The 55826-nt window shown below is 70.8% G+C and carries 58 protein-coding genes (2 of these 58 cut by a window edge); 34 read left to right on the top strand and 24 right to left on the bottom strand.

Features of this window, described 5'->3' with window-relative positions; genetic code table 11:
* Window positions 1–651 carry the end of an arylsulfatase gene (locus tag AC3IYI_RS31920; RefSeq protein WP_489406936.1) on the top strand. It extends 849 nt beyond the left edge of the window, so only the last 651 of its 1500 coding nucleotides appear in the window; its start codon lies beyond the left edge, outside the window; the stop codon is at window positions 649–651.
* Between the two features lie 82 nt (window positions 652–733).
* A complete protein-coding gene (locus AC3IYI_RS31915; protein ID WP_489406935.1) occupies window positions 734–1645 on the top strand; it encodes a formylglycine-generating enzyme family protein in 912 nt (303 codons plus the stop codon).
* On the opposite strand, the gene AC3IYI_RS31910 is transcribed toward AC3IYI_RS31915, so the two are convergent.
* Window positions 1638–2369, bottom strand: a complete 732-nt coding sequence (locus tag AC3IYI_RS31910; RefSeq protein ID WP_489406934.1) for a hypothetical protein — start codon at window positions 2367–2369, stop codon at window positions 1638–1640. The genes AC3IYI_RS31915 and AC3IYI_RS31910 overlap by 8 nt on opposite strands.
* Window positions 2370–2745: 376 nt before the next feature.
* On the opposite strand from AC3IYI_RS31910, the gene AC3IYI_RS31905 reads away from it, so the two are divergent.
* From AC3IYI_RS31905 to AC3IYI_RS31895, 3 genes are all read left to right on the top strand, one after another.
* Window positions 2746–3966 carry a hypothetical protein gene (locus AC3IYI_RS31905; protein ID WP_489406933.1) on the top strand — a complete coding sequence of 407 codons (1221 nt, stop codon included), beginning with the start codon at window positions 2746–2748 and terminating at the stop codon, window positions 3964–3966.
* A 986-nt stretch (window positions 3967–4952) separates the two neighbouring features.
* Entirely contained in the window at window positions 4953–5885 is a 933-nt protein-coding gene (locus AC3IYI_RS31900; protein WP_489406932.1) for a YhjD/YihY/BrkB family envelope integrity protein, read from the top strand.
* A 386-nt stretch (window positions 5886–6271) separates the two neighbouring features.
* Window positions 6272–6457: a hypothetical protein gene (locus AC3IYI_RS31895; protein ID WP_489406931.1), complete on the top strand. Its 186-nt coding sequence runs from the start codon at window positions 6272–6274 to the stop codon at window positions 6455–6457.
* A gap of 118 nt (window positions 6458–6575) precedes the next feature.
* On the opposite strand, the gene AC3IYI_RS31890 is transcribed toward AC3IYI_RS31895, so the two are convergent.
* Complete coding sequence (locus AC3IYI_RS31890; RefSeq protein WP_489406930.1) at window positions 6576–7148, bottom strand: potassium channel family protein; 573 nt, start codon at window positions 7146–7148, stop codon at window positions 6576–6578.
* A gap of 418 nt (window positions 7149–7566) precedes the next feature.
* Here AC3IYI_RS31890 and AC3IYI_RS31885 point away from each other — a divergent pair, with 418 nt between their 5' ends.
* Window positions 7567–7995, top strand: a complete 429-nt coding sequence (locus AC3IYI_RS31885; protein ID WP_489406929.1) for a hypothetical protein — start codon at window positions 7567–7569, stop codon at window positions 7993–7995.
* Between the two features lie 87 nt (window positions 7996–8082).
* On the opposite strand, the gene AC3IYI_RS31880 is transcribed toward AC3IYI_RS31885, so the two are convergent.
* The 8 genes from AC3IYI_RS31880 to AC3IYI_RS31845 all read right to left on the bottom strand — a co-directional run bounded on the left by AC3IYI_RS31880 (window position 8083) and on the right by AC3IYI_RS31845 (window position 15587).
* Window positions 8083–9051 (bottom strand): hypothetical protein, encoded by a 969-nt coding sequence (locus AC3IYI_RS31880; protein ID WP_489406928.1) that lies wholly within the window; start codon window positions 9049–9051, stop codon window positions 8083–8085.
* Between the two features lie 71 nt (window positions 9052–9122).
* Window positions 9123–9554, bottom strand: coding sequence for a hypothetical protein (locus AC3IYI_RS31875; protein WP_489406927.1), 432 nt, complete (start codon window positions 9552–9554; stop codon window positions 9123–9125).
* 281 nt (window positions 9555–9835) lie between these two features.
* A complete protein-coding gene (locus tag AC3IYI_RS31870; protein ID WP_489406926.1) occupies window positions 9836–10084 on the bottom strand; it encodes a peptidoglycan-binding domain-containing protein in 249 nt (82 codons plus the stop codon).
* Between the two features lie 451 nt (window positions 10085–10535).
* Window positions 10536–11120 carry a GNAT family N-acetyltransferase gene (locus AC3IYI_RS31865; RefSeq protein WP_489406925.1) on the bottom strand — a complete coding sequence of 195 codons (585 nt, stop codon included), beginning with the start codon at window positions 11118–11120 and terminating at the stop codon, window positions 10536–10538.
* Window positions 11121–11693: 573 nt separating this feature from the next.
* A complete protein-coding gene (locus tag AC3IYI_RS31860; RefSeq protein ID WP_489406924.1) occupies window positions 11694–11921 on the bottom strand; it encodes a hypothetical protein in 228 nt (75 codons plus the stop codon).
* Window positions 11922–12584: 663 nt separating this feature from the next.
* Window positions 12585–13424: an ABC transporter ATP-binding protein gene (locus tag AC3IYI_RS31855; protein ID WP_489406923.1), complete on the bottom strand. Its 840-nt coding sequence runs from the start codon at window positions 13422–13424 to the stop codon at window positions 12585–12587.
* Between the two features lies 1 nt (window position 13425).
* Entirely contained in the window at window positions 13426–14526 is a 1101-nt protein-coding gene (locus AC3IYI_RS31850; protein ID WP_489406922.1) for a FecCD family ABC transporter permease, read from the bottom strand.
* Entirely contained in the window at window positions 14523–15587 is a 1065-nt protein-coding gene (locus AC3IYI_RS31845) for a FecCD family ABC transporter permease (protein WP_489406921.1), read from the bottom strand. The genes AC3IYI_RS31850 and AC3IYI_RS31845 overlap by 4 nt, the downstream gene beginning before the upstream one ends.
* A gap of 146 nt (window positions 15588–15733) precedes the next feature.
* On the opposite strand from AC3IYI_RS31845, the gene AC3IYI_RS31840 reads away from it, so the two are divergent.
* Entirely contained in the window at window positions 15734–16750 is a 1017-nt protein-coding gene (locus AC3IYI_RS31840; protein WP_489406920.1) for an ABC transporter substrate-binding protein, read from the top strand.
* A gap of 110 nt (window positions 16751–16860) precedes the next feature.
* Here AC3IYI_RS31840 and AC3IYI_RS31835 read toward each other — a convergent pair whose 3' ends face one another.
* Window positions 16861–17733 carry a (2Fe-2S)-binding protein gene (locus tag AC3IYI_RS31835; RefSeq protein ID WP_489406919.1) on the bottom strand — a complete coding sequence of 291 codons (873 nt, stop codon included), beginning with the start codon at window positions 17731–17733 and terminating at the stop codon, window positions 16861–16863.
* Window positions 17734–17982: 249 nt separating this feature from the next.
* On the opposite strand from AC3IYI_RS31835, the gene AC3IYI_RS31830 reads away from it, so the two are divergent.
* The 10 genes from AC3IYI_RS31830 (at window position 17983) to rpsN (ending at window position 28261) form a co-directional block, all read left to right on the top strand.
* Window positions 17983–19194, top strand: a complete 1212-nt coding sequence (locus tag AC3IYI_RS31830; RefSeq protein ID WP_489406918.1) for an ATP-grasp domain-containing protein — start codon at window positions 17983–17985, stop codon at window positions 19192–19194.
* Window positions 19191–20996, top strand: a complete 1806-nt coding sequence (locus tag AC3IYI_RS31825) for an IucA/IucC family protein (protein WP_489406917.1) — start codon at window positions 19191–19193, stop codon at window positions 20994–20996. The genes AC3IYI_RS31830 and AC3IYI_RS31825 overlap by 4 nt, the downstream gene beginning before the upstream one ends.
* The gene (locus AC3IYI_RS31820) at window positions 20993–22345 is read left to right on the top strand and encodes an MFS transporter (RefSeq protein ID WP_489406916.1); all 1353 of its coding nucleotides are present in this window, start codon (window positions 20993–20995) and stop codon (window positions 22343–22345) included. The genes AC3IYI_RS31825 and AC3IYI_RS31820 overlap by 4 nt, the downstream gene beginning before the upstream one ends.
* Entirely contained in the window at window positions 22345–24156 is a 1812-nt protein-coding gene (locus tag AC3IYI_RS31815) for an IucA/IucC family protein (protein WP_489406915.1), read from the top strand. Before AC3IYI_RS31820 ends, AC3IYI_RS31815 begins: the two co-directional genes overlap by 1 nt.
* Window positions 24153–25385: a type III PLP-dependent enzyme gene (locus AC3IYI_RS31810; protein ID WP_489406914.1), complete on the top strand. Its 1233-nt coding sequence runs from the start codon at window positions 24153–24155 to the stop codon at window positions 25383–25385. Before AC3IYI_RS31815 ends, AC3IYI_RS31810 begins: the two co-directional genes overlap by 4 nt.
* A 187-nt stretch (window positions 25386–25572) precedes the next feature.
* Window positions 25573–25953 (top strand): BlaI/MecI/CopY family transcriptional regulator, encoded by a 381-nt coding sequence (locus AC3IYI_RS31805; RefSeq protein ID WP_489406913.1) that lies wholly within the window; start codon window positions 25573–25575, stop codon window positions 25951–25953.
* Window positions 25954–26342: 389 nt separating this feature from the next.
* Window positions 26343–26741, top strand: coding sequence for a MarR family winged helix-turn-helix transcriptional regulator (locus AC3IYI_RS31800; RefSeq protein WP_489406912.1), 399 nt, complete (start codon window positions 26343–26345; stop codon window positions 26739–26741).
* A gap of 487 nt (window positions 26742–27228) precedes the next feature.
* Window positions 27229–27687, top strand: coding sequence for a hypothetical protein (locus AC3IYI_RS31795; RefSeq protein WP_489406911.1), 459 nt, complete (start codon window positions 27229–27231; stop codon window positions 27685–27687).
* 32 nt (window positions 27688–27719) lie between these two features.
* Window positions 27720–27956 carry a 50S ribosomal protein L28 gene (gene rpmB / locus AC3IYI_RS31790; protein ID WP_243338869.1) on the top strand — a complete coding sequence of 79 codons (237 nt, stop codon included), beginning with the start codon at window positions 27720–27722 and terminating at the stop codon, window positions 27954–27956.
* Entirely contained in the window at window positions 27956–28261 is a 306-nt protein-coding gene (gene rpsN, locus AC3IYI_RS31785; RefSeq protein WP_489406910.1) for a 30S ribosomal protein S14, read from the top strand. The genes rpmB and rpsN overlap by 1 nt, the downstream gene beginning before the upstream one ends.
* A gap of 91 nt (window positions 28262–28352) precedes the next feature.
* On the opposite strand, the gene AC3IYI_RS31780 is transcribed toward rpsN, so the two are convergent.
* Window positions 28353–28784 (bottom strand): Fur family transcriptional regulator, encoded by a 432-nt coding sequence (locus tag AC3IYI_RS31780; protein WP_489411746.1) that lies wholly within the window; start codon window positions 28782–28784, stop codon window positions 28353–28355.
* Between the two features lie 169 nt (window positions 28785–28953).
* Between AC3IYI_RS31780 and rpmF the strand changes: the two genes are divergently transcribed.
* The 6 genes from rpmF (at window position 28954) to rpsR (ending at window position 32283) form a co-directional block, all read left to right on the top strand.
* Window positions 28954–29124, top strand: a complete 171-nt coding sequence (rpmF, locus tag AC3IYI_RS31775; RefSeq protein WP_243338867.1) for a 50S ribosomal protein L32 — start codon at window positions 28954–28956, stop codon at window positions 29122–29124.
* 5 nt (window positions 29125–29129) lie between these two features.
* Entirely contained in the window at window positions 29130–30308 is a 1179-nt protein-coding gene (locus tag AC3IYI_RS31770) for a GTP-binding protein (RefSeq protein ID WP_489406909.1), read from the top strand.
* A gap of 114 nt (window positions 30309–30422) precedes the next feature.
* Complete coding sequence (gene rpmG / locus AC3IYI_RS31765) at window positions 30423–30587, top strand: 50S ribosomal protein L33 (RefSeq protein WP_007267663.1); 165 nt, start codon at window positions 30423–30425, stop codon at window positions 30585–30587.
* 30 nt (window positions 30588–30617) lie between these two features.
* A complete protein-coding gene (locus AC3IYI_RS31760; protein WP_031149134.1) occupies window positions 30618–30866 on the top strand; it encodes a type B 50S ribosomal protein L31 in 249 nt (82 codons plus the stop codon).
* Window positions 30867–30892: 26 nt separating this feature from the next.
* Window positions 30893–32005 (top strand): CobW family GTP-binding protein, encoded by a 1113-nt coding sequence (locus tag AC3IYI_RS31755; protein ID WP_489411745.1) that lies wholly within the window; start codon window positions 30893–30895, stop codon window positions 32003–32005.
* Between the two features lie 41 nt (window positions 32006–32046).
* Window positions 32047–32283 (top strand): 30S ribosomal protein S18, encoded by a 237-nt coding sequence (rpsR, locus tag AC3IYI_RS31750; protein ID WP_385367957.1) that lies wholly within the window; start codon window positions 32047–32049, stop codon window positions 32281–32283.
* 349 nt (window positions 32284–32632) lie between these two features.
* Here rpsR and AC3IYI_RS31745 read toward each other — a convergent pair whose 3' ends face one another.
* The 11 genes from AC3IYI_RS31745 to AC3IYI_RS31695 form a co-directional block, all read right to left on the bottom strand.
* On the bottom strand, window positions 32633–32866 hold the full coding sequence (locus tag AC3IYI_RS31745) for a hypothetical protein (RefSeq protein WP_489406908.1): 234 nt from the start codon (window positions 32864–32866) through the stop codon (window positions 32633–32635).
* A gap of 99 nt (window positions 32867–32965) precedes the next feature.
* Window positions 32966–34465: an ABC transporter ATP-binding protein gene (locus tag AC3IYI_RS31740; RefSeq protein ID WP_489406907.1), complete on the bottom strand. Its 1500-nt coding sequence runs from the start codon at window positions 34463–34465 to the stop codon at window positions 32966–32968.
* Window positions 34462–35271 (bottom strand): ABC transporter permease, encoded by an 810-nt coding sequence (locus tag AC3IYI_RS31735; RefSeq protein ID WP_489406906.1) that lies wholly within the window; start codon window positions 35269–35271, stop codon window positions 34462–34464. The genes AC3IYI_RS31740 and AC3IYI_RS31735 overlap by 4 nt, the downstream gene beginning before the upstream one ends.
* On the bottom strand, window positions 35268–36215 hold the full coding sequence (locus tag AC3IYI_RS31730) for an ABC transporter permease (protein WP_489406905.1): 948 nt from the start codon (window positions 36213–36215) through the stop codon (window positions 35268–35270). The genes AC3IYI_RS31735 and AC3IYI_RS31730 overlap by 4 nt, the downstream gene beginning before the upstream one ends.
* Window positions 36212–37783: an ABC transporter substrate-binding protein gene (locus AC3IYI_RS31725; RefSeq protein WP_489406904.1), complete on the bottom strand. Its 1572-nt coding sequence runs from the start codon at window positions 37781–37783 to the stop codon at window positions 36212–36214. Before AC3IYI_RS31725 ends, AC3IYI_RS31730 begins: the two co-directional genes overlap by 4 nt.
* Window positions 37780–38601: a class I SAM-dependent methyltransferase gene (locus tag AC3IYI_RS31720; protein WP_489406903.1), complete on the bottom strand. Its 822-nt coding sequence runs from the start codon at window positions 38599–38601 to the stop codon at window positions 37780–37782. Before AC3IYI_RS31720 ends, AC3IYI_RS31725 begins: the two co-directional genes overlap by 4 nt.
* On the bottom strand, window positions 38598–39872 hold the full coding sequence (locus AC3IYI_RS31715) for an MFS transporter (protein ID WP_489406902.1): 1275 nt from the start codon (window positions 39870–39872) through the stop codon (window positions 38598–38600). Before AC3IYI_RS31715 ends, AC3IYI_RS31720 begins: the two co-directional genes overlap by 4 nt.
* Complete coding sequence (locus AC3IYI_RS31710) at window positions 39869–40927, bottom strand: dipeptide epimerase (protein WP_489406901.1); 1059 nt, start codon at window positions 40925–40927, stop codon at window positions 39869–39871. The genes AC3IYI_RS31715 and AC3IYI_RS31710 overlap by 4 nt, the downstream gene beginning before the upstream one ends.
* Window positions 40924–42048: a PLP-dependent cysteine synthase family protein gene (locus AC3IYI_RS31705; RefSeq protein WP_489406900.1), complete on the bottom strand. Its 1125-nt coding sequence runs from the start codon at window positions 42046–42048 to the stop codon at window positions 40924–40926. Before AC3IYI_RS31705 ends, AC3IYI_RS31710 begins: the two co-directional genes overlap by 4 nt.
* Window positions 42045–42878: a Rossmann-like domain-containing protein gene (locus AC3IYI_RS31700; protein WP_489406899.1), complete on the bottom strand. Its 834-nt coding sequence runs from the start codon at window positions 42876–42878 to the stop codon at window positions 42045–42047. Before AC3IYI_RS31700 ends, AC3IYI_RS31705 begins: the two co-directional genes overlap by 4 nt.
* Window positions 42875–44161 (bottom strand): ATP-grasp domain-containing protein, encoded by a 1287-nt coding sequence (locus AC3IYI_RS31695; protein ID WP_489406898.1) that lies wholly within the window; start codon window positions 44159–44161, stop codon window positions 42875–42877. Before AC3IYI_RS31695 ends, AC3IYI_RS31700 begins: the two co-directional genes overlap by 4 nt.
* A gap of 182 nt (window positions 44162–44343) precedes the next feature.
* Between AC3IYI_RS31695 and AC3IYI_RS31690 the strand changes: the two genes are divergently transcribed.
* The 4 genes from AC3IYI_RS31690 (at window position 44344) to AC3IYI_RS31675 (ending at window position 47855) form a co-directional block, all read left to right on the top strand.
* Window positions 44344–44931, top strand: a complete 588-nt coding sequence (locus AC3IYI_RS31690; RefSeq protein ID WP_489406897.1) for a GNAT family N-acetyltransferase — start codon at window positions 44344–44346, stop codon at window positions 44929–44931.
* A 169-nt stretch (window positions 44932–45100) separates the two neighbouring features.
* Window positions 45101–45997: a sulfite exporter TauE/SafE family protein gene (locus tag AC3IYI_RS31685; RefSeq protein WP_489406896.1), complete on the top strand. Its 897-nt coding sequence runs from the start codon at window positions 45101–45103 to the stop codon at window positions 45995–45997.
* Between the two features lie 237 nt (window positions 45998–46234).
* On the top strand, window positions 46235–46903 hold the full coding sequence (locus AC3IYI_RS31680) for a HalD/BesD family halogenase (RefSeq protein ID WP_489406895.1): 669 nt from the start codon (window positions 46235–46237) through the stop codon (window positions 46901–46903).
* A 151-nt stretch (window positions 46904–47054) separates the two neighbouring features.
* Window positions 47055–47855 (top strand): bestrophin-like domain, encoded by an 801-nt coding sequence (locus tag AC3IYI_RS31675; RefSeq protein ID WP_489406894.1) that lies wholly within the window; start codon window positions 47055–47057, stop codon window positions 47853–47855.
* A gap of 151 nt (window positions 47856–48006) precedes the next feature.
* On the opposite strand, the gene AC3IYI_RS31670 is transcribed toward AC3IYI_RS31675, so the two are convergent.
* Window positions 48007–48231 carry a hypothetical protein gene (locus AC3IYI_RS31670; RefSeq protein WP_489406893.1) on the bottom strand — a complete coding sequence of 75 codons (225 nt, stop codon included), beginning with the start codon at window positions 48229–48231 and terminating at the stop codon, window positions 48007–48009.
* Between the two features lie 115 nt (window positions 48232–48346).
* Between AC3IYI_RS31670 and AC3IYI_RS31665 the strand changes: the two genes are divergently transcribed.
* The 7 genes from AC3IYI_RS31665 to AC3IYI_RS31635 form a co-directional block, all read left to right on the top strand.
* Entirely contained in the window at window positions 48347–49906 is a 1560-nt protein-coding gene (locus AC3IYI_RS31665; RefSeq protein ID WP_489406892.1) for a hypothetical protein, read from the top strand.
* Window positions 49907–50386: 480 nt separating this feature from the next.
* Window positions 50387–51622, top strand: coding sequence for an ATP-binding protein (locus tag AC3IYI_RS31660; RefSeq protein ID WP_489406891.1), 1236 nt, complete (start codon window positions 50387–50389; stop codon window positions 51620–51622).
* Window positions 51619–52461 (top strand): roadblock/LC7 domain-containing protein, encoded by an 843-nt coding sequence (locus AC3IYI_RS31655; RefSeq protein WP_489406890.1) that lies wholly within the window; start codon window positions 51619–51621, stop codon window positions 52459–52461. Before AC3IYI_RS31660 ends, AC3IYI_RS31655 begins: the two co-directional genes overlap by 4 nt.
* Window positions 52454–52846: a DUF742 domain-containing protein gene (locus tag AC3IYI_RS31650; protein WP_489406889.1), complete on the top strand. Its 393-nt coding sequence runs from the start codon at window positions 52454–52456 to the stop codon at window positions 52844–52846. The genes AC3IYI_RS31655 and AC3IYI_RS31650 overlap by 8 nt, the downstream gene beginning before the upstream one ends.
* A gap of 3 nt (window positions 52847–52849) precedes the next feature.
* Window positions 52850–53410 carry a GTP-binding protein gene (locus tag AC3IYI_RS31645; protein ID WP_489406888.1) on the top strand — a complete coding sequence of 187 codons (561 nt, stop codon included), beginning with the start codon at window positions 52850–52852 and terminating at the stop codon, window positions 53408–53410.
* 10 nt (window positions 53411–53420) lie between these two features.
* On the top strand, window positions 53421–54809 hold the full coding sequence (locus AC3IYI_RS31640; RefSeq protein WP_489406887.1) for a cytochrome P450 family protein: 1389 nt from the start codon (window positions 53421–53423) through the stop codon (window positions 54807–54809).
* 112 nt (window positions 54810–54921) lie between these two features.
* Window positions 54922–55826, top strand: partial view of a cytochrome P450 gene (locus AC3IYI_RS31635; protein ID WP_489406886.1) — the 5' portion only. It continues 343 nt past the right edge of the window; the window shows 905 of its 1248 coding nt (coding positions 1–905); the start codon lies at window positions 54922–54924; its stop codon lies beyond the right edge, outside the window.

The raw sequence follows: 55826 nt of genomic DNA, 5'->3' as shown, positions 1-55826 counted from the left end.
CCCGACGCGGCCACCAGCCCGTTCCGCAGCGAGAAGAACACCAACTGGGAGGGAGCCTTCAGGGTCCCCGCCCTGGTCCGCTGGCCCGGGAAGATCAAGGCGGGCACGGTCTCCAACGAGATCGTCTCCGGACTCGACTGGCTGCCCACCTTCGCCGCGGCGGCCGGCGAGCCGAAGATCGTGGAGAAGCTGAAGGCCGGCTGCACGCTGGACGGACGCGAGTACAAGGTCCACCTCGACGGGTACAACCTGCTTCCCTACCTGACCGGGCAGGAGGAGAGCGGCCCGCGCAACAGCTTCTTCTACTTCTCCGACGACGGTGAGCTGACCGCGCTGCGCTACGACAACTGGAAGCTGGTGTTCATGGAGCAGCGCGCCCCGGGCACGTTGCAGGTCTGGGCCGAGCCGTTCACCGTCCTGCGCGTCCCCAAGCTCTTCAACCTGCGAACGGACCCCTTCGAAAGGGCCGACGCCACCTCGAACACGTACTTCGACTGGCTGATCAGCCACGTTTTCCTGATGGTGCCCGCGCAGCGGGTCGTCGGAGAGTTCCTGGAGACCTTCAAGGAGTTCCCGCCCCGGCAGAAGGCGGCGAGCTTCAGCATCGACCAGGTCTTCGCCAACCTGACCGCGGGCGTCACCAGTGCCTGAGGCTTCCACCGTCCCACGTGCGGAGGCGCGGTTTCCCGGACCGGAAGGTCCGGGAAACCGCGCCTCCGTCATCCCCCCGGGGATGACGGCCCTCACCGGCGGCCGCTTCCGCATGGGCTCCGACCGGCACTACCCGGAGGAGGCACCCGCCCGCGAGGTGAGCGTCGGCGCGTTGGCCATCGACCGGTTCCAGGTGACCAACACGCAGTTCGCGGAGTTCGTCGCCGCCACGGATTACGTCACCGTGGCGGAGCGCCCCCTGCGCGCCGCCGACCACCCCGGAGTGCCGGCCGCGAAGCTGGCCGCGGGCTCGCTGGTGTTCCGGCCGACGCGCGGGCCGGTCGACCTGCACGACCTCAGCCAGTGGTGGGCGTGGACCCCGGGTGCGAGCTGGCGGCGGCCGGAAGGGCCCGGCAGCGGACTGCGGGGCCGCAAGCAACTGCCGGTCGTTCATGTCGCGTACGAGGACGCCGAGGCGTACGCCGCCTGGCGCGGGCAGCGGCTGCCCACCGAGGCCGAATGGGAGTACGCGGCGCGCGGTGGACTGGACGGTGCGGACTACACCTGGGGAGACGAACCCCTCCCTGAGGGGCGACGGCTCGCGCACTGGTGGCAGGGCGACTTCCCCTGGCGCAGCACCCGCCCCGGAGGCGTCTACGGGCCCGCCCAGGTCGGGAGCTACCCCGCCAACGGCCACGGCCTCCACGACATGGCGGGCAACGTGTGGGAGTGGACGGCTGACTGGTACGCCGCACCCGAGGGAGCCACGGCTCCGTCGTGCTGTGGCCCGAGCGAGCCCCGGGCCGGTACGGAACAGGGCAGTGTCGACGCCTCCCAGCCCGGCAGGCCGGTGCCGCGCAAGGTCGTCAAGGGCGGATCCTGGCTCTGCGCCGACGAGTACTGCCGCCGGTACCGGCCCGCCGCCCGCAGGCCCCAGCCCGTGGACACCGGCATGAGCCACATCGGATTCCGCTGCGCGGCCGACCTCACCTGAGGCCGAGGCCGAACCTGAGGCCGAGGCCGAACCTGAGGCCGAGGCCGAGGCTGAACCTGAGACCAAGGCCGAGGCTGAACCTGAGACCGAGTCGCGTCAACCGCCTCCCGGGACGGATCACTGCCCCGGGAGGCGGATGCTCGCCCAGACCGATTTGCCCTCCGCCGTGTAGCGGACGCCCCAGCTGTCCGTGAGGTTCGGTCACATGCAGTCGGGCCAGCAGTTCGTGCGGCTCCAGATCCAGCGCGGCCAGCGGGTGCACGGCCGTCCGCAACTGGCTCATCGTGGCCACCGCGTTCGCTCCGGACTGCTCCACCCGCCCCGCCACCAGGGCCACGCGCGCGGAGGACAGCGCGATGGTGTCGCACCACGAACCGGCGCCGTTGCCTTCCGAACGGTGCCGTTGGGAGACCTCCGACGACGGGGCGCCCTCCGGGGCGGTGCGCAGCACCGTCGGCTCGCCCGGAAGGTGCTCGCCGAAGAGACCGGGCAACAGTACGGAGCCGACGCCCGGAAGGTGGTCGGCCCCGTCCGAGCCACCCGTTGCGGCGCAGCGCAGGACCGGCGCCGCCGTTCGCACCGACAGGTCGGGATCCGCACCGCGCAGCACGTCGTCGCCCGTCAGCCGGAAGGTGGAGGTCGAGAAGACGTGCGCCCGGTCGGGATCGGACGGGGGCCGGCCCCGCACGAGGACGTCTCGCCTCGGATTCCCCGTGGCCAGCACTTCGCGCAGGGCGTCCTCGTACGGCCTCGTCCAGCCCGGCGAGGGCAATGCCATCCGCATCGGACGGCTGGGGGGGAGGACATGTCCACCTCGCCTTCCCGGATGCGGGGATGTTCCGTTTCGGATCCTCGCATGGCGGCCGGGGGCCCGCATCCGCCGGAGCGGCTACGGGCCCGTGCCAGGCCGACGCCGAATGGCGGTGTCCACGACGGTGGATTTAGCTGAGTCCCTGGATCCGAAGAGCGGGGAGAGGCGAGGACGCGTCACGAGTCAGGCCGATGATGCCGGGAACGGTCCGCTGTCCGAGGGCGAGAGAGTCGAGCTGTCCGAACTGCGTCGCCGCGTGGGCACGCTGGAAGCCCAAAGACCCGAACCCGTGAAGCACCGCGCGCGGTCGTTCCTCGCCGTGGTGCTGCTCACGGTCGCGGCGATCCTGGCTCCGCTCAGCGTGGTCGCCATCTGGACGAGCGACATCGTCGGGGACACCGACCGCTACGTGGCCACCGTCCAGCCCCTGGCCTCTGATCCGGACGTACAGGCAGGCGTGACGAATCGGGTCGCCAACACGGTCATGGAGCACGTGGACGTGCCGCTCCTGCTGGAGCAGGTGGCCCCCGATGACCGCCCCCGGCTCGAAGCCCTGCTCGGCAGGCTCGACGGCCCCCTGACGAGCGGACTACGAGGGCTGGTCGAATCGGTGACGTCGAAGTTCGTGGCGAGCGACGCCTTCGCCACACTCTGGACGGAACTCAACCGCCGGGCCCACCAGACCGTGGACAAGGCGCTGACCGGCAGCGGAGGCGGCGCGGTCGAGCTGAAGGGTGACACGGTCACGATCGATCTCGCCCCCGTCGTGGAGCAGGTCAAACAACGGCTCGTCGACAGCGGCCTGACGGTCGCCTCGAAGATCCCCGAGGTGCACACCGACTTCACGGTCATGACCTCCGACCAGATCGGCAGGGCCAAGACCGGCTTCCGGCTCCTGCAACTCATGGGCGCATGGCTGCCGGTCATCGCGGTCGTCCTCGCCGCCGTCGGCGTACTGCTCGCAGCACGCCGACGCCGAGCCCTGATCACCGCCGCGCTGGCCGTAGCGTTCGCCGTCGGCCTCCTGGGCATCGGGCTGCACGTTTTCCGCACGTTCTACCTGGACGCCCTTCCCGCGTCGGTCAGTCCCGCGGCGGCCGGCTCGGTCTACGACGCGCTCGTCCGCTTCCAGCGCACCAGTGTCCGTACGGTCGTCACGCTGGGCGTGATCGTGGCCGTGGGCGCCTGGCTCAGCGGCCCCGGCGGGCGGGCCGTCAGGACGCGGCGGATGTGGCGCTCCGGGATCGGCGCCGTGCGGGGAGCGGCGGGCCTGTCGACCGGACCGGTCGGTGGCTGGGTCCACCGCCGCAAGACCTGGCTGAACTGGGGCGTGGTCGTACTGGCCGCCGTGGTCTTCGCGGTATGGGACCACCCGACCGGCATGGTCACCCTCTGGCTGGCCGTCGGTGCGCTCGCGGCGCTGGCCGTCGTCGAGTTCCTCGTTTCGGACGGTGCCGCGTCCGGGAAGGGGGAGCCGGCTGAGGATGCGGGTTCCGGAGCCCGGCTGTAGGCGGAGGAGCCCTTGGGGACCTTGTCCCGTGCTCTTTGACCCGCCGTTTCCCCGCCGGAGAGGATCACGGTGGCGAATTCCCTGTCCCTCAGGTAGGCCAGAAGTTCCAGCATCGGCTGGTACGCGCATGCCGGATAGGGACGCCGCAGGACCGGATGCTGAGTGGTACGGAAGAATTCCCGCATCATCGTGGCCACCGCGTCGGTGTCCAGGCCCCGCTGCGTGGCGATCACCGCCTCGGCGAGGACGGGCAACCGGGTGTCGTCCCCTGCGTAGTGGTCCGCGACCACCGAGGCGATCCACGCCGGATCGCCCGCCAGCACGGAAGCGTACGGTTCACGGTCCGCCAAGGCGGAATCGGCCTGCGCCATCTGCCGCCACCGCTCGGTGAGGTAGTGCAGCTGTACGGGCATCGGCCTCTCCGGCCACAGCGTGCCGTCGTTGTCGAAGACGGCGACCCGATCGGAAGGCTCCAGGAAGTGCTCCCCCGCGGTCGTCACCTCCTCGACGAAACGCAGCAAGGCCGTGCGGGTCTCTCCGTCACGCCAGGACGGGAGCACTGGACGACTCATCAGTGGATCCTCGGGTCGTGCAGTAGGGAGGCAAGGCCAACGGGAGCGGGGAGGCCCCTCAGGAACGTTCCGCCCCGAATAGGGCCCGTGCCGCGGGTCGAGGAGGCCGTACCGGTCTGTGCCGCGACGCTCATGGCCCTCACCGTGCCCCAGCCCTCCCCCGCCTGCGGGCAGCGACGCGCTCGGGCCGCGGGATGCCGCCGGACGGTCTAGCGGCGCGACTCCGGCCCGGCGAGATCCCAAGGTGCTGACCAGGGCACCGTCCCGCACCCTGGATGAGTCAAGGAGCTGCATGTCGACTTCTGGAGGAACTCCGATGAGCGTGAGAGGCACACCTCGGGGCACCGGCACGCCGCGCCCTTCCTGATGGCGGATAGGGAGCCCGGAAACCGTCGCGTGGACAGGACGGACTCGGTGGACAAGGACGTCGCGGCGCAAGACCACGCGACAGACGATTCCGGTCGGAGTATTGCCCTTCGGCCGTCTTGGTGGCGCGCAAAGTCCCATGACGTGACGGTGACCGCGCGGCGGCTGCAGCGCGGTGCCGAAGTCCGCTTTCCCGTGATCACGCATCTGACCGCTCGGATGCTTTCGGTGAACATCCTGGACGCCGCCACCAGGCTGGCGGCCCAGTGTTTCCTGACCGCGATCCCGCTCCTCTTCGTGGTCGGCTCCTTCGCACCACAGGGCGTGCAGGACCAGCTCCTCAGTTCGGTGCGCGCCGTCTTTGGGCTCGAGGGTGCCGCGAACGACCAACTGAAGCAGGTGTACCAGTCCGGCACCGAGTCCTTGCAGGAGGCCACCGGCGTCGTCGGGTCCTTGATTGTGGTGCTTTCCGCCACGGCGGTGAGCCGTGCGATGCAGCGGTTGTGCAGGCGTGCGTGGGCGATTCCCAAAGGGGGAATGAAGGTCGCCCCGTGGCGTTGGTTCGTCTGGATCGTCGTATGGCTGGCTGTCCTGGTGGTGCAGGCTCCGCTGCGTGACGGTTTCGGTATCGGGCTGTGGTTGGGTGTTCCCCTCACGTTGCTGTGCCAGACGGCCTTGTGGTGGTGGAGCCAGCACCTGCTGCTGGGAGGCGCCGTCCGCTGGCCTCCGCTGCTGCCCGGTGCCGTGCTCACGGCGTTCGCGGTCGCCGCACTGTCCCTCGGGGCCCAGTTCTACATGCCGGCGGCGCTCAACCGAACCCAGGCCGAATACGGTTCGCTGGGCCTGGTCTTCACCTTTCTGTCGTGGCTGATCGTGGTCTGCGCGGCGGTCGCTGTCAGCATCACCGTGGGTGCCGTTCTCGCGCAGGAAACGCACCTGGCCCACCTCCTGGGGAGCCCGCCCGCACGGCTGGACGAATGAAGCCGGGCAAGAAGGCCGTTCGTAACCCAGCGTCCCTGGGGCAGGCCGGCTGGTTGCCGGGCAGGGCGGGCTGGGTTCACGGGATCGCCCCCAACGGGCGCCCGTCTTTGGCTCGTCCCGCGTATGCGTGGCTGACTGGGTCCAGCGGACGCGTCGACGCCTGGTGCGATCAGCCGACAGCCGCAGCAGGATCCGGCCGAACGCACAGGGCGTCGCGCATCGGTGAAGAGAGCGCACACACATGACACTCGACCTGATCCTCATCGGCCTGGCCATCACGCTCATTCCCTTTCCGGGCATGGCCCTGATCCTGCTGCTGTGCCGGCGACGGTGGCGTACGCAAGGGGCTCGCCTTCATCCTCGGGTGGCTCGCGTGCCTGGTGCTGGTGATCTCCTGCGTTCTGCTCTTCACCGGCGGATCACCGCCCAAGGCGCACACCGCGCCCTCGACCGCCGCCCTCGCCGTCAAGCTGGCCATCGGAGTCGGTCTGATCGTCTACGGCGCGCACAAGAAGCGAAGGGTGCGCCGTCCCAGGGAAGACCCAGCCTGGCTGGGGAGCGAACTCACCTGACAGCGGTGGTGAACTCTGACATCAGGCCCGCACGCTGCCGCCGCCCGCGACCTTCTCGCGCGGGCGGCGCCTCGCTGCCGAAGGGCCTGAGGGTATGCGGACGCGAGCCATGCGAGGCTCACGGTTCACGTTCCTCCGGCGCGGATGAGGACCGACGTCGTTCCAGCCCGAGCTGTACCGCCCCCACCATGACCTTCGCGATCAGGCCTATCAGGATGAGGTCGGCCACCATTTGGAGCGACGTCAGCACCCGAGCCGTCTGCGAGACCGGCACGATGTCGCCGAAGCCGACGGTGGCGAAGACGGTCAGCGTGAAGTACAGGGCGTCGGTCCTGCTGAGCGGTTCCGAAAAGGAGTGGGCTCCCTGCTCCCGTGCGTACAGAAAGTATGTGGCCGCGAACAGCAGCAGAAAGATCGGGACGGCAGTGGTCAGCACCTCGATCGCACGCAAACGGGGGTGCGACGAACCGATGATGCTGACCGCTTGCAGGGCGAGCAGTGCGCCGATTCCCAACAGGCCCAGGACGAGAACCGTGACGGTGCGCTGGTCGACACCGCGGTCGAAGGGGAGCAGGAAGTAGCCGGTGGTGGTGGCTGCCACCACGACCGTTGAACGCAGGAGTGGCAGGAGCAGGCGCACGTGGTGCGGGTGAAGCAACCGGCCCCGGTCACTTTGCTGCGGCGTGCTCATGAGGGCCTCGGCTCCTTATCGTTTCCCTGCCGACGCTTTCTCCCGGCGCCCTCCAGCTCCGCGATCCTGTGGTGCAGATCCGCCATCTCCGTCCGCTCCCTGTCCGGAGCGGGGGTGCCGCCTGACGGATACGGCCGGCTTGGCTGCGATTCCATGGAGGCTCCTGCACGTGCGCTGCGCGGACGCCCGCGAGCAGCGGGGCACCCGCCACCAGTCCAGCAAAGGCGCTCCGCCCCGGTCCCGCGACCGGAGGCCATCGCATCGCTCACGGGCCCGACGTGCTGCTCAGGATCCGGACGGCTGCGGACGGTCGGTCGGATGAAGCCCGCCCCTCGGATTCGATCAGCGGATGCGACGGGGGGAGGGCGGAGGTATGACTGGACTACGGGGTACGCCGACGGGCAGAGAGGGACATGTCGTGGCCGACCCGTCAGCGCCGCCTGCCGGCAAGCACCGCAACAGCCCGGTGGGGTTGTTCCATCGCCCGCGCCGCACGCTCCGAAGTGACCTGGCGCAGGCTGTCTGCATGGGGGCGGGCCTGCTCGCCGGCCTCGCTGCTCCCTCGATCGACTATGGCCCGCTGACAGACTCAGGGCCCGTGATCAACCTCCTGTTCACCATCGGCTTCGGCGTGATCAGCCTGGTCAGCATCATCTTCTCGCTGTTGTTCCTGGTCGTGCAGTGGGCGTCCACCACTTTCAGCCCGCGTCTCGGGCTCTTCCGCGTCGACCCGCTGGTATGGCGGACCTTCGCTTTCGCCGTCGGCGCCTTCGGTGATGTCGGCGAGCCACAGCCGGTTGGGGCCGGTCGCGGTGAAGTTGCGGCTCACGAGATCGTCGCGCACTGACGGGCCACGCGGAGGCGGCGCTGCGCGGCCCGGTCTCGGCGGGGTCCAGAGCCGACGAACCGGTCTATCCCGGCAACTGAGAACGCATCAGCCCTGGCCGGCTGTGGCTGTCTCGGCATTCCTGAGCGCAGCGTCGATGGACTTCCTGGCCAGCTCCAGGCGGGGCAGGTTCATTTGGATTTCTGCCCTCTCGTAGGCAGCCTCGACGCTGAACCAAATGCCGACCACATTGTTCTGCTGCTTGCATTCGACGTCAGCAGTTGCGGTGGCGACCTCAAGGGCGGTGGGTGAAGCAGAAAGCCAGCGCGGATCACTTACCACATCTACGGGTGTGGCATAGGAGTATCCTTTTACCTTCATGCACTGCGACCATTTGGTGAAGACTTCCTTCACTCGGCCGTCAGCCATGGATTCCACGTATCCGTGGCCGTTGATCTCCAATGCCTTGGGATCGTCCTGAATGATTCCGCCGTCGGTCATCAATTTCTCGTCCGCTTCACCCAGGCACCCACCCTCGGGAATCATGACACCGTTGCCCGTCTTGTCGGACGGCGAAGCCGCCGAGCTTGCAGGCTTCGGTGCCCCTCTTCCCTGCCCCAGGACGGCCTGCATCTCCGGCGATATGTTTTGCGGAGTTCGAGCCTGCTGGTTCTGATTTGGTTGAGCACGCCAGTGGTAACCTCGGGCGGACGCGTTCGCGGCATCCGTCAGGTAGTACCGGCGCGCCATCAGGTCCGGCTTGCCCCCCAGGGCGGGCGGTGCAAAGTCGAATCCGAATCGTTTCATGCATGACCCGATCAGGGCCGCCCTGGCATCCTCGATTTTCTGTTCCTCGACGGGGCTGATCAGGTATGTGGCGATGGGTAGAATCTGGCTGCCGGCATGGGCGAGGGTCGGTGTTGCGCTGACTGGCGGAGACGCTGCCGGTGCTGATGCCGGCTCAGAGGGTGCACAGCCAGTGGAGGCTCCGCCCAGCACCACCATCGCGGCAATCATCGATGCGCCGATCGATCGCACTGACGCTGCGCTTCGCATCTTGAACTCTTCTTCCACCATAAAAGGTAGCGGTGCCGCACACCGATATGTGCGCGGCGCCGCTACCAAAGAATAATTTATCCGGCTCTCGGTTAACGGCACACGTGGAAGAAGTCGAAGCACTGCGACGCGTTGTTGTTCCGCAGCGCCGGGATCAGGTCGCCACCGGTGCCGGGCCTGAAGTACTGACTGACGCCGTAGCCACCCGGGCTGTAGTAGACCGTCAGGCTGTAGGTAGTGTTGAAATTAAAGACCGATGCCGCATTGTTCCTGACATACTGGCCGCTTCCGGCGCCACCGCCACCGAAGGTGTAGGTCGAGTTGTACGGGTAAGTCTCGTAGCCTTGGGTGTTGCCGTCGCCGTCGCCGAAGAAGCCGCCCTGGAAGCCGGGGCTGTAGAACAGGCAGGCGTCATAGCTGGCGCAATATCCACTGGACGCGGAGGCAGGGGATGCGGAGATGAGGCCGAGGCCGAGTGCGGCTATAGATATCGCCGCGGCGGCGACCTTGTTGCGGATCTTCATGATAATCCCTTTTCGGTTGAGATGGATAAAAATTTTGCGCGGCCGTGGCTCGGGCCACCCGCATGGACGGGCGCCGCATAACGGCCCCGGGAGAATCGGCAATCGAGGGCGGTTCACCGTGCCGCTGCCTGTTTCCGCAACGTCTTCTTGTCAGGGACGTGCGCAGATCGCGTCGGACGACGTCCTTGCCGAGGGAGAAAGTAGACAGCCCGAGTGCTGCAGCCGTAGGTGTTCAGAGGCGGGCGCACATCCCGCCGGCCGTCGGGTAGGCCGTACCAGCGTCACGAGGTGGCGTTGCGAGGCTTGGGGCTGTAGACGCCGTCGGCGGTGCGACCGTCGCGGGACTGCAGCGTCCGTGCGGCAGCCTCGGTCCGTGTTCCGTGGAAGCCGTCGCTGCCGCGGTTCATGACACATGATGTCGAGCCTCCGGTGGTGGCGGGCACCAGAGTCGAGTAGCCGTTGCGGGACACCTCGAGGGTCTTGCCGCACCAGCCGTCGGCGGCCGACGCCGCGGGGGCGGTGCTGATCACGCCAACGATTACTGCCGCGGTGATACCGAATGCGGCGAGCACGCGCTTCACTCTTCTGCTTTCCATTGCCTTGTGTGATGTGTTCCGAAAAAGGGGCCCTGCGGGACGGTCGCGTCGCGCCCTAAAGAGCTGTCAGAACCTGGAGTGTAAGGGGTTGTTGACACTCTAGTCGATGGGATACCAGTGCCACGAGGCAGCGTTGCGGGTGTTGGAGCCGTAGACGCCGTCGGCGGGACGGCCATCGCGGGACTGCAGCGTCCCGACGGGCTGGCCGCATCGCTGGAGCACAACGCCTACGGGTACCTGCGTCTGGTCGACGCCTCGCAAGTCGGTGCCGAGGAGGCGAGCCGGGTCATCAGCGTCTTCCGCCAGGACGGCCAGACCGACATCGCCGCGGCCACCAGCCGACGAACTGACCGGCCGGAGCGTGCGCCGAGATGCCGCCCGCACGCTAATACAAGGAGAGCCACATGTCGACGCTCTCGATCCCCCGTTCGCGAAAGACTCCGGCCGGCTTGAATCCCGCCTTCTCGTAGGCGCGGATCGCCTGGGCGTTGGAGGTTCGGGTGCCGCCGAAGAGGATGACATGCCGGCATCCGCGCTGACGCAGGATGCCGAGCGCCCCCTTGAGTAGCTCGGTTCCGAGACCGTTGCCCTGCAAATGATCGGCGACGACGGGGGCGATGCGGCAGTCCGCGCCGTCCTCGATGGTCCACCCGAGATTCCGGTAACGCACCTTCTCTTCCTCCGGGATTGCGAACTGGGCCAGCAGATAGGCCACCACGCGATCGTCACGGGCATCCGCAAGCACGAAACGCAGGGCGGTCGGGTCGTCGAGAGCAGCACAGATCCGCTCCGCTTCGGTCCGGTCGAGCGGGTGCGGGCTGTAGCGCTCCCTGGTCTCCGCCGAGAGCGCTTCGAGGAATTCCCCGAAACTGGAGGCGTCTGCGCTCTTCAGGGCACGCAGGGTGGCGACAGCACCATTGATCCCGGTGACCGGCCTCGCGAGGAACGGGTGCGCGGTGGATCCATCCATACCGGGCAGCGTAACCAACCTGCCCAGGGGAGGCGAGGCTGTCGCGCAGCGCCCCAGCGTCGTGGCCGGCTCGCGAAATCAGGCCCCTGGTGCGGTGGTTGGTTGGCCGGCAAGGGTTCACGCAGACGCAGCAGCCGGTGCACCGTCGCCGCGCGCAGGCGGAGTGCGACGCTCTGCCCCTGGCCCGGCACTGCAGGTCGACGCCCTTGACCTGCGATGACTCCTGGACCGGGTGCCTGGCCCTCGTGGCCGTAGGGGCCGGATCTACTCGCTTGACGCGCTGGATCGCGCCGTCGGCCTCTTCCTCGAAACTCGCCTCTCGAAGGCCGCCCACGCAAATCCGGGCAGAGCCCGATCACGCAATGCGCCTGGAGTGGGGCCGCCGACGGTTACGTGAGTTCGCCGGGCATCTTCCAGTAGCAATAACGGGGAGCCTCTTTGGTCCCGTTGACGTACGGGTCGCCACCGCCCAGCAAGAACCTGCCCGTCATCGGGCCGACGACCCCGTCCGCCTCAACCTTCCTCTTCAGATAGATCAAAGCCGGCAGCCGGCGATTGCCCGGCCTCCGTGGTTCAGGGGCAGCCGTATGTAATGTTGATCGCCACGACGCTGGAGCCGAGGCCGAAACTCTGGCCCGGGCGGATCTGATCGATGTACCCGCTGTCGTATTTCAGGTACGCGCAGTCCTCGTGGCGGGCGTTGGTGACCCAGCGGGCGGTGCGGGTCTTGGTGCCGGTGGTCTGCCAGCCGACGTCCTTGTACATCGTCAGGATGTTCTCGCTGGAGTCGAGGAAACACACGTACGGCCACGGGCACGTCTGGGCAGCCGCAGCCGGCGTTGCGGTGGCTGCGGTCAGACCGGTGCCTGCGAGGATGCCGGCTATCGCGAGGGAAGCGAACTTCAGGCTTTTAAGGATGGTAAACCACCTAATTTTCAGGGGAGTTGGGGAATGGATGCCGCCCGCCCTACGCGGGGGTCCTGCCCGGGGGGGGCGGGCCGGTGTCGCTCGGGCTCGCTGGACAAGCGGATGCGGATTGAGCTCGTGGAGAACTGATCGGTTACGGACGCCAGTCTGCCTGAGAAACCCGGGGCATCTCCGCTATCGCGGAGCGCAGTAGCAAGGTCGGGTAGGCGGCCCCTGGGCCGCAGTTCCCCACCATTGGTGGAGAGTTCCTTCCTGCTCCACGTCACCGAATCTAGGCCGGTACCCATCGTCACACTGAACGTTCGGCGCAGGATTCGTTGACGTTCAACGCACGGAACTCGGTAGGGCTGATTCCGTACGCCTCACGGAAGGCGCGGCGGAAGAGCACCGGTCCGCTGAAGCCCCAGCGGACCGCTGGCCGCCCCCGCCAGGCACCTCGGCGTCTTTCGGGTCACCCATGCCGGCGCGGTGGTGTGGAGTGCGGCTGCCGGGCGGGTGGCTACAGCACCCGAACGGTGAAGGTTCCCCTCGGGGCTGTCAGACGATGTCGGTCCGGCGTCCGCCCATCGGGATGACCAGGGGGGTGCCGGCGACCGGGCATTCGATGACCGTCGCCTGGAGACCGAAGACCTCGTGGACCAGGTCCGGTGTGACGATCTCGGAGGGCGGACCGGCGGCGATCACCCGGCCGTCGCGCATGGCGACGAGGTGCCCGGCATAGCGGCAGGCGAGGTTGAGCTCGTGCAGGACCATGACCACGGTGCGGCCCTCGGTGCGGTTGAGTTCCGCGACGAGTTCGAGGACGTCGACCTGGTGGGCGAGGTCGAGGTAGGTCGTCGGTTCGTCCAGCAGCAGGACCGGCGTGTGCTGAGCCAGTGCCATCGCGATCCATACGCGCTGGCGCTGGCCGCCCGACAGCTCGTCGATGGAGCGGGTCGCCAGCTCCGCCGAGCCCGTGGCCGCCAGCGCGGCGTCCACCGCGGCCTCGTCGGAGGAGGACCACTGGCGCCACCACCGCTGGTGCGGGGTACGGCCGCGGGCCACCAGGTCGCGTACGGAGATGCCGTCCGGAGCGCTCGGGGTCTGCGGCAGCAGGGCGAGCCGCAGCGCGAACTCCCGCGCGGACAGGCCCGCGATGTCCTCGCCGTCCAGGTGGACCGCGCCGCCCATCGGCTTCAGAAGCCGGGCCAGCGCCCGCAACGCGGTGGACTTTCCGCAGGCGTTCGGTCCGACCAGCGCGGTCACCTGCCCTGCCGGGATGTCGAGGTCGAGCTCCTCGGAGACGATGCGGTCGCCGTAGCCCAGGCGCAGCGCGGCGGTCTGGAGCGCGGTGGGAGAGGTGCCGGTGGGCTGGGCCTCGGTCAGCGGGGCGGTCATGTCAGCCTCCCTTTCCGGCCCGGTTGGTACGGGCGAGGAGTAGCAGTAGGTACGGGGCGCCCACGGCGCCGGTGAGCACGCCGACGGGCAGTTCGGTCGGGGCCAGGACGGTGCGCGCGGCCAGGTCGGCGATGACGAGCAGCACCGCTCCGGTCAGCGCGCTGATGACCAGCGGGATGCCGGCGGTGCCGGCGATCCGCCGCGCGACCTGCGGGGCGCCCAGGGCGACGAAGGCGATCGGTCCGGCCGCGGACGTCGCCAGCGCGGTCAGGCATGTGGCGAGGACCAGCAGGGCGATCCGCGCGCGCCGCAGCGGGATGCCGAGGCTGCGCGCGGTGTCGTCGTCGTACTGGAGCAGCTGGTACGGGCGGGCGAGCGCCAGGGTCAGCGGCAGCAGCACCGCCAGCGCCAGCCCGGCCCACTGGACGTGTTCGTAGCCGCGCCCGTTGAGGCTGCCGGTCAGCCACACCATGGCGCGGGAGGCCTGGTCGATGTCGGCGCGGGCCAGCAGCCAGCGGGTCAGCGCGATGAGCGCGCCGTTCGCGGCGAGCCCGACGAGCACGAATCGGTAGCCGGTGATGGTGCCGTCCCGGTAGGCCAGAAGATAGATGACCACCGAGGTGAGCAGGGCGCCGGCGAGGGCCCCGAACGGTACGGCCACGAAGGTGCCGGCGCCCGCCGCGGTGACCCCGCCGATGAGGATGGCGCCCACCGCGCCGGCCCCGGCACCGTTCGCGATGCCGATCAGGTCCGGGCTGGCGAGCGGGTTGCGGGTGACGGCCTGGAACACGGCGCCGGCCAGCCCGAACGCGGCCCCCACCAGCAGTGCGGTCAGGGCGCGCGGCAGCCGGAGCTGGTGGACGATCAGGTCGGCCGACCCCGAGCCGGTGCCCAGCACGGAGCCCAGTACGTCGCCGATCGGGATCGCGAACGTCCCCAGCGAGACGGAGGCGACCAGGCCCGCGAACCCGGTCAGGACGAGGACGAGCACCGTGAGCGCGACCCGGGGGCGCACGGCGACGCCGACCGGCCCGGACTCGAACCTCAGGCGCCGGTCGGTCTTCTGGCGGACCATCGTGGTCGTCGTGTTCGTCGCCCTCATCGGGTGTGCTCCTTGAGCTTGCCGCGCTTGACCAGCAGCGCCAGGAACGGCGCACCGAGCAGCGCGGTCACCACGCCGGCCTCCAGTTCGCCGGGCCGGGCGACCATGCGGCCCACCACGTCGGCCGCGAGCATCAGCGAGGCCCCGCCCAGCGCCGAACACGGCACCAGCCAGCGGGCGTCGGGCCCGGTGAAGGCCCGTACGACGTGCGGGACCACCAGGCCGAGGAAGGTCACGGGACCGGCCGCGGCAACGGCCGCTCCGGTCAGCAGGACCACCGCCAGCGCACCCAGGGCGCGGGTGGACTTGACGGGGGTGCCGAGCGAGCTGGCCAGGTCGTCTCCGAGGGCGAGGGCGTTGAGCCGGCCGCTCAGTCCGAGGGCGAGGGCGAGTCCGACGACGACGAACGGGAGCAGTTCCATGCCCAGCTGCGCGTCCCGGCCGGCCAGCGAGCCCACCGCCCAGAAGCGGTACTGGTCCAGGGTGCTCACGTCGAGCAGGACCAGGGTGTTGGTGCCCGCGTCGAGCAGTACGGTCACGGCCGCGCCGGCGAGGGCGAGTTTGGCGGGGGTGGCGCCGCCGTAGCCGGTGCCGCCGACGGCGTAGGCGAGGAGACCGGCCAACGCACCGCCGAGGAAGGCGAACCAGATGTACTGGTACGAACTCGTCAGCCCCAGCATGCCGATGCTCGCGGCCACCGCGAACGAGCCGCCCGCGCTGATGCCGATCAGACCGGGGTCGCCGAGCGGATTGCGGGTGATGTCCTGGGCCACCGCGCCCGCGGCGCCCAGCGCGCACCCGACCAGCAGCCCCAGGAACGTGCGGGGCATCCGCAGTTCACGGACCACCACGGCGTCGCCGGCATCGCTCCCGGCTATCGCGGCCAGGACGTCGGACAGCGGTACGGCCTTGGTGCCGATCGCGAGGGAGGCACAGACCATGGCGGCGACGGTGGCGAGCAGCGCCGCGAGCACCAGGGTCCGGGAGAGAACTCGTCGGGGTGGCGGAGCGGTTGGGGCGGGGGCCGCGGTGGCGTCCGCGGTGACGGGCTTCAGGTACACCCACATAAGGTAAGGGATGCCTAACCGAATCCGTCCCGCACCCCCCGGTCTGGATTTGGACACGAAGAGCAGCTACTCTTCACAACGCATTTACTCAGGCAAGCCTTACCTAAGAACATTTGTTCCCTCTGGAGAACCGAGAACTGATGAGCACCTACACTCAGCGCCGCCGGCCGGGCCGGATCGCCGCGGCCGTTCTGACCGCAGCCATGGCCCTCTCGCTGGCCGCCTGCGGCGGCAGCAGCGACGACCAGAAGCCGGCCGCCGAGTCGTCGAAGTCTGCCGCCGCCGAGTCGGCCGGCTTCCCGCGCACCGTCACCCACGACAAGGGCCAGACCGAGATCAAGGCCAAGCCCAAGCGCGTGGTGGCGCTGGACAACAGCCTGGTCGAGGCCGTCGTCGCGCTCGACACGCCGCTGGTCGGTGGCATCGGATCGTACCGTGACCAGAAGGGCTTCCCGGCCTACCTCGGTGACGCGGTGAAGGAGACCAAGGACGTCGGCCCGCTCGACAACCCCAACCTCGAGGCGATCGCGGCCCTCAAGCCCGACCTCATCGTCTCGGCGACCGTCCGCCACGCCGACTTCTACGACCGGCTGAGCCAGATCGCGCCGACCGTGTTCGTCAAGACCACCGGTCCGATCTGGAAGGAGAACATCACCTTCCTCGGCCAGGCGCTGGGCCAGGAGGAGAAGGCCAAGGCCAAGCTGACGGCCTACGAGACCCGCGCCAAGAAGATCGGTGACGCGATCAACGCCAAGGGCGGCGGCGCCAACGGCAAGCCCACCTTCTCGATCGTCCGCTTCCTCGACGGTCCGACGCGCATCATGCTGCCCAAGACCTTCAGCGGCATCATCCTGACCGACATGGGCCTGACCCGTCCGGAGAACCAGCGCGACGAGGTGAAGTTCAACATCGAGATCAGCGAGGAGCAGATCCAGCAGGCCGATGCGGACCACATCTTCATGACCACCTTCTCGGGCGGTGACGAGCGCAAGAAGAAGTTCCTCGCCAACCCGCTGTGGCAGCGCCTGAACGCCGTCCAGAAGAACCAGGTCCACGAGGTCGAGGACGCCATGTGGATGACCTCGGTCTCCCTCCAGGGCGCGGACGTGGTCCTCGACGACATGGCGAAGATCTTCCAGGTGGACGCCGCCAAGTAGGCGTCGTCGCCACCTACCCCAAAGGCCGGCCCCGGCCGCGTAGTCCACTACGCGGCCGGGGCCGGCCCTTCGTACGTCCGGGCCCGCTCGGCCCTCACCCTCGATCCCGCTCAGCCCTCGCCCTCGATCCGGCGCAGCCGCTCCGCGTCGCAGGTCCGGGGGCAGGTGGCGCAGGCCCGTGCCGAGTCCAGGGTGTAGTACATGCAGCAGCCGAGCCGGGTGCGGGTCGGGTGCAGGTGCCCCTCGCGGTCCGCGAGCCGCCTGAAGTCGGCGCCGCCGGCGAAGGGGGCGATGGCCGTCGGGAGCAGCTCGGTCGCCTCGCGCACCGCGTGCTCCTCCTGGCCCAGGGCGCGACCGAGGTACCAGATCCCGGAGACGAGGTCGTCGGTGACCATGCCCCACAGGGCCCGGTCCCGGCGCCGGACCAGGGGTCCGATGGCGGCCAGCAGCGGCCGCATGTGGTCGGCGACGGCCGCCCGCAACTCGGCGCGCAGCGCCTCCTCGTCGGCGACCACACGGGCGCCCGGAACGTGCGCCGCCGGGTCGCCGGGCAGGCATGCGAATCCGGCCGCCGGAACGATCTCGAACGCGCCTGTCGAGAGGTCCACGCGGACCTCTCGCGGGCGGATGCGCGGCACACGCCGCTCCAGGTACCAGGCGCCGCTCATCAGCAGGCTGACGGACCAGAGGTAGTCGTGCAGCGCGCGCGACGCGGCGACGTCGGGGCGCGGATCGTGCCCGTGCCCCGCCCGGATGCGGGCTGCCTCGGCGGCCACGAAGTCGTCCAAAGCCTGTCGGCTCCCGGCTGGTTCCGTCAGCTCCGCGCCGTTCAGCTGCCACTGTCCGGGCCGGTCCGAGGCGGTGGCCACCCGGACGTTCAGCGCCTCGCAGGCGGCCGCCAATCGGCCGTAGGTCCGCGCGAGCGTGGTGGCGGCGTCCACGGCGGGACGCTCGGGCGACGCGATGCGCGGGGCCGTGGTCATGGGTTCTCGATCATGTGCTGCACGGAAACTCCGGTACGAGGGAGTAGGTAAGCCTTACCTTAACCCAATGATCTATGATCAGGGCATCACGCCAAGCCCTCCCGTCTCGAACGAGAGTTGAGACTTAGGGTTGGCTAACCTAAGGTGCCTATTGCTGGTGGGTGAGCGAATCCATCGGCACTGAGGCGTGCCGGAAAACACCCATCCGGTCACCCCCCACTGCTCAGGATTTCGGAAGGGGCTCAGCCCATGCGGTTGTACCTGCTCGCACTCAACCCCACCGACTCGGTCACCGAGGGGTTCCTCCCCGCGGCGGCTCGACTCGGCCTCGACGTCACCGTCCTCACCGACCAGCCCGAGGCGCACCGCCGGTCGGCGCCGGACATCGACGTCCTGGAATGCGACGTACGGGACTACCGCGCGGTCATCACCCGGATATCGACGCACACGGTGTTCACCAACAGCGAGCCCGACGCGGTCTTCACCAACAGCGATCACCTCCAGACCCAGGCCGCCCTGGCCGCCGACTACTTCGGCCTCCCCGCCAAGGACTGGCGGACGGCGCTGCGCGTCAAGGACAAGGCCGAGATGCGCCGCCACCTCGCCGCGAGCGGACTCGACGCCGTCTGGTCCACCGAGCTGGGCCCCGGTCAGGACCCGGCGGGCCTCACCGCCCTCGACGTGCCCTACCCGTGCGTGGTCAAGCCCCGCGAGGGCGTGGCCAGCGAGGACGTGGTGCTGGTCGACGGGCCCGAGGAACTCGTCCTGCGCTGCAAGGAGATCCAGGCCCGCCGGCCGCAGGCCGCCCTGGTGGTCGAGGAGTACCTGGCCGGCGAGCTGTGCAGTGTGGAGACGCTCGGCGACGGACGGGTCCGCCACGTGCTGGGCGGCTTCCGCACCCGGCTGTCGCCGCCCCCGTACTTCATCGAGGAGCGCTGCACCTTCGTCGGCGCCCACCCGGAACCGGTCGTCGAACAGGTCCTCGCCCAGCTCGACGCCCTCGGTGTCGGGTTCGGCATCTGCCACACCGAGTTCGTCGTGAAGGACGGCCGGGCCCGCATCATCGAGGTCAACTACCGGGCCATCGGGGACCAGATCGACCTGATGCTCGCCCGGCTGCTGGACATCCCGCTGTTCGAGTACGTCCTGCGCACCCACCTGGGCGAGCCGCTGCCCGCCGACCTCGGCGCCCGCACGGACGGCGTCGCCCTCGTCGACTACCCCTGCGCCCAGAGCGCGGGGACGCTCACGGCAGCCCCTGAGGCAGCCGATCTCACCGTGGAAGGCGTCGAGTTGACGTACCGCCCGCTGCGCGCGCCCGGCGAGCGACACGAGCTCTACCACACCAACCGCGACTACATCGGCGTACTGCGCGCGATCGGCCGCGACACGGACGGGCAGGCCGTCGAACGCGTCGCCGACGGCTACCTCGCCGACCAGCGCTGGGAGTTCACGCCGTGAGTACGACCGCCCCGGCCGCCACGGCCACCCCGGCCGCCCACGCCGACTCCACCGACTCCGCCGAAGCGAATCTGCTGCTCCGCGTCCTCGGCGCGCTCCTGCGGGAGGACGTCGTCGGCCTGCGCAACCGCTCCACCGCCGTGGAGCGTGCCGACGGCCGCTGGCTGCGGCTGCCCGCCGACGACGGCGACGCGCTGCTCCTCCCGGTCGTCGAGGACGGCTACCAGAGCGTGTACGCCGCCCGGCTGCCGCTGCTCGCCCGGGAGTCGGACGGCCGCGAGCTGACCACCCACGACGAGGTCCTCGACGCCCTGAGCGCACTCGCCGACCCGGCCGACCGGGGCGGCTTCGCCGCCTTCGCCGAGGAGTGCCGCCAGACCCTCGCCACGATGCGGCTGCACGCCGAAACCGCGGACGAGGTCGCCGACACCCTGACCGCCCGGCACGGCGCCGAACCCGCCGACTGGACCGGCCTGACGGGCGGGCTCGCGTACGACACCCTCGCCGCCCGTCTCGACCACCCGGTGTACCCCACCGCGCGGGGCCGCTCCGGCCTCGACGAGGACCACCTGCGCGCCTACGCACCCGAGTTCCACCCCCGCTTCGCACTGCGCTGGATCGCCGTGCCGCACCGGGACCTCACCGTGGCCGGCGGCCCGGCCGCGCTGCCCGCCGCCTGGCCCACGCCGGGCGCGCTCGGCCTGCCGGAGCTCGACGGCAGCCACCTCGCGCTCCCCGTCCACCCGCTCACCGTCGGCGCCCCGCTGCGCGAGGCGCTGAGCGCCGCGGGCCTGACCGGCCGGGCCGTCCTCGCGGAGCGCCCGTACCTCGACGTGGTCCCGACGCTGTCCATGCGTACGGTCGCCGTCACCGCAGACGCCACGCTGCACATCAAGGTCCCGATGGCCACTGCCACCCTGGGGCTGCGCAACCGAAGGATCATCCGGCCCGGCTTCCTCGCCGACGGGGTCGCGGGCCAGCGCCTGCTGGAAACCGTCATCGCACGCGAGCCGCGGTTCCAGGGCGTGATCCTGCACGCCGACGAGACCGTCTACGCCCACGCCGGCCACGAGCTCCTCGCCGCGCTCTGCCGCCGCTACCCGGCCGGTCTCGACGACGCCGTCGTCACCCCGCTCGCCGCCCTGCTCGCCGAAGCCCCCGGCGGGCGGCTGGTGATCGACCACCTCGCCGACCGGTTCTACGGTGGCGACCCGATCGCCCTGCTCGACGCCTACCTGCGGCTGCTGTTCGACTGGCAGACGACCCTGTTCGGCTACGGCATCGCCCTGGAGTCGCACCAGCAGAACATCTCCCTGGTCCTCGACCACGGCCCGGCCGGGGACACGCGCGTGCGGCTGCTGCTGAAGGACGACGACAGCCCGCGCGTCAACCCCGCCCGCGTACGCGCGACGCTCGGCGCCGACGCCCCGCTCGACTTCGACGACGCCCGCGTCCTGTGCGCGGACGACCGCCCGCTCACCGACATGTTCACCACCATCACCCTGCACCTGTGCGCCGGTTCGTACGCCTACGGGCTGGCCCGGCACGGTCGCGGCCGGGCCGGGACCCTGCTGGAACTCGTACGCGGCCGATTGGCCGAGGCCGTCGAACGGCTCGGCACCCCACCGGGAGAGCCGGGGGCCACGCTGCGCGCCGAGGTCCTGGACGCCCCGCGTCTGCCCGTCAAGGCGATGGTCAGCGCCGGAACCCTGCTCAGCAAGGAACGCTCGGGCGCCGCCGACATCAACAAGCACTACACCACCGGCCCCAACTACCTCTTGTGGGCGGGTGGTTCGCGGTGAGCGCGAGCACCCACCCGGACCGGCGCGGAGCGGTTTCCCCGGCGGCCCCCGAGCCCCGCCCGACCCTCGGCCGCAGACAGGTGCACGCGGTCGCCGGCTGCTACTTCGTGGCCTCCTTCGCCGCACTCGGCCTGCCACCCTTCCTCACCGAGATCCTCCCGGAGCTCGGCGACCGGGACGCGAGCTGGGCCGGCGTGCTCTACATCGTCCCCACCGTCTTCGCGGCCGTCGGCGCCCCCCTGTGGGGACGACTCGCCGACCGGTTCGGCCGCAAACGGCTCCTGCTGCGAGCTCAGCTGGGGCTGGCGCTTTCGTTCGTGCTGGCAGGCTGGGCCGACTCGATTGCCGCCTTCACGGTGGCCCTGGTGCTCCAGGGCATCCTCGGCGGCACCTTCGCCGCCTCCAACGGCTACCTGGGCGCCGCGCTGCAGGGCCCGGACCTGTCCCGAGCCCTCACCCTGATGCAGGGGGCCGCCCGGGCCGCGCTGGTCTTCGCCCCGATCGTGGTGGGCAGCCTGTCTCCCTGGATGTCCCCGCACCGCCAGTACGCCCTGCTCGCCGTCCTGCCGCTGACGGCCGCGCTGCTGATCACCGCGCTGCCCGAATCCCGCGGTGTGCGGGCGCAGCCCGGCAAGGCTGCGCCCGACGAGGGTGCGGCGTCCGACGACAGTGCGGCGTCCGACGGAGGTCCGGTGGCCGGCGACGGTCCGGCGGCCGGGAAGCAGGACGAGGGTGCCCGCACCGAGCGCATCACGTCCCTGCACGGCCTGTACGCGCTGGAGTTCGCCTTCGTCTTCTCCACGGTGATCTCCTTCCCGTACCTGATCTCCCTCATCGAGGAGCGGATCCCGGGCACCTCCCCGGCGGTCTCCGGCCTGCTCTTCGCGCTGCCCCACCTGTGCTACCTCGCCGCGGCGATGTGGGTGCACTCCGCCTTCCAGAGCCGCCCCCGCCTCGGCGTGGCGCTCGGCTTCGCCTGCATAGCCCTCGGGCTGGCCGGGCACGGACTGGCCCACTCGCTCGCCACCCTCGTCGCCGTCCGGCTGCTGCTGGGGGCCGGCCTCACCCTCGGCCTCGTCTGTCTCTCCGTGATGGCCTCCGACTGCGCCAAGGGCCGTGCCCCCGGTGGGCTGTTCGGCTCGATCGAGTTCTTCTCCAAGGCCGGCGCGGTCTTCGCCGGCCTGGCCGCCGCCGCGGGCAACAGCCTGTACGGGCCGTCCGCCCCCGTGCTGACCGGCACCGCCGTGGCGCTGGTCGCGGTCTGCGCGACCGCCCTTCCGGCCCTGAACGTCCGCTCCCCCCGCTCCCCCCGCTCCCCCCGCTCTCTCCGCACCCGCTGGAGTCGTTGATGTCCCTGACCGAAGCAATCGGTACCGCCTCCACCGCCACCCGCGCCGCCGTCGCCCCCTCCGCGGCCCCGGCCGGGCTGCCCACGGCCGACGAGGCGGTCGCCCACACCCTGCTGAACTGCCTGCTGCGCGAGCTGTCCGGACCGGAACACCAGACCGCCGTGGCGGACGGCCACCTGATGCTGTGGCTGCCCCGCCGCGGGGTGCTGCTGCGCGCCACCCTGCGCCGTACCTCCCTGCTCGGCGCGCACCGCTTCACCGGGCCGGTACGGGAGCGCCAGAACGACGGCTGGGCCGAGGTCGGCTGGCGCCGCCTCGCCGAGTACGTCCAGGACGAGCTGGCCCTGCGGACCGACGTGCGCAACGAGGAGTTCCTGGAGCAGATCGCCTCCAGCCACCAGGCCGTGTCGGCCGCGCTCGCCGTACGCGCCGCGTGGCCGGCCACGGACACCGTGGTCGGGGACGGCTGCGGGCTCGCCGCCTACCTGGAGTCCGAGCAGTCCCTCGTCTTCGGACACCGCTTCCACCCCACCCCCAAGGCCCGTACCGGCGACACCGCGTCCTGGCTCGCGTACGCGCCCGAGACCGGCGCCTCCTTCCCCCTGCGCCACCTCGCCGTCCGCGAGCACCTGATCGCGCAGGAGACCGCCGCCGAGGGCGCGGCGCAGCCCCTGGACCGCCTGAGCGCCGACGTGCCGGAGGGCTACCGGCTGCTGCCCGCGCACCCGTGGCAGTACGAGATGCTGAGCGAACACCCGCTCCTGCGCGCGGCGTTCGATCGCGGCGACATCCTGGACCTGGGCACCGCCGGCAAGCCCTTCGCCGCCACCGCCTCGGTGCGCACGCTGTACGACGGAGACGTCTTCCTGAAGTTCAGCCTCAACATTCGCATCACCAACTGCTTGCGCAAGAACGCCAGTTACGAGCTCTCCGGCGCGGTCGCCCTGACCCGTCTACTGGCCCCGGTCCTCGCCGACCTGGAGACCCGCTTCCCCGGCACGGCCATGCTCCGCGAGCCCGCCTACCGCAGCATCGCCCTGCCCGGCCCCGACGGCACTGCGGACCGCTCGCTCCTCGAAGGCTTCGGCGTCATCGTCCGCGAGGGCCTGCTCACCCGGCTCATGCCCGGCACCACCCCGCTGCTCGCCGCGGCCGTCGCCGACGAGTACTCCACCGGCCCCGGGCACATCTCGCGCCTGCTGGGAGACTCCTCCGCACAGGGCGCCCTCGACTGGTGGGCCGCGTACCTCAAGCTGCTCGTCCCGCCGGTCATGGCCGCCTACTTCGACCACGGTCTCGTCCTCGAACCGCACCTGCAGAACGTCGTCGTCTGCGTCGACGAGGAGGGCATGCCGGCCCAGGTCCTCTTCCGCGACCTGGAGGGCACCAAGCTCGTCCCCGAGCAGCACACGGAGCTCCTCGCGTCCCTCCCGGCCGAGGTCGCCGGCCCGATGACGTACGACGCCCAGCGCGGCTGGGACCGGGTCGTGTACTGCCTGCTGGTCAACCACGTCGCGGAGATGCTCGCCGCCCTGGCCGACCTGCACCCGCAGTCCGAGGCCGCCCTGTGGTCCCAGGTCCGCGCCACCCTCCAGACGTACGCGGACCGCAGCGGCTGCCCGCCGCGCCTGGCCGCCCTGCTCGCGGGGGTGCCGCTGCCCGCCAAGGCCAACCTCCTCACCCGCTGGGAGCGCAAGGCCGACCGCGACGCCGGCTACGTCCGGCTCGCCTCCCCGCTCGCCGAGGACGTGCTGTCCCAGGTACTCCAGCAGCGGTCCGACGACGATCACGACATCCGGAGCGCCCGATGACCACCCCGACCGCCGCGGTACAGGGCCACATCCTCGCCCTCGACGACACCGAACTGCCGGCCTACATCTACGATTTGACCGCACTGAGCGAGCACGCCGCCCGCCTACGGGCCGCCCTCCCCAAGCGGGTCGAGCTCTACTACGCGGCCAAGGCCAACCCGGAGGCGGAGATCCTGGCCGCCCTCGGTCCGTACGTCGACGGCTACGAGGTCTCCTCCGGCGGCGAACTCGCCCACGTCGCCAAGGCGATGCCGGGCCGCCCGCTGGCCTTCAGCGGCCCCGGCAAGACCCCTTCCGAGCTCACGACCGCCCTCGAACTGGGCGTGGAGCGCTTCCACGTCGAGAGCCTGCACGAGCTCCACATGCTGGCCGCTCTCGCCGCGCGCACCGCCCCCGGCGGATCCGGCCGCCCGGCTCGCCCCGGAGTCCTGCTCCGCTTCAACCTCCCGCTGGCCGCTGCCTCGCTCGAAGGCAGCTCGCTGACGATGGGAGGCCGTCCGACTCCCTTCGGGCTCGACCCGGCCGAAGCCGACACGGCCGTCCGCCTGCTCACCGACGGCACCTACCCGCAGCTCCAACTGCTGGGCGTGCACGCCCACCTGGCCAGCGGCCTCGACGCACCGGAGCAGCTCGCGGTCGCCGAGTCCGTCGTCACCTGGGCCTCGGACCTCGCCGCCCGCCACCGGATCCGCCTGGCCGAGGTCAACGTGGGCGGCGGCATGAGCGTCGACTACACGGCCCCGGAGCGCCGCTTCGACTGGCAGGCGTACGGGACCGGCCTCGGGCGGCTCGCGGACGCGCACCCGGACATCACCGTGCGCATCGAGCCGGGGCGCGCGGTGACCGCGTACTGCGGCTGGTACGCCACCGAAGTGCTGGACGTGAAGCACAGCCACGGCGAGGAGTTCGCCATCGTCCGCGGCGGCACCCACCACATGCGGACCCCGGCGACCAAGGGCCACGACCAGCCCTGCACCATCGTCCCCGTCTCCCCGTGGCCGCACCCCTGGCCCCGCCCCGCCGCCACCGCGGACCGTGTCACCCTCACCGGCCAGCTCTGCACGCCGAAGGACCTCCTGTCCCGCAACGTGCCCGCCCCCGGCCTGCGCGCCGGTGACCGCGTGGCCTTCGGCCTCGCGGGCGCCTACGCCTGGAACATCTCGCACCACGACTTCCTGATGCACCCGCGTCCCGGATTCCACTTCCTCACCCCGAAACCGGCGGCGTAAAGGCCGACACGAGGCGATTCGTCGTTTCCTTGGCCGCGTTGCTCCCGTCGGCCACTCGCATTCACCGTAGGTGGGCGGCTGGGCGCAGAGGCAGGAGCAGGGGCACCACGCCCCCGTAGAGTAGGTAAGGCAAACCTACATAGATAGCGGACGTGCCGGTCCGGGACAGCAACAGGGCGGTAGCAGGATGGTGGAGGAAGGCCAGGACGCAAGACGTCCGCACGGCGAGCTCGTCGCGGATGTACTGGCCATCCTCTGGGCAACCGACGAGCCCATGACGCCGCAGCAGATCAACGCCGCGCTCGATCGAGACCTGGCGAGGACGACAGTGACGACGATCCTGGGCCGCCTGCACGAGAAGGGCACGGTCCTGCGGACCCGCGAGGGCCGGGGCTTCGTCTACGCGGCGGCGGACGATGCCGCCGGCCTGGCAGCCGGCCGCATGCACCGGGAACTTGAACGGGGACCGCAAAACGACCTGGTCCTGAAGCGGTTCGTGTCCTCACTGTCCGGAGACGACGAGGAAGCGCTCAGGCGTCTGCTCCTGGAGGCGGAGGAAGGCGAATGACCCTCGTCTTCACCGTTCCCCGTCGGATCGTCGTGGCTACGGGCACGCTCCGTACCTCAGTCCGGCCCTCCTCGGTGGGCAACCGAAGCGCTGCTCCGGCCGACTGAACCACGCGACTGACGACATCGACGTAGACCAATCGCTCAGAGTCACGTATGGTGAGCCTAGGTTTACCTCACCTTGCCGGAACTGAAGGGCCTCCTTCACCCGAGCCGAGTGCCACAGGCCTCCTCGCACGGCAATTCGCCACTGACGACGCCTGTCTGCGCGTCCCGGGCCGGAGGGTTGCCCAAAGCCCGGCGATTGGATGCGACGTGTACGACAGGGGTAAAGGATCCTCGAGCCCCTCGGAGGAGATCGCGTACCTGCTGGCTGAAGCAGGCAGGGCGGTGGACGCGCTGATGGCCGAGCGGCCGGGTATGCGCGTCCTGAGCCCGCTCCATCAGACGGTCCTCAGGACGCTGGCCGATCTGGGGCCGCACGCCCGGCTCGATCTCGCCGATCAGCTGCAGCTGCCGCCGGCTGACGCCACGCGCGTGATCGACGACCTCCTCGCGCAGGGCCTGATGCAGGCCATGGTCGTCACCATAGGCGGTCGGCACGAGGTAGTGGCCCTGACTCCCGACGGAACCGCGGCACTGACGACGATGCAGGGCGATCTCGAGTCCCTGAACAACACACTGCTGACAGCCCTGACCAAGGGTGAGCGCGCCCAGTTGCGCTACCTGCTGCGGCGGGTGTGCGCGACGGCCACCCGCATCGGCGCGCTGCGGCCGGCCGGGCCCTAGGGTCTGTCGTCAAACTCCCGTCGTCGCCCGAAGGGCGGCCGCGCGGCGTCTGGTGCGTGCTCTCGGCGCGCCGGGCGAAAGTCCGCGTACTGGACGTACTCGGGCTTTCGCCCGGTGCGGCGAGAGCGCGTGCCAGGCGTCGCGAGGCAGACGGGAGTTTGACGACAGGCCCTAGAAGCGCACCTCGTACGACGCTTCGACCGTGGGGGCTGAACACGCGGCAACGTGGGCCTGGACTCATCCGTCGATTCACAGCCGGAGACCCGGCAGTGCCCGCGACCACAGTGAACGCGCCGCGGATGCCCTTGCCGACCATGCCGGACTTGCAGGCCGTGGCGTACGAGCCCGACTCGGCGACCTTGACGGTCATGGTGCGCGAGGTGCCGGGACCGGATTTCAGCCATGCCGAGACCTGCCCTGCGCTCGCTCCTCCTCGCCGCCCCGTCTCGCGCTCGCCCTGACCGCATGCGGCACCACCGACGCCGGAATGACCGGCCAGCCGCAGGCGAAGGAGACCGCCCCCGCCGGGGTCGCGCACCAGCACACCGCGCTGGAGGCGGAGATCGCCGCCAACGGCGGTGAGACCAAGGTCGGGGAGTACCGCGTCGGCTACATCGACGAGGCGGCCGAGCCGTGGTTCCAGGCAGAGCAGGGCGTGGCCGCATTGATCGTCGGCCTCGGCGCGGTCCTCGCCGTCGACTGGTTCGGCATCCTCTGGCTGCTGGCAAGCGCCGCCTGTCCGACATCACCAGCACCGCCTGCGCCCTCCAGATACCCATCTGGCCCGGCATGGCCGGCCTCGTCGTCACCGGCCTGTTCCTGCGCCTCATCGGCTTCCTCAACAGCCAGTCCTGACCGACAGCCCCACCCTTGGCGCGCAGGGTCACCGGGCGAGGACCGGCGTGGCGACGCTAGTATAAATGGACATGGTTTCCATTACCGATAAGTGATGGGCCCAGAGAGAGGCAGGAATCACCCATGTCCGCACACTGCCAACTGACCGGCGCCAAGCCCGGGTTCGGCAACAGCATCTCCCACTCGCACCGGCGCACGTCACGCCGCTTCGACCCGAACATCCAGAACAAGCGCTACTGGCTGCCCAGCGAGGGCCGCAATGTCCGCTTGACCCTGAGCACCAAGGGGATCAAGACGGTCGACGTCATCGGCATCGAGGCCGCCGTGGCCCGGATCCGGGCGCGGGGAGTGAAGGTCTGATGGCGAAGAAGAGCAAGATCGCACGGAACGAGAAGCGCAAGGACGTCGTCGAGCGGTACGCCGCGCGGCGGGCCGCATTGAAGGAGATCATCCGGCGCCCTTCCTCCAGCGAGGACGAGCGCAGGACCGCACTTGCGGAGCTGCGCCGGCAGCCGCGTGACGCCAGCGCCACCCGCGTGCGCAATCGCGACAGCGTCGACGGCCGCCCCCGCGGCTACTTGCGCAAGTTCGGACTCTCCCGCGTACGCGCCCGGCAGCAGGCACACGCCGGCTTCCTCCCCGGCGTGACCAAGTCCTCCTGGTAGCCCCACCCGGATGACGCTCCGCCGGCGACGTACCCCGCCATCAGATCCGGTGGGGTACGTCTGCCTGTGCGGACGCCGGTTCAGTTGCCGTTCAAGCTGCGGCCGCTGCGCAGTCGGCGCAGGTGCCGAAGACTTCCACGGTATGGGCGATGCCGACGAAGTCATGTGTGGCCGCGATCGCCGCAGCCCACTCCTCGACGGCCGGACCGTCGACCTCCACCGCCTTGCCGCACGAGCGGCAGACCAGGTGGTGATGGTGATCGCCGCTGGAACAGCGCGGGTAGGCGGCCTCGCCGTCGCCGGTACGGAGCACGTCGACTTCACCCGCGTCCGCCAGGTGCTGGAGGGTGCGGTAGACGGTCGTCAGACCCACGGAGTCGCCGCGGCGCTTGAGCGCATCATGCAGTTGCTGCGCACTCCGGAACCCGTCGACGTCGTCGAGCGCCGCCACTACGGCGGCCCGCTGCCGGGTCGACCGCTGCCGGACTGGCGCACCACTCGTCTCGCCAGGCACAGTCGCCACAGTCGCCACCGCTTCCTCCTCCTTGGGCACGCAGGCTCGTTGCGTCAGGCTACGGACCCTACGCCCCCCAACCCGCGGTGCGCCCCGCGGCCGGAAGCGCCGCGCCACCCCGGTGCGGCAAGGACGACCGCTTCATCCTCAGGTTGCCCGACCCTCCACTGTTATCCCGATGGCAGTCCCCAAACGGAAGATGTCCCGCAGCAACACCCGCCACCGCCGGGCCCAGTGGAAGGCCACGACCCCGCAGCTCGTCCCGATCACGGTCGACGGCTCCGTCTACCAGGTCCCGCAGCGCCTGGCGAAGGCCTACGAGCGCGGCCTTCTGCGCCCCGAAGGCTGAGCCGGATGACTGGTACGACACCTGCCGCGCTACCCGTCACCGTGCTGTCCGGCTTCCTCGGGGCCGGCAAGACCACGCTGCTCAACCACCTCCTCGGAAACCGCGAGGGCCTGCGGGTCGCAGTCATCGTCAACGACATGAGCGAGGTCAACATCGACGCCACACTCGTGCGCGGCGGAGAAGCGGCACTGTCGCGCACCGAAGAGCGGCTGGTCGAGATGACCAACGGGTGCATCTGCTGCACCCTGCGCGACGACCTGCTGGAGGAGGTCGACCGGCTGGCCCGCGAGGGGCGCTTCGACTACCTGCTCATCGAGTCCAGCGGGATTTCCGAGCCGATGCCGGTGGCGGCCACGTTCTCGTTCCCGCGCGACGACGGCGCCACCCTGGGCGACCTGGCCCGTCTCGACACGATGGTCACCGTCGTGGACGCGGCGAACTTCCTGCCGGAGCTCGCCGGCGGCGATGAGCTCACCGCCCGCGGGCTCGACCAGTACGAGGACGACGAGCGCACCGTCAGCGATCTCCTCATGGACCAGATCGAGTTCGCGGACGTCATCGTCCTCAACAAGCTCGACCTGGTCGGGCCGCCCGACGTCGCCCGGCTTCGCGCGACGCTCTCGCGACTCAACCCGGAGGCGAGGATCGTGCCCGCCGTCCGCGGGCAGGTGGCTCTCGAGCAGGTGCTGGGCACGGGCCTGTTCGATGTCGAGCGGGCCCAGCAGGCCCCGGGCTGGGTCAAGGAGCTGAACGGCGACCACGTCCCGGAGACCGAGGAGTACGGGATCTCCTCGCTCGTGTTCCGCTCGGACCTGCCGTTCCACCCCGGCCGGCTGTGGACCTTCGCCACCAAGGGGCTCGACAGCGGGACGTTCGGACAGATCCTGCGCTCCAAGGGCTTCTTCTGGCTGGCCAGCCGCCCCCGCGTGACCGGCCTGTGGTCTCAGGCCGGCGCCGTCGCCCGCTTCGAGCCCTCGGGCGCCCGCGGGCCGGACACCGCTCAGGGCCAGGAGCTCGTGTTCATCGGCACCGGCCTGCGCGCCGACGCACTGCGGGCCGCGCTCGAAGCCTGCCTGCTCTCCCCGGGCGAGGCCGTGCCCGCCGTGGACGACTTCCCGGACTGGGAGACGTACGGAATCGACGACGTCTGCGAGCACGAATCCGCCGCCCCTCAAGCGGTCTGAAACTCCGGGCCGAACGGTGGTCGCAGCCACGGCACCGTCCGGCCCGGCCTTCCACGGACACGGCGCTCTTCAACCCGCTATTGAAAATGATTTCCATTCCCGTATGCTGTTGCCATGGCACGCAACGAAGTACGCCCGATCATCAAGCTCCGCTCCACCGCCGGCACCGGCTACACGTACGTCACCCGCAAGAACCGGCGCAACGACCCGGACCGGATGGTGCTCCGCAAGTTCGACCCGGTCGTCCGCCGGCACGTCGACTTCCGCGAAGAACGCTGAGCAAGCCCCTCCTCCAGAGAGAGCGACCCCATGAAGCCTGGAATCCACCCCGCCTACGGACCCGTCGTCTTCCGCGACAAGGCCGCCGACTTCGCGTTCCTCACGCGCTCGACCGCCTCCAGTGACAAGACGGTCGAGTGGGAGGACGGCAACACCTACCCCGTCATCGACGTCGAGATCTCCTCGCAGAGCCACCCCTTCTACACCGGCACCGCACGGGTCCTGGACACCGCCGGCCGCGTCGAGCGCTTCGAGCGCCGCTACGGAGGGCCCAAGTGACCCTCCCCGTCGTGATCGTCGGCGGCATGCACGCCGACGCGCGCAAGGAGACCGTCGAGCACCTGCTGCGCGCCGTGCCGGGGAGCATCGCCGTGCACCACGACCTGTCCTCCGCGGCCGGCGGTACGGTGCTCCGTACGCTGCGCGATTCCGGAGGCGCGATCTCCGCGGACGAGACTCCGCTGGTCAACGACTGCGCCTGCTGCGCATTGCGCGAGGACCTCGTGCCCGAGCTGGAGCGACTGGCCGCCGGCGGGCTGACCCGCCTGGCCGTCGTGGAACTCTGGGATTCGGTCGAGCCCAGGGCCATGGCCGAAGTCGTGGCTGCCCACTCCGGTGACGTACTGGAACTCACCAACGTGATCACCGCCGTCGACCCCGCGCTCGTCCTGCCCTGCCTCGGCAACGGGGACGACCTCAGCGAGGCCGGACTCGCCGCGGCCGCCACCGACCAGCGGACCGTCGGGGACACCTGGGCCCGCCAGCTCGAATACGCGCCGGTCCTCGCCATCGCCGACAGCGAGGAAGCCGACGACGAGGACCGCGCCCTGCTCGCCCAACTGCACCCGACCGCCCGCCAGGTGCCCACCGGCTCCAGCGAACTCACCCGCCTGGCGTTCGCCGGCTTCGACGTGGAGAGCGCCGCAGCCGCCCAGCACCCCGCCTGCGCGCTCCTCCCCCAGGAAGCCGACGAAGCCGGAGTCGCCACGCTCGTCTGGCAGCGCCGCCGGCCCTTCCACCCCGAGCGGCTCTACGAGGCCTTGGAAGACCTGACCTGCGCCGCCGCCCGCAGCCGCGGCCGGTTCTGGCTCGCGGACCGGCCCGACACCCTCTTGGCGTGGGACGCGGCAGGTGGCGCGCTGTGCGTGGAGAGCGCCGGCCCCTGGCTGGCCTCGCTCCCCGACGCCGCCTGGGACCTGGTCCCCGCCATGCGTCAGGCCGCGGCCTCCCTCGACTGGGACCCCGAGCACGGCGACTGCTGCCAGCACCTCGTCTTCACCTCACCGGGCCTCGACCGCGACGGCATCGAACAGCTCCTGGACTCCTGTCTCCTGACCGAAGCCGAGTACACGGCCGGACGGGAAGGCTGGAAGCAACTCCCCGCCGCCTTCGGCCCGTTGCTCGACCCGGTCTCCTGACCGACCTCCCCCTTCACGCCCCACACCCCTGAGGAACACCGATGGCCCGCCGCCCTTCCCCGAGCAAGCCCCTGAAGTCCCGCCCCAACCCGCTGGACGCGGCAAAGATCACCTACATCGACTACAAGGACACCGACCTGCTCCGCAAGTTCATCTCCGACCGGGGCAAGATCCGCAGCCGCCGCGTCACCCGCGTCACCGCCCAGCAGCAGCGCCGGCTCGCCCTGGCCATCAAGAACGCCCGCGAGATGGCCCTGCTCCCGTACGCAGGCCGATAGCGGCCCCACGGCTCGGGCTCGTCATCGGCTCGCCCCGCCGGATCCCGGTGGGCTACGCGGCGCTCCTCCAGCGGGGCCCGCCGCAGGACGTCGTCACCCACCCGGGGCAGGTGCGGAGTGTGGTTGACCAGCCGGGCGGAGTTGCCCACCACCGCGATGCTGCTGGTGTTGTGCAGCAGGGCCGCGAGGACGGGTGGCGGGCGACTCCGAGGTCGCGCAGCTGCTGAACGACGGTTTCCGCGCCGGCCCGTACGGCGTCGGAAACGCCGAGCATGCCGATGAGGTCCTCGTCGTGGGCGAGGCAGATGACGGTCTCGCCGCCGGCGCGCAACCGGTCCGAGTGGGGGTCCTACGCCGGGTCGCCGATGATCGAGACGACGTCGACCCGGTCGGCGCCGATCCGCTCGACGATGTCCCCGTACACGTTGGTGGCGGCGACCACGGGGATGGCGACCTGCGGAGCCGCTCGCCATCCGTCGGCAGCGGGGTCGGCGATGGCGCCGGCGGGGGCGCACCAGACGAGGGCCAGCGCGACCGTGACCCCGACGAACACGCCCGCACCACGGACTGAGGAGACGCGCATGGCGTCCTCCCTGCCGGAGGGAAACCGAAACGGTCATCAGTTGCAGTACCTCCCCGCGCGGTCCAGCCCTCCAGTTGACGACCGGCGGCTTCCGCCCCTTCAGCGTCTCGGCGCGCCGTCCGGTAGCGCCGTCAGCGAGGCGGACGGCAACTCCTTGGTGATGGCGTGCTGCGGCAGCTCGATCAGCTGATGGGCCGGGCCGGCCTCGACGATGCGCCCTGCGTCCAGGACCGCGATCCGGTCGGCGAGGGCTCCGGCGGCCGCCAGGTCGTGGGTGATGAACACCAGGCTGAGTTCGCTGTGTTCCCTGAGCCGGGCCAGGGCGCCGAGGATGGTGGTCCGGGTGTCCTGGTCGAGGCCGGAGGTGATCTCGTCGCAGATCAGGACCCGTGGCCCGGCCAGCAGGGCCCGGGCCAGCGCCGCGCGCTGGAGTTCGCCGCCGGATAGCTCGCCGGGGCGGCGCCCGGCAAGGCTCTCGCTCAGGCCGAACTCACCGAGGGTGCGCAGGGCCGTACGCCGTGCGTCCTTCGGTACGGCACCGCGGAGCCGTACCGCGCTGCGGGCGACCTGGTCGAGGACCGGCCGGTGCTCGTCGAAGGCGGCCTTCGCGTCCTGGAACACGTACTGCACGGCGGCCAGTTCGGCGCGGCTACGGGACCGTAGGCTGCGCGGCAGTGGCGTGCCGTCGAGCAGGACCGTGCCCTCGTACCGGCGGTGCAGCCCGGCCAGGCAGCGTCCGAGGGTGGTCTTGCCGCTGCCGGAGCGGCCGACGAGCGCCAGGCACTCCCCCGCCGCGACCGATGCTTCGATGCCGGTCAGCACCTCGGCGGCCCCCTGTGCGGTGCGGTGCCGGGCGCTGAGGTTCCGCGTCTCCAGACGTACCGGACCACGCGGACGGGCCGTTCGCGCGGCGCGCGGCCGCTCCGGTACCAGATCCTCCAGGACCGACGACGCAGGTCCGCGGTCCACGACCCGCCCGTCCCGCATCACGACGACCTCGTCGGCCAGCCTCCGTACGACGTCCAGGTCATGGCTGAGCAGGATGACGGCGATGCCCTGTGCGGCCACGGCCGCCAGCTCCGCGACGATGCCCTGTTTGGTGAGGACGTCCTGCCCGGTGGTGGGTTCGTCGGCGACGATGACCCGGGCTCCCAGCAGCAACGCCTGCGCCAGGACGACCCGCTGCTGCTGTCCGCCGGACAGCTGGTGGGGAAAGCGGCGCAGCACGGCCTGCGGATCCGGGAGCTGAGCCAGGCGCAAGGCGTCTTCGACGCGGCGTCTGCGTTCGAGCCTGTCTCCCTGCTGTCGGGCGGCGATGTCCGCGAGGAGCGCGCCCACCCGGCGGGCAGGGTTGAGCACTGACGCCGGATGCTGGGGGATGTATCCGACCGGCCCCGCAGGTGTGTGGACCTCGCCGTCGACGATGGCACCGGCCGGGTACTCGCCCAGGAGGGCGAGCCCGGTGGTGGTCTTGCCGCTGCCGGACGGCCCGATGACGGCGGTGATCCTGCCCGTGTGGGCGGCGAGGCTCACACCGTCCACGATCGCCCGGCCGCCGATGGCGACTCGTAGGTCTCGTACCTCTGCGACCAGGGTCATCGCGTCGCTCCCTTCCGGGGGGTGCGCCGTTGGAGGGCGGCGTCGAACAGCAGGTTGGTGCCCATCGAGAGGGCCGCGATGAGCAGGGCGGGCACGACCACGGCCCAGGGCTGGAGGAAGAGCCCGGTGCGGTTGCGGTCGACCATGACCGCCCAGTCGGCGGCGTCCGGCTGGACGCCCACGCCGAGGAAGGCGGCGGTCGCGACCAGGTAGAGGGCTCCGGTGAGCCGGATCCCCGCGTCTGCGGCGAGGGTGCGGCGCATGGAGCGGGCCACGTACCCGATGGCCGTGCGCCACCAGGACTCGCCCTGCATGCGCAGCGCTTCCACGGCGGGCCGGGAGGAGATCTCGACGGCCGCCGCATGGACGACCCGGGCGGCGTCGGGTACGGCGGCCAGCCCGACCAGGACGGTCAGTCCGGCGGGTCCCGGGGTGAGGGTGGCCGCGACGAGCAGCACCAGCAGGAGGGAGGGGACCGCGATGACCACGTCCAGGGGCCGCATCAACGCCTCCTCCAGCCAGGTACGGCGGGTGAGGGCCGCGGCGAGGCCCAAGGGGATGGCGACGAGGTAGGCGAGGACAGTGGCCGCGATCGCCACGAGCACGACGGAGCGGCCGCCGAGGAGCACCTGGTGCCATACGTCGCGGCCGCTGAAGTCCGTGCCGAGCCAGTGCCCTTCGAGGGAGGCGAAGGAGACCGAGCGGGGGCCGGCCGGGCCCGCCACGAGGGGCCCGGCCAGCGCGAGGAGGACGGGAAGGACGATCAGCCCGAGTGCGAAGAGGGACCGTGCCGGTTTCAGCGTCATGCCGCCACCTCGGACCGGGGCGCGAAGCGGCGGGCGGCCAGGTCGGCGGCGAGGTTGACCGCGACGGTGACGATGCCGAAGACGACGGCCATGCCCTGGACTACGGGGAGGTCGCGGGCGGCGACGGCTTCGATGAGCACGGTGCCGAGGCCCGGGATCACGAAGAGTGCCTCCACGACGATCACTCCGCTGAGGAGCCAGTCGCAGGTACGGGCCAGTTGCTGGGTGGCGGGGGCGAGGGCGTTGGGCAGGGCGTGGGTCCAGGTGATCTGGGGGCCGCAGACTCCGTAGCGCCGGGCCTGGGCGACGTAAGGGGAGGCCATCGCGTCGATCATCCCGGCACGTACGAGGCGGCTGATGGTGCACACGGGCCGCGCCAGCAGGACGACGACGGGCAGGATCAGGACGGCGGGCTCGGTGAACGGGTCGGCGCCGACGGCGGTGGGCGGCAGCCAGGCCAGCCACAGCCCGAAGAGCGTGGCGAGGAGGACCCCGACGGCGAACTCCGGTACAGCGTGAACAGCCAGGGTCAGGGCGCTGACGGTCCGGTCCAGCGACCCGCCCTCACGACGGGCGGCCAGGACGCCGAGCCCGACCGAGAGGGGGACGAGCAGGGCGAGGGTGGCGCCGGCGAGGAGGAGGGTGGGGCCGAGTCCGTCGGCCAGGTAGTCGGTGACGGGCCGTCCGCTGACCAGGGAGGTGCCGAGGTCGCCGTGCAGGAGGCCGGCGACCCAGTCCGCGAAGCGTTCGGGGGCGGGCCGGTCCAGGCCCATCGTCTCGCGGATGAGGGCGATGCGGGCCGGATCGGGCTGGTCACCCGCGAGGGCGACCGCCGCGTCACCGGGCAGCGCCTCGGTGAGGGCGAAGATGAACAGGACGACGGCCGCCGTCTGCCCCAGACCGAGGAGCAGGCGGCGGCCGATCCATGACAGGTTCGGTGTCACGCGATCCAGATCTTGTCGAAGCGGGCCCAGTCGAGGGTGTTGGCGGGTGCCGTCTTGGACACCCCGTGCACCTTGGGTGCGGTGGCGATGGTCCAGTCGGCGAAGCCCCAGATCAGGAAGCCGCCCTCGTCGTGCAGCCGGCGCTGCATCCGCTCGTAGAGGGCGCCGCGCTGCGTGACGTCGCGCGTGGACTGGGCCTGCTGGTACAGGTCGTCGAAGTCCTTGTGCTGCCACTTGGTGGCGTTGGTGGTGGAGCCGGTCAGCAGCCGCTGCGAGATGTGGGACTCGATGGGCATGGCGCCCGAGCGGTAGGAGGCGAGGGTGCCGTTGTTCAGGATGTCCTTCCAGTACGTGTCCTTGTTGCCGACCTTGACCTCGACGGTGACTCCGGCCTTCGCCGCCTGCTCCTTGAAGATGCCGGCGGCCTCGACGAAGCCGGTGGCGGCGGGCGCGGTGTCGAGGGTGACCTTGAGCCCCTCGGCGCCGGCCTCCTTGAGCAGGGCGCGGGCCTTGTCGAGGTCCTGGGTGCGCTGCGGGAGGCCGGCGGGGTAGTACTGGTAGCCCTTGCCGAAGAGGTCGTTGCCGATCTCTCCGGCGCCGGAGAGGGCTCCGTCGAGGAGTTCCTTGCGGTCGGCGATGAGGAAGAACGCCTGACGCACCCGGGGATCGTTGAACGGCGGGCGGTCGGTCTTCATGACGAAGCCCTGCATCGCGCTGCCCGGCAGCCGGACGACGTCGATCTTGCCCTTGCCCTCGTGGGTGCGGGCGGTGGCCGGGTTCAGCTCGTGGGCGTACTCGACCTGACCGCCGAGCAGGGCACTGACGCGTGCCGACTCCTCGCCGGCGACGACGAATTCGAGCTCGTCCAGGTGCGGGGCGCCTTCCCAGTAGGCGTCGTTGCGCTTGACGACGAGGGAACTGCCCGGCTTGAAGGAGACGAAGCTGAACGGGCCGGAGCCGATGGGCTTGGCGAAGGCGGTGGCGGTGGCGCCCTTGGGGACGATGTACGCGCCGAACGCTGCGAGGACGCCCGGGAATTCGGCGTACGGGCGCTTGAGCTTGAACTCGACGGTGGAGGCGTCCACCGCCCGGCTCGCCTCGAGGTCGATCGGCTCCAGGGATGCCTTGGCCCGGAACGTGGCCTTGGGGTCCGCGATGCGGCGGTAGCTGTAGAGGACGTCCTCGGCGGTGACGGGCTTGCCGTCGTGGAAGGCGGCCTTGCGCAGGGTGATCTTCCAGGTGTCGAGAGCGTCGTTGGGCTCCCAGCGCTCGGCAAGCCTGGGGACGGCGGCGAGGTCGGCGCCGAAGTCGGCGAGCTTGTCGAAGAGGGCCTTGGCGCGGGCGGCGTCGACGAACAGGTTGGCGGCGTGCGGGTCCAGGGTCTCGTTGGCGCCTCCGCCGGCGAAGGCGGCACGCAAGCGGCCGCCCTGCTTGGGGGCTCCCTCTGCGGCGTTCTTGGCGTCCGGGGTGGTGGAGCCGGTGCCGCAGGCGGCGGTGAAGGCGAGGGCGGTGGCGCCGGTGGCGATGAGGAAGCCTCTGCGGGCGAGGCTGGAGCGGGCGTCGTTCATGGGGTGGTGTCTCCGTTGCTGGGGTGGTTCGTGAGCCGGGCGACGAGGTGGAGGCGGTCGGAACTCGTGGTCCCGTGCGGGGCCTCGCCTTCGCTCCACGGCGGTTCGGTGCGGGGACCGGGTCCGTCGTGCAGCGCGAGGACCTCGAATCCGGCGGTGGTGAGGAAGTACCGGAGTTCCTGCGGGAAGAGGAGCCTCCAGGCGGAGCGCTGCTCCTCATGCGGGGAGCCGTCGTCGGCGGTCCAGATTCTCCGGCGGCGCAGGAGTTGCGCGCCGTGATCGATCCGCAGGGTGGTGTAGGAGGTGTAGGTGGTGCCGCGCCAGGCGAAGGAGGCGGTGCGCGGGCCGTCGAGGAGTTCGGTGTCGCCGAGGAAGAAGGCCCCGTTGCGCATCTCCGCGACGAGGAGTCCGCCCGGGGTGAGGTGGGCGCGGCAGCGGGCGAGGAAGGCGGCGAGGTCTTCGTTGGTGTGGCAGTAGAGGAGGGCGCTGTCCAGGCAGACGACCGCGTCGAAGGCCGCACCGAGGTCGAAGTCGCGCATGTCGGCCAGGTGGTACGCGGGGCCGGGATGGTGCGTTCCCGCGTGGGCCAGCATGGCCTCGGAGGTGTCGATGCCGGCGACCTCGCACCCGGCCCGGTGGTGCAGCCAGGCGGCGTCGCGGCCGGTGCCGCAGCCGACGTCGAGGACGCGGGGACCGGCGCCGTGGCGGGCCAGTACGTCCGCGGCCCAGCGGGCGGCGAGCCGTTCGGGGTCGGGGAAGCGCTCCTCGTAGAGCTCGGGGTGGTCGGTGAGCAGGTTGCTGCTCGTCGTCGCTGTCATCGCGTCTCGCTTCGGGGCCGGTCGGGGAGAGCGGGGGCCGTCGGATCGTGTGCCAGCCCTACCGGCAGCACGCCTCGGCGCTGGAGGTGTGCGACGCCCGCTGCGGATGCCAGGCCCAGGGCGAGGCAGCAGCCGTAGGGCAGCCAGGTCAGGCCGGTGTGGCCCGCGGTGTCCATGGACCAGCCGATGGCCGCGCTGCCGGCGGCGGCCGCGACCCCGGAGACCGCGTAGAAGAGGCCGTAGAACGTGCCGGTCAGGCTGTCGCGGCCGAAGGCCGGTATCAGCTCCATCACGAACGGCGAGGCGATCATCACGCCGAGGTGCAGCAGCAGGGCACCGGCGAGCACCGGCAGGAGTCGCAGGGGGTGCGCGGTGGCGGCGCCCGCGACGAGCATCGGGGGCAGGAATCCGAAGCCCATGACGCCCAGGCCGGTGGCGATCCAACGGCCCCTGCTCCCCCGGGCCTTCAGGGCGCGGGTGATGCGCAGCTGGAACAGCAGGTTGGCGACGGTCCCGGCAAGGAACAGCAGGCCGACCGAGCCGCCCCAGCCGGAGGCGTCGGTCGCCGCACGGGGCAGCAGCAGGTACAGCTGGTTCTCCAGGCCGTACATCCCGACCATGGCGAGGGAGAACAGCAGGAACCGGCGGTTGCCCGCCACCTCTCGCCAGTCGGCGAGGACACCCGAGTCGGGGGCCGGTACCTCACGGGCCGGCAGCACCAGGAACTGCGCGAGCGTGAGTACGGCGAATACGCCGGCCGCGGTGACGGCGGCGGCCCGGAAGTCCACGAGCAGCAGCAGGGTCCCCAGCAGCGGGCCGAGCAGCGCCCCGGTCGTGGCGAACACGTTGAACAGCGCGAAGGCCTCCGCCTTGCGCTCGCCGGCCTCCTGGGCGACGTACGTCCGCACGGCGGGGTTGAAGAGGGCCCCCGCGAGCCCGCTGAGTATGGAAGCGGCGATCAGCAGCGGCAGGCTGTCGCCGAGGGCGAACGCGCCGAATCCCACCGTGCGCAGGGCGCAGCCCGCGATGATCACTCCGCGGGCGCCGAGCCGGTCGGCGGCCGAGCCGCCGATCAGGAACAGGCCCTGCTGGCTGAGGTTGCGCAGGCCGAGGACGATGCCGACGACGGCGGCCGACAGTCCCAGGTCGTCGGTGAGGTGGGTGGCGAGGTACGGGATGAGCAGGTAGAAGCCGGTGTTGACGCCGAGCTGGTTGACCAGGAGGAGGCGTACGGCGAGCGGAAAGCCTCCCACCGAGCTGAGGATCTTCACCGGAGGGCCGCCATGTGCGTACGTCTGACGCCGAGTCCGGCCCGGTCGGCAGCACGTACGGTGCCGTCCGTGCCGCCGATGCCGGTCCACGGGTCGTCGGCGAGCAGCAGGTGCCCGTCGAGGTCCACCCAGCGGGCCCGGTCGGCGAGGTGCACGGCCGGGGCGATGCCCAGCGAGCTGGCGGTGAGGCAGCCGAGCATGAGGTCGGTGCCGCTGCCGCGCAGGGCTTCGTGGATGCGCAGGGCGGCCCGTACGCCGCCGCATTTCGCGAGCTTGACGTTGACGCCGTGGACGAGTCCGGCGAGAGCCACGGCGTCCTCGTAGGAGACGGCGTCCTCGTCGGCGATGACGGGGATCGGTGATTCCTTGGCCACGCGGGCGAGGGCGTCGGGGCTGCCCGGTGCGATGGGCTGTTCCACGGCCGAGACCCCGAGGGCGGCGAAACGCGGGAGCAGGTCGAGGGCCTGGCGTTCGGTCCACGCCCCGTTGGGGTCGAGCAGCAGGCTCGCCTCGGGGGCACCGACGCGTACGGCCTCCACGCGCGCGAGGTCCTCGGCCGGATCGGGGGATCCCGCTTTGACCTTGAGGGCGGTGAAGCCGCTCACGGCGAGCCGGGCCGCCTGTGCGGCGGCCGGTACGGGGGCGGTGATGCCGATCGTACGAGTGGTCTGCGCGGCCGGTGCGGTGGGCGTACCCAGCAGCTGGTGGGCGGGCCGGCCGGACCGCTTGCCGACCAGGTCGAGCAGGGCCGCCTCCAGCCCGGCCAGCACACCGGCCGGCAGCTGCGGCAGGCCGGGCAGCGATCCGGCGAGGTGTTCCTCCCACGCGGTCTCGGGGTCGGGCAGGCGCTCGGCCGCGGGGCGCGCCGTGGTGAGGTGCCGGACGATGCGGGAGGTGGGCAGGCCGAGGTACTCGCTGCTGACGACCTCGCCCCAGCCGGTCATGCCGCCGTGCTCGATCGCGACCCAGACCGCGTCGCGGCGGGCCATCACCGAGCGGGAGATGCGCAGCGGCTCGGCCAGTTCCAGCTCGGTGGTCTGCCAGGTGAGTCTCATGCGGCATCTCCCCGCGTCGGTACGGGCAGGTGGTGCGGCCGGGTGGCCGCGCGCGGGTCGAGGACGGTGCGGCAGCGGGTCCAGCCGATGGCCTCGGTCGCGTGCGGGTGTGCGATCTCCAGGGGGCGCAGGGCGAGTTCGGCCCGGTCGAGGCCGTTGGCGTGGCAGAAGTCGTCGTCGTAGACGGTGCCGAGGTAGCGGTGCGGACCGTCGGGGAAGACCGTCGCGACGACCGCGCCCGCTTCCACCCGGGCGGCCCAGGCGGAGACGAGGGCGACTGCGCCGGTGCTCCAGCCGCCGCTGACGAAGCTGGTACGGGCGAGCCTGCGGCAGGCGTCGACGGCTTCGGCGGGGCCCACCCAGTGGACCTCGTCGAAGGCGTGGTGGGCGACGTTGCGCGGGTGGATGCTGCTGCCGAGCCCGCGCATCAGGCGGGGGCGGGCGGGCTGGCCGAAGATCGCGGAGCCGATGGAGTCGACGCCGATCACCTTCAGGCGCGGCCAGCGGCGGCGCAGCGGGCCGATGAGCCCGGCGCTGTGGCCGCCGGTGCCGACGCTGCACACCAGGACGTCCAAGTGGTCCAGCTGTCCGCAGAGTTCGGCGGCCATGGAGAGGTATCCGGCCGCGTTGTCGGGGTTGTTGTACTGGTCGGGCCAGTAGGCGTCCGGGATCCGTTCCAAGACCTCGCGGAGCCGGGCGATCCGGGCCGCCTGCCAGCCACCCTCGGTGGCGGGCCGGTCCACGAGCTCCAGCTGTGCGCCGTACGCACGGAGCAACTGCCGCATGGACGGTTCGAGTTCGCGGTCACCGATGAGGACGACCGGGTGGCCGAGGGCCTGTCCGGCGAAGGCGAGCCCGACCCCGAGGGTTCCGGAGGTGGATTCGACCACGGTGGCACCCGGGCGCAATTCGCCGCGCTGCCGGGCACCGCGCAGCATGGACACGGCGGACCGCGCCTTCATTCCGCCGGCGCCGAGGCATTCGAGTTTGGCCCAGAAGCCCGGGTGGGCGTAGGGCAGTTCCGTACGGATCCGCGCGAGCGGGGTGCGGCCGAACAGGGTCAGCAGCTCCGGGTTCGTGCTGTGGGCCGGCAGGCGGTCCAGCGGGGGTGCGACGGTCACCGGGTGCCTCCGTAGCGGTGGATGACTCCGGGGCCGCCGTCGAGCCAGAAGAAGGGGTAGGGCTCCGCGGACACGGCGCTGACCCCGGCGCCCAGGAAGCGCGGGAGGATCGCGCTGCCGGTCTGGGCGAACATGACCAGGGGCTTGCCGGTGGTGGCGGCGTGGTCGAGCAGGGGCTGGAAGGTGCCGTTCCCGAGGGTCATGCCGGAGGCGAGGACGGCGTCGCAGTGCTCCAACTCCGCGAAGGCGTCGGTCCGTACCGGCTCACCCCACTCGGTGGTGCCGCCCTTGAGGTCGCAGGGCACGTATCCCAGGCCGCGCGCACGCAGCTGTTCCAGCAGGGAGTTGACCACGCCGATGACGAGGATCCGGCGGGCCCCGGTCTCGGGCAGCAGATCCACCACGGCGCGGGCGCGGGCTCTGGACCGGTGCAGGGAACTGCCCGCCGGCAGGGCGTACGGGCGGGCGCCGTGGTCGGGGGTGTGGGGGCGTACGTGGCTCAGGTACGCGTCGAGCGCGGCGACCCGCACGGGAAGCATCGGGTGGTCGAGGAGCTCGGCCACCGAGGCGCCGACACAGTCGTCGAGTGCCGCGGCGGGCAGGGCGCCCGGCTCCACGGCGCAGGATCCGACGGCCGCGTCGAGGCGCAGGCTCAGGACCTCGTTGCGGTAGCCGCTGCTGCGGCCGGCGTGGCGTACCGCCTGGGCGGTGGTGAAGGCGAGCGCGATGCGGTCCTGGGCGGCATCGGAGCCGTACGCCCCCGCGCGGACCGCCTCGACGAGCTGGTCGACGGTGCGTACGGCGGGCTCGGACAGGGTGGGTGTGGTCATGCGGGCACCGCCGAAGGCGGCTCGGAGCACTGCTCGTCAAACGTGGGACGCAGGTGAGCCAGGAGCCGTTCGGCGGTTTCCCGCGCCCCACCGCCCTGGGCGTCGGCGGTCATGATGTGGCCGAGGTACTCGTTGTTGCTGGTCGCGGCCCGTACGGCGCGGCCGGGCTCGGCGAGGGTGAGCTCCAGCACCCCGGGCTGCGCGCAGACGTCGTCGGCGCCCTCGATACCGGCGAGGGTGCCGGTGGTGCCGGGGAGCAGGAAGGCGATGGCGGCGCTGTGCACGCCGGTCGCGCGCGGTGTGAGATCGGGCGTGCGGCCGAGGGCGACGTCGACGCAGGCGGCGGCCAGGTCGATGCCCGTGACGTGGCGGACCAGCTCGGTGATCCGGTTACCGGCGGGGCGCGGGTTGACCTCGACCACCTTGGGACCCTCGGGCGTCAGTTTGATCTCGGTGTGGCACACGATGTGGTCCAGGCCCAGGGCCTGGATCGCGGCGACAGCCGTGTCGACCGCTTCCCGCTCCGCCTGCGGTGCGATGCCCGCCGGGAACATGTGACCGGTCTCGATGAAGGCGGGCGCCCCGCCGATGCTCTTGTCCGTGACACCGACCACGCCCGTGACGCCGCCGGAGGAGACGGTCTCGACACTGACCTCGGGGCCGGCGAGGAGCTCCTCCAGGAGGACGACGGGCATCCGGTCCTGGCCGCGCGCGTTGACCGGGAACTCCTCCAGCGCCCGGCAGGCCGCCTCCAGTTCCCTCTCGTCACGGACCTCCCGTACGAGCATTCCGGCGCACAGGTCCACGGGCTTGACCACCAGCGGATAGCCGATCTCCCTCGCGGCGGCCGCGGCCCGCGCCGTGTCCGCGCACAGCGCGAAACGGGGGCCCGGCACGCCGGCCTCCGCCAGCATCCGGCGGGTCAGGTCCTTGCGACAGGCGGCCTCGACGGCTTCGACCGCCGGGCCGGGCAGGTCCAGCCGGTCCGCGATCCGGGCTACGGCCGGCAGGTAGTAGTCGCAGGAGGAGACGACCCCGTCGAAGGCGAGCACCGCGTGCAGCCGTTCCAGGTGGGGCAGCAGCTGATCCATGTCGTTGGTGTCCGCGGTGATGATGTTGCGCGCGGCCAGCAGCGGGTGCGGGCCGTCGGGCCCGGCGCCGCGCAGGTAGTGGTGCAGGTCCCGGGTGACGAAGGTGAACTCGTGCCCGCCTTCTCCGATCGCCCTGGGCAACAGCCTGCTCATCGACCCCACCCAGCTCTCGACAACCAGCAGATGTGCCAAGGGACTTCCTCTCAAGACGCCGTCACGACCGGTGGGCATACCTGCGAAGCGGAACGCCTGACGGGAGGCGTCCGCATCGAACGAGGAGGAAGTTACCTGAAATCGTTTTCATTTCCAATAGGACGGATTTCCGGTAGCCTGCCGCTCACGAGACCGCAGTGCCGGAAGGGAGCCACCGAGCTATGAGGGACCTGACGCAGGGGCAGGAGATCGGCCCGTACGCGGTGCGGCACGCCGGGCCCGAGGACGTGGCCGGCGCGCGGAGCGTCATGCTCGACACGTTCTACCGGGAGTTCGACTACGGCTACGTACCCCAGTGGCACGACGACGTCGTCGACATCGACAGCACCTACCTCACCCACCCGCGCCACACCCTCGTCGTGGCGGTCCTGGGCTCGGAGGTGGTCGGCACCACCGCGCTGAACTCCCGCGGCCCCGCCCACCCCCCGCACCCCCGATGGCTCACCGAGCGCTATCCCTCGGGGCGCACGGCGCAGCTCCTACGGGTGTACGTACGCCCGGACCACCGCAGACACGGTCTGGCCCGTGCCATGGTCAGGGCAGCCTGCGAATTCGCGGCGGGCGTCCCCGGCTACGACGCCGTCTACCTGCACACGAACGTCGACATCCCCGGCGCGGAAGCCTTCTGGCGCAGCATGGCCGACGAGGTCTGCGACGCCCGCACCACCGGCGAGCACGGCGGATACGGGACGGTCCACTTCGAGATCCCGATCCCCGTCCCGGCCACCACCGGCCGACTCGGCAACTAGGGCCTGTCGTCAAACTCCCGTCGTCGCCCGAAGGGCGGCCGCGCGGCCGTGGCGGCCACGCCGACCGCCCTCTGCGGGCGGGGATCGGATGGATGGCAGGTGATGATGCCCCGACCTGATGGGATCCTCCACTATCCTTGTTCCACCCGGGTGACACAGACTGCCGAGCATGTCTGATATCCCCCGGCCTGCGAATGCCGCTGACCAGCACAGACCGCTCACTGCCCAGAGCAGGGGCACGGTCGCCGATGGGGCCGCCGACAAGACCTTCGCGGCAGCCGCCCGGTTGCGGTCGGCGCCGCTGGTGTTCGCCGCCGGCGGCCTGGTGGGTCTGCTCGGTGGGATGATCGGACTGGGCGGCGCCGAGTTCCGCCTTCCGCTGCTGATCGGGCTGTTCGGGTTCGCGGCGCTTGCGGCCGTGATCCTGAACAAGGCGATGAGCCTGGTCGTCGTGGCCACCGCCCTGCCCGCCCGCCTGGCAGCCGTATCCTTCGGCGACCTCGGCTCCCACTGGGCGATCGCGGTCAACCTGCTCGCCGGGAGCCTGCTCGGCGCATGGGCGGGAGCCTCGTGGGCGGTACGGATGCGGTCCGCCACCCTCTACAAGGTCCTGGCGATCCTCATGGTCGGCATGGCCGGCGCGCTCGTCCTCACACATGTCACCGCCGTGGGGTCGCTCGACCTGCCCGCCCCGGTCCGGCTGGTGGCCGGAGTGGCGGCTGGATTCGGTATCGGCGTGGTCGCCGCGATCATGGGGGTCGCCGGCGGGGAACTGCTGATCCCCACGACCGTCCTGCTGTACGGAGCCGACATCAAGCTCGCGGGAAGCCTGTCCCTGCTGGTGTCCCTGCCCACCATGCTCGTCGCGTTCGCCCGCTACAGCCGCGACGGCAGCTTCGCGGTCCTTGGCGCCAACGTGCGCTTCGTCGCGTTCATGGCGACCGGTTCGATCACGGGGGCCCTCCTCGGCGGGCTCCTTCTCGGGGTGATTCCCGATGTGGTCCTCATCCCCGCACTCGCGGTCATCCTGCTGATCTCGGCCGTCAAGGTCGCCCGTCACGACTGACCTTCGATCGGGCACGGCGTCCACGTTCCCGTGCGCGGATGCGATCGACGGCTCCGCGTACCAGGTCCCGCAGCGTTTGGTGAAGGCGTACGAGCGCGGCCTGCTGCGACCCGAGCTTCGTGGCCACGGGCCGGCAGGTGGCCGGGCAGCCGTCCGTCACCCGGTCGTCCGTCACCCGGTCCTCCGTCACCCGGTCGGGCGGTTCGCCGGAAGGCCACCGGGGGAAACCATCTGTCCGTGCTGTCCCTACCCCCACTGCCAGAAGCCCTACACAGCCGGTTCGAGGCCGACGACTACCTCCCGATGCCCGGACTGCTCGGACCGGGCCCCCTATCGGCGCTGCGTGCCGAAGCCCGGCGGCTGGAGCGGAGTGCGGCCCGCCGGGACTTCCGCATGGAGTGCATGGCGGGAAGCCCCCGGCACATGACCACACTCGGCGGACGGCAGATCGCACGGGAATCGCCACTGGTCAGCGGCCTGTACCAGGACGCCGCGCTCCTGGGCTTCCTGACCGCCGTACTGGGCAGCGAGGTCAGCACGGTCCGGGACCCCGTCGAGCGGCACGTCCTGAACATCCTCCACCGGGAAGGCGATACCCACGGCGCCCACACGGACGACCACCCCCTCGCCCTCGTCCTCTTCCTGGAATCCCCACCCCACCCGGACGACGGCGGTCTGCTGGAATTCAATCCCGGCCACCCCGACCTCGATACATTGGACGGCGCCGGCTCCCGGCGTGCGCACCACCAGCCGGGCGAGGGCTACCTCCTGCGCAGCGACCGCTCCGCCCACCGCGTCACCCCGCTGAACCGCCCCGGCGTCCGGCGGACCGTACTCAACCTGGCCTACACGGTGCCCGGCCACCAAGGGCCCGCCACCCCGTCCGCGTCCCTCCTGTACGAGTAGACAGGCACGAGGCCGGATCCCCCACCGCCCGGTCGGCCGACGGCGCCGTGTGCCCGCAACAGCGCGGGGCCGTTCGGGTGGCGGGCCGGGCGCGGCGGCGGGAGCGGGGCCGGGTCAGGGCTGGAGGATGCCGTGACGGGAGGTGTCGCCGGTGGTCATCATCGTGGTGCTGGTGCTCGCGCTGGGGGCGTCGTTCGCCGCGAACCGGTACCTGCGCCCGCGGCTGGTCCGCGACAGCGAGCCGGGGATGGGTGTCCAGGACCTGGTCGGCCCGATGCAGACCCTGACCATCCTGCTGCTGGCCTTCGTCCTGGTGACCGCCTCGTCCTCGTACGGGCTGGCCGACGGCGCCGCCCGGCGGGAGGCGCACGAGCTGGGCCACCTCGCGTCGATGGCGGGGTACGCCCCCGAGCCCCAGCGGACCCGGCTGCTCGAGGACACCGTCTGCTACGCACGGACGGTGCGGTTCGCGGAGTGGCCGGCCATGGCCGAGGTCCGCGCCTCCTCCGCCTCCGACGAGTGGAGCAACGACTTCCCCGACGTGTTCCGGCAGTTGCGCGCCGAGCAGTCCTTCGGAATGCTGATCTCCGCCGACGACCAGCGGGCGCTGGCCCGCGAGGAGCGGCTCGCCCAGGCCTCCCCCAGCATCCCGGCGCCCATCTTCTGGTTCCTGCTGTGCGCGCTGACGGTGACCGTGGTCTCCCTCGGCGTCGCCGTTCCGCACCGGGACAACCGCGGACAGCTCGCCGCCCTGGTCGTCATCACGGTCCTGCTGGGCAGCGCGCTGTTCATCATCCGCGACGTGGACCGCCCCTTCGGCTGGCTGATCAACGTACCGCCCAAGGCGATCGCGGCCGTCGAGGCGCAGACCCTGCGCACGCTGCGGTCCTCACATCCCCAGGCCGTCCTGCCCTGCGACGCGGAGGGGAACAGGACCCGGGCCAAGGTGTGAGCGGACGCTGTCCGCCCGCGCCGCCTCACGGATACGGCTACGGGTTGGGTACGCAGGTCGCTCCCCCGAACTCAGGGTCTTCGTCTGCTGCATCATCACCGGGGCGGGCGCCGGTAGGGCCGAGGGTCACGGCCGGCCCGTCTGTAGAGACTCACCGCTCCCGGCTCGTGAGCAGCAGCCCCCGGGTCCAGGCGATCAGCTGTCGCACGATGGCGGTGGCATGTGCGCTGCGGCGCCGGGAGAACGGCAGTACCAGCAGTGCGGGCACGCAGGCGAGCGTCACGATGACGACGGGCACGAGCGCGAGCCCGACGACGAGCACCCGCGCGGCCCATCCGGCGCCGGCGACAGCAGTGGTCCATACGGCGGTGGTCATGGGGCGGATTCCTTCCAGGAGCGGCTGATTGACGATCCCAGCGTGGGGAGGTCCGGATAGGCTGCGACAGCCGCAAGGGTTGCCAGTACGGATGCAAGGCACGGGGGAGGCCGAGATGCCGGAGATGGCCCGCTCAGCTGCGAGTTCGTCCGCGACCGAGCGGGGCGAGACGCCGGAGGTTGCGGCCCTCGCCAAGACGTTGACAGACCTGTTCAAGACCCTGGGCATCTCACAGGAGGCGTACGCGGTCCGCGTTTCCCTGGACGCGGGCACCGTCTCCCGCTTCCTGCGCGGACGCCGGCTCGCCACCGAGGACTTCATCAGCCGCCTCATCCGCGAGGCGGAGCAGAAGCTCGGCAGCCCTCTCCAGGAGGAGGCCAGGGCCGAGATCCACCGCCAACGCCTGACGGCCCTGCGGGCCACCGACACCGCCGGGTACGAACTGGAGAGCCTCCGCCAGGAGATGATGCGCTCCCAGCGCACGATCGCCCGCCTGACCCGTCAGGAGGAGGCGCTGCACGACCTGTTGGCGAAGCGCGAGTCCGAGGTCTTGTCCGTGAGGGGCGAACTCGGTTCCCTCCACCGCGACTGGTCGGCGGACCTGACCGCCGCCACCCGCCGCGAGGTCGAGCTCCGCATCGCGCTCGACGACCACGCCTCCGTCCGCGACGCCCTCCTGGCCGAGATCTCGAAGCTCCGCGCCGATCTGGCCGATACCTCCGCCTTGCGGGCCGATGCGGAGACCCGCTGCCGGGACTTGGAGGACCGGGTACTGGCCATGGAAGAGCAACTGGCCGGGCTGCACCGGGACGGTGGCGGGCCGATCGGGGTGCTTCTGGGGCGCCTTGACGGGTTCCGGTCCGGCGGTGACGTACGCACGCTGGGCCGCGAGCTGGCCGACGTGGCCTGGGAACGTCCGGCCGAGGAGATCGTGGTGGTGCTGCAATGGCTCGGGGATGCGGGTGAGCGTTCCAGGGGGGAATCGTTGCTCCGGGACGTCGCGCAGTCCCGGCCCATCGGCGTGGTCACGGAGATCGGTGACGTGATGCCGCAGGGGCCGTTCCGGGCGGCCTTCAGGTCCCATCTCGTCCGGTGCGCCGCCCGGTTCCGGTCCGTGCCCGAGCTGGCCGTGCTGCACCGTCACTGGCACGGCGGGACGTGGCCCGCGGCGGACGACGTCCTGGTGTGCCTCGTACAGACGGACCGGCCTGCCGCCGAGGTGCTGGAGGTGATCTCGCTCCTGTCCGACGAGGACGCATCCGTCCTGCCGAGCCTGTCGACGGCCGCAGCCGCCTACCGGCTTCCCGATCGCGTGGTCGCCGTTCTGGCGGAGCTCGCGCACCGTGGTGACGAGCGCCTCGTCCGTGCCCCGTTGGGACACCTGATGAGGACCGTCCACGCCGCAGGGCGGGGGCAGCCCTTTGGCGCCGACCTGATGGCGCTCCCCCAGGACCGACGGCGCGCCCTGCTGGAACACATGGCTGCGGCGCCGATGAGGACCCTGCTGGACTTCCTCGACACCCTCAACTCTTCGCCCAGGACGGCCCAGGCAGCCGCGGAGCTGCTCAACCGGATCGAGGCAACGGGCCGCGGCGCCGACGTGCGCTCGTACCAGGGGAAACGCGCCCGGGCGTACCCGCACCACGAACTGGGGGACGTGACGGACGGCATGTGACCGCGGGTCGTCGCCGGTCTGCCCGAAAGAGCGAAATCCCGCCGCCAGGCCGAAAATCGATCACGAGCCATTGCCGGGCGCCGCAACCAGCCGCTGAGGCCCCGCCGCCCAGGGGTTCGGCCGGCGGTACGTCGGATGGATGTGAGAGATCGCCCCTCCTCTCGTGAAGAACTGCTTAACGAATCGGTTGCGACGGGGGCGATCGATGGCGGAGGCAGGGGACCGAAAGCCCAAGTCAACCCGCCCCCGTGGCAGCCTGGTTGGGCGGATACCGTTCAGTAGCGTACGTCCGAGGGGGCGGAGATCCGGTGATAGCATCCCGGCATCTGTGATCTTGTTCCATTTCGGCGCAGATGCTGATTTGGATCTGCGGCATGCTCTCCGCGTAACAGCAGGTGAACCGTGCCGATCAGCTGTGTTGCGGGGCCTCGCGAGGTGTATCTGCAGCCGTCCGCATGGCACGCGCCGGGAAAGGTTTCCATGAATCGAGACGCACTTGTGTGGTGCCTGGTTGCGGTGGCGGCGATAGCCGTTGCCGCGGTCGTGGCACTGGTCGCCCGCAACAAAGCGCTGGGGGCGAAGAAAGAGCACACCGAGGCCGAGTTGAAGCACCAGCTGCTCACGGCGGACAGCTACCTGCACGCGTCGCACGCCGAGCTGCAGAGGTTCCGCAGCGAGCAGGACGCCACGCTCCGCGACGCCAAGGAAGCGGCCGAGGAGAACACCAAGGCCGTCCTCAAGGGTGCCGCCAGCCTCCTGCAGAGCCTCGCGGCCGAGCAGACGACGCTTCTGGACGGCATCCAGCGCAAGTACGGCGGACACACCGTCCTCAGCGACCTGTTGGACGTGAACCACGCCAACGCCCAGATGGCGCGCAAGGCTCAGGGCATCGCCGTCATGTGCGGTGCGCCGCTCGGCCGTCGCAACCGCCCCGCGAGCGTCTACGACGTGGTGCGCAGTGCCCAGGGCCAGATCCGCAACTTCCACCGGGTCGCCATCATGCAGCAGACCAGTCTCGCCCTGAAGGCGTCCGCGGTCGCGCCCGTCGCCCTCGCCGTGGCGGAGCTGCTCGACAACGCGGCCAGCTTCTCGCAGCACGACGCGCCGATCGAGGTGACGTTCCAGCGCGTCCAGAACAACCTGTGCATCGTCATCGACGACGCCGGCGTCAGCATGAACGACGAGGAGCGGCAGCGGGCGACCGCGCTGCTCTCCGGGGAAGTCGCCCCTCGTCTGTCGCAGCTCGGGACCCAGCCGAAGTTCGGCTTCCCGGTCATCGGCCTGATCGCGCGCCAGCACGGTTTCAAGGTCGACGTCACCGGAGTCTCCCGATACGGCGGCGTCCGGGCCGTCGTCCTCTTGCCCGAGGAGCTGTGGACCATGGAGGAGATACCGCCCGTCCAGGAGGCTCCGGTCAGCGAGATCCGGCGCGTCACCGAGAGCAGGCCGCCGCAGACCACGGCGGCGCAGAGCGCGGCGGCGCAGAACGTGACCCCGCAGGGCACGACGCCGCGCACGATGCACGGTCTGCCCAAGCGCGGCGCACGCCAGGCGCCCATCGCGAGCGTCCCCGATCCGGACGCCACCGCGCCGGCGCCGCGGACCCCGGGGGAAACGGGCCGTGCTTCCGGGCGCAGCCTGGGCGCCTTCCAGCGCGGCACGCTCTCCGGCCGCAATCTTGACGCCACCTCGTTCGAAGGGCCCGAAGAGGCATGACCTCAGACCTCTCGTGGATGCTCGAGGACATCGTGCACAACGTGCCCCGTGCGCGGCACGCCGTCCTGCTCTCCGCTGACGGCCTTCCTCGCGGCGCGACCGAAGGCCTGGCCGAGAAGGACGTACGCACCATCTCCGCGGCCATGGCCGGGATGCAGTCGCTCAGCCGGGCGACGGCCCACTTCGCCGGACCGGAGGAGGACCGGCAGTGGAACCAGACCATCATCGAGTTCTCGCACGGCTGGAGCTTCCTGATCGGGGCGGGGCAGGGCTCCTACCTCGCCGCCGCGGCCGCGCCCGATGTGGACATGCAGCAGATCTCCTTCCGCATGCACCGTCTCGTCGCCCGGCTGGGCAACAACCTCACCTCGCCGCCGCGGGTGAGCACCGAGGACGCCGGAGGTCCGCGCGGGGGCGCACCGCGGCAGCAGAGCCCCGGTGACGCGGGATTCGTCCTCGGCGAGCTCGACCGGGTGATGTCGGAGGTCAAGGGCGCCCGCCACGCCGTGCTGCTGGGCTCGGACGGCCTTCCCCGCGGGGCGACCGCCGGGATGAGCCGCGACCTCGCGGACACGATCTCCGCGGCCATGACGGGCATCCATGCCTACAGCCGGGTCACCTCCCAGTTCGCGGGGGCCGTCGAGGACGCGCAATGGCGTCAGACGGTCATCGAGTTCCAGCACGGCTGGATCTTCCTGATGGCGGCCGGCCCCGATGCCTTCCTGGCCGCCGCCGCCGAACACGACTGCGACATAGAGCAGTTCACGACGCGGCTGCACGAGGTGGTTCCCAGGCTGACCACGGCGGCGACACCCGGGAAGGGGACAGGCCATGCCTGACGGGTTCGAACAGGACGAAGAGCTTGAACTGACCTCTCCATTAGTCCCCCTCTTCGTGATCACGAACGGACGGGCGCTGCCCCCGGAGCACGAGTACGAGCACACGACGCTCGTGACGGCGGCGGTGGAGAACGGACAGGCGGCGGCGCGCACGCTGTCACCGGAAGCGGGTCAGGTCATGGACCTGGTCGCGAACGGATTCCTGTCCGTGGCCGAGGTGGCGGGGCACACGCACCTGCCCCTGGGCATCGTCCGCATCCTGCTGGCGCAGTTGGAGGATGACGGTCTCATCCTCGCGAGGACACCGATACCGCGCGCCGAACGTGTCGACAGAGAACTGGTCAGCGCCGTGCTCGAGGGCCTGAAGAATCGATTCGGAGCGTAACGCGTGTACCTGGATCCAGATGTCTCCCATGCGGTGAAGATCCTCATCGTGGGGCATTTCGGGGTCGGCAAGACCACCTGCATCGGCAGTCTCTCGGAGATCGAGCCCCTGCGGACCGAGGAGGAGATCACCGAGGCCAGCGTGGGCTTCGATGACCTGTCGGGCACGCCCGACAAGACGACCACCACCGTCGCCATGGACTTCGGCCGGCTCACCCTGAGCGACACCCTGGTGCTCTACCTCTTCGGTACGCCCGGCCAGGAGCGCTTCAAGGAGATGTGGGAGGAGCTCTCGCGGGGCGCTCTGGGCGCGCTGGTGCTCGTCGACCCGGAGCGGCTGCACGAGTCCTTCCCCGTCCTGGACCTCGTCGAGCGTTTCGGCCTGACGTACGCCATCGCCGTGAACCACTTCGAGGGCACCACGCACTACCCGCTCGACGAGGTGCACGAGGCCCTGAACCTCACCGCGGAGACCCCCGTCGTGGAGTGCGACGTACGGGACGAGAAGTCCTCCGCGCGGGCCCTCATCACCCTCGTGAAACACCTCATGTCCCAACTCGGCTAGGAGCGCAGGAATGCAACAGCCACATGACCCGCAAGAGATACCCCCCGGCTGCCCCGCGCACGGGAACGTCCAGATGTACGGCCCCTCGTTCGGAGCCGACCCCGACAGCCACTACGCGGAGCTGCGCCAGTACGGTCCCAGTGCGCCCGTGGACATCGCCCCCGACGTCCAGGTCGAGCTCGTCACGAGCTACGACGCCGCTCTGTACGTCCTGCAGAACCCCGCGTCCTTCGTGCGCGACTCGCGCCGCTGGAACGCCCTCCACGAGGGCCGCGTCCCGGCCGACAGCCCGGCACTGCCCATGATGGGGTACCGCCCCAACGCGCTCTTCAGCGACGGTGCGGCACATGCCCGGCTGCGGCGGGCCGTCACCGACAGTCTCGCCACGGTCAACGAGCACCAGCTCATCAGGCAGACGCAGCAGTCCGCCAACTACCTGATCAGCCAGTTCAGTACCGACATCCGCGGCCAGGCAGAGCTGATGGCCGAGTACGCCCAGCCGCTGCCCCTGCTGGTCTTCAGCGACCTGTTCGGCTGCCCGCCCGAGATCGGCGACCGCGTGATCGCCGGCATCAGCGGCATCTTCGAGGGAACGCCCGGCGCCGACGAGGTGCTCGGCGGGGCGCTCACCGAGCTGATCGCCCTCAAGCGTCGGCGCCCGACCGACGACCTGACGACGCGTCTGATGGAGCACTCGGCCCAGCTGAGCGACGAGGAGGTGCTGCACCAGCTGGTCACCCTGCTCTCCGGCGGCACCGCGCCGCTGGCCGCGGCCATCGGCACCAGCAGCGCCCTGTACCTCGGCGAGGAGTGGCAGGGCGGCCTGCCGGTCGAGGACGCGGTCTCCCAGACGCTGTGGAACTACGCGCCGATCGCCAACTACGCGGCGCACTACCCCACTCACGACGTGGAGCTCGGCGGCAGGCTGATCCGCGCCAACGACCCGGTGCTCGTCTCGTTCGCCGCGGCCAACACCGACCCGAAGCTGACGGAGCACCGCGAACAGCTCAGCGCCAAGGCGCACTTGGCGTTCGGAGCGGGCCCGCACGCCTGCCCCGCCAAGGACCCGGCCTTCATGATGGCCGTGACCGCCGTCGAGACGCTGCTCAACCAGCTTCACGACGTCGAGCTGCGCGTCCCGTTCAAGTCGCTGACCTGGGCGCCGAGTCCGTGGAGCCGCTCGCTGGTCACCCTCCCGATCCGCTTCACCCCGAGGAGCGTTCACCAGGCGGCCGGGCCGGCCGGACCGGCCGGCCCGAACGCGGGCTGGGCGCCTCAGCAGCAGGCGACCGCCGCCTCCCCCTCCGACACCGGCCCCTCGCGCACCAACTCCGGTGGCGCACCGCAGCCCAAGGGCGGCCTGTTCAGCCGCTTCCTGGCCTGGACCAGGGGCGAGTGAAGCCAAGAGGAGGATGTGATTCTAGTAACGCCTTGAGTACCCACCGGTAGTGGATGCACTAACGATCATGCGGGTATGCATGGCGGCTGGTTCTCAGAAAGGAGCCGCCATCATGGGCGTTGCGACAACTCCGACGTACGACCGCCGGGCGTCCGCCTCCCTCTTCTCCCGTCTACGGACGGCCAGAGGGCAGGCCGACCCCTTCCCCATATACGACGAACTCCTCGCGCGGGGCGAGGTGGTGCCCGCCCCCTGGGGTGGATTCGCCATCACGGGCTTCGCCGCCTGCGACCAGATCCTGCGCAACCGTCAATGGCTGGAGCCCGACCGGGAATGGCGGGAGCGCCAGGGCACCGGGACCCGCTGGAACGCTCCCTCCTCGCGCGAGATGGGCAACACGCTCGCCGCGCTCAACCCCCCGGACCACACCAGGGTGCGGCGGGCGGCGGGCACCTTCGACCGCGGCACCGTGGAACGCATCGGCCGCAACGTGAAGGGGACCGCGGATCAGCTCCTCGACGCCTTCACGGAGCGAATACGCACCGGCGAGGCGGACTTCTCGGAGCTTGTCTGCGAGGAACTGCCGGTGGCCACCATAGGAGACTGGCTCGGACTTCCGCAGGCCGACTGGCCGAGGCTCCGGGAATTGACACACGATCAGGTCTTCACCCAGGAGCTGCTGCCGTCGGCCAGCCAACTGGCATTGTCCGACGCGGCCACGGCCGAACTCCGCACGTATTTCATGGACCTCGTGCGTGACCGGCGCTCCCACCCCGGCGATGACCCCGTCAGCCGGTGGATCCAGACGTGGGACGCGATCGAGCCCGACCGGGACAAGGCCGACGAGGCCGTCTACCACCTGGTGTTGTTCGTCCTGCTGGCCGCCCTGGAAACCACCGCGACCCTCCTCTCGACGATGGTGCTCCGGCTCGTCGAAAGCCCGGACCGCTGGGCCATGGTCGCCGACAACCCGGGCCTCGTGGCCGGGTTCGTGGAGGAGACCCTCCGCTACGACCC

It is taken from the genome of Streptomyces sp. GL_148, assembly GCF_057834205.1.
This window is presented reverse-complemented; position numbering and strand designations above follow the sequence as displayed.

Bases quoted from the DNA above. Each gene is read 5' to 3' on its own strand.
- AC3IYI_RS31915 (WP_489406935.1), top strand. From the start codon at position 734: ATGACGGCCCTCACCGGCGGCCGCTTCCGCATGGGCTCCGACCGGCAC.
- AC3IYI_RS31890 (WP_489406930.1), bottom strand. From the start codon at position 7,148: ATGAGCACGCCGCAGCAAAGTGACCGGGGCCGGTTGCTTCACCCGCAC.
- AC3IYI_RS31880 (WP_489406928.1), bottom strand. From the start codon at position 9,051: ATGGTGGAAGAAGAGTTCAAGATGCGAAGCGCAGCGTCAGTGCGATCG.
- AC3IYI_RS31875 (WP_489406927.1), bottom strand. From the start codon at position 9,554: ATGAAGATCCGCAACAAGGTCGCCGCCGCGGCGATATCTATAGCCGCA.
- AC3IYI_RS31865 (WP_489406925.1), bottom strand. From the start codon at position 11,120: ATGGATGGATCCACCGCGCACCCGTTCCTCGCGAGGCCGGTCACCGGG.
- AC3IYI_RS31855 (WP_489406923.1), bottom strand. From the start codon at position 13,424: ATGACCGCCCCGCTGACCGAGGCCCAGCCCACCGGCACCTCTCCCACC.
- AC3IYI_RS31850 (WP_489406922.1), bottom strand. From the start codon at position 14,526: ATGAGGGCGACGAACACGACGACCACGATGGTCCGCCAGAAGACCGAC.
- AC3IYI_RS31840 (WP_489406920.1), top strand. From the start codon at position 15,734: ATGAGCACCTACACTCAGCGCCGCCGGCCGGGCCGGATCGCCGCGGCC.
- AC3IYI_RS31835 (WP_489406919.1), bottom strand. From the start codon at position 17,733: ATGACCACGGCCCCGCGCATCGCGTCGCCCGAGCGTCCCGCCGTGGAC.
- AC3IYI_RS31830 (WP_489406918.1), top strand. From the start codon at position 17,983: ATGCGGTTGTACCTGCTCGCACTCAACCCCACCGACTCGGTCACCGAG.
- AC3IYI_RS31815 (WP_489406915.1), top strand. From the start codon at position 22,345: ATGTCCCTGACCGAAGCAATCGGTACCGCCTCCACCGCCACCCGCGCC.
- AC3IYI_RS31810 (WP_489406914.1), top strand. From the start codon at position 24,153: ATGACCACCCCGACCGCCGCGGTACAGGGCCACATCCTCGCCCTCGAC.
- AC3IYI_RS31805 (WP_489406913.1), top strand. From the start codon at position 25,573: ATGGTGGAGGAAGGCCAGGACGCAAGACGTCCGCACGGCGAGCTCGTC.
- AC3IYI_RS31795 (WP_489406911.1), top strand. From the start codon at position 27,229: ATGACCGGCCAGCCGCAGGCGAAGGAGACCGCCCCCGCCGGGGTCGCG.
- rpmB (WP_243338869.1), top strand. From the start codon at position 27,720: ATGTCCGCACACTGCCAACTGACCGGCGCCAAGCCCGGGTTCGGCAAC.
- rpsN (WP_489406910.1), top strand. From the start codon at position 27,956: ATGGCGAAGAAGAGCAAGATCGCACGGAACGAGAAGCGCAAGGACGTC.
- rpmF (WP_243338867.1), top strand. From the start codon at position 28,954: ATGGCAGTCCCCAAACGGAAGATGTCCCGCAGCAACACCCGCCACCGC.
- AC3IYI_RS31770 (WP_489406909.1), top strand. From the start codon at position 29,130: ATGACTGGTACGACACCTGCCGCGCTACCCGTCACCGTGCTGTCCGGC.
- rpmG (WP_007267663.1), top strand. From the start codon at position 30,423: ATGGCACGCAACGAAGTACGCCCGATCATCAAGCTCCGCTCCACCGCC.
- AC3IYI_RS31760 (WP_031149134.1), top strand. From the start codon at position 30,618: ATGAAGCCTGGAATCCACCCCGCCTACGGACCCGTCGTCTTCCGCGAC.
- AC3IYI_RS31755 (WP_489411745.1), top strand. From the start codon at position 30,893: ATGCACGCCGACGCGCGCAAGGAGACCGTCGAGCACCTGCTGCGCGCC.
- rpsR (WP_385367957.1), top strand. From the start codon at position 32,047: ATGGCCCGCCGCCCTTCCCCGAGCAAGCCCCTGAAGTCCCGCCCCAAC.
- AC3IYI_RS31745 (WP_489406908.1), bottom strand. From the start codon at position 32,866: ATGCGCGTCTCCTCAGTCCGTGGTGCGGGCGTGTTCGTCGGGGTCACG.
- AC3IYI_RS31740 (WP_489406907.1), bottom strand. From the start codon at position 34,465: ATGACCCTGGTCGCAGAGGTACGAGACCTACGAGTCGCCATCGGCGGC.
- AC3IYI_RS31735 (WP_489406906.1), bottom strand. From the start codon at position 35,271: ATGACGCTGAAACCGGCACGGTCCCTCTTCGCACTCGGGCTGATCGTC.
- AC3IYI_RS31725 (WP_489406904.1), bottom strand. From the start codon at position 37,783: ATGAACGACGCCCGCTCCAGCCTCGCCCGCAGAGGCTTCCTCATCGCC.
- AC3IYI_RS31720 (WP_489406903.1), bottom strand. From the start codon at position 38,601: ATGACAGCGACGACGAGCAGCAACCTGCTCACCGACCACCCCGAGCTC.
- AC3IYI_RS31710 (WP_489406901.1), bottom strand. From the start codon at position 40,927: ATGAGACTCACCTGGCAGACCACCGAGCTGGAACTGGCCGAGCCGCTG.
- AC3IYI_RS31700 (WP_489406899.1), bottom strand. From the start codon at position 42,878: ATGACCACACCCACCCTGTCCGAGCCCGCCGTACGCACCGTCGACCAG.
- AC3IYI_RS31690 (WP_489406897.1), top strand. From the start codon at position 44,344: ATGAGGGACCTGACGCAGGGGCAGGAGATCGGCCCGTACGCGGTGCGG.
- AC3IYI_RS31685 (WP_489406896.1), top strand. From the start codon at position 45,101: ATGTCTGATATCCCCCGGCCTGCGAATGCCGCTGACCAGCACAGACCG.
- AC3IYI_RS31670 (WP_489406893.1), bottom strand. From the start codon at position 48,231: ATGACCACCGCCGTATGGACCACTGCTGTCGCCGGCGCCGGATGGGCC.
- AC3IYI_RS31665 (WP_489406892.1), top strand. From the start codon at position 48,347: ATGCCGGAGATGGCCCGCTCAGCTGCGAGTTCGTCCGCGACCGAGCGG.
- AC3IYI_RS31660 (WP_489406891.1), top strand. From the start codon at position 50,387: ATGAATCGAGACGCACTTGTGTGGTGCCTGGTTGCGGTGGCGGCGATA.
- AC3IYI_RS31655 (WP_489406890.1), top strand. From the start codon at position 51,619: ATGACCTCAGACCTCTCGTGGATGCTCGAGGACATCGTGCACAACGTG.
- AC3IYI_RS31650 (WP_489406889.1), top strand. From the start codon at position 52,454: ATGCCTGACGGGTTCGAACAGGACGAAGAGCTTGAACTGACCTCTCCA.
- AC3IYI_RS31640 (WP_489406887.1), top strand. From the start codon at position 53,421: ATGCAACAGCCACATGACCCGCAAGAGATACCCCCCGGCTGCCCCGCG.